The sequence below is a fragment of the Streptomyces sp. NPDC087270 genome (assembly GCF_044744625.1).
Classification (GTDB): domain Bacteria; phylum Actinomycetota; class Actinomycetes; order Streptomycetales; family Streptomycetaceae; genus Actinacidiphila.
This window is the reverse complement of the sequence record NZ_JBIUYR010000023.1, coordinates 115344-159335: the sequence shown is the minus strand read 5'-3', so window position 1 is coordinate 159335 and position 43992 is coordinate 115344. Positions and strand designations below refer to the sequence as shown.

Here is a 43992-nt window from a genome sequence, read left to right as displayed (position 1 = left end):
GCCCGGTTACATTCCGAACCCGGAAGCTAAGCCTTTCAGCGCCGATGGTACTGCAGGGGGGACCCTGTGGGAGAGTAGGACACCGCCGAACAATTATTTGAATAGACCCCAACCCCCGAGGCTTGTCCCGGGGGTTGGGGTCTTTTTGCTGCTCGTTACCCTCATGTTCACGTCGAAACGGGAACCTGGGCACCCCGACAGGCGGAGGTGTGGAGACGTGCAGCAGATGACGACTGCCGGACGGCGGCCCGGTATCGCTTCGGAGATGACGGCGACCGCGGTTCGCGACACCCTGAAAGCGCTCGGCATCGGCCGCGGCGACGAGGTCATCGTGCCGTCGTACGGTCCCGGCGCACCCGCCGACGGGGCTCGACTGGCCGGCGCGACACCGGTGTTCGCCGACATCGACCCGCGGACGTACTGCGTGGACCCGGCCTCGGTGGCCGCGTGTGTCACCTCCCGCACCGCCGCTCTCGTCCCGGTGAACGTGTTCGGCCACCCTGCCGCCATGGACCTCCTGGACGACCTCGCGGTCCGGCACGGGCTGGCCGTCGTGGAAGAGGCGCCGAGCGGCGAGGACGTGGGCGCCGTGGCCCGCCGCCGGGCGCACGCGCGGTTCCTCGACTCGGCGCTCACCGGCGTCGTGGTGCCGTACACCGCGCCCGGTGCCCACCACGTCTACCACCAGTACACCGTGCGGGTGCCGGGGAACGGCCGGCCGGACCGGGACGCGTACCTGCGGGCGCTGGCCGTGCGCGGGGTGCGGGCGACGGTGAGCGTGCCGGTGCCGGTGCACCGGATGCCGGCGCACCGTGCGGCGCCGCCGGTGGAGTTGCCGCAGACCGAGCTGGTCGCCGCGGACAGCCTGTCGCTGCCGGTTCACTCGGGCCTGACGCAGCGCGAGTTGACGCATATTGCCACGGTCTGCAACCGGCTCGGCGGGATCGTCTGAGCGCGGTTTTCGTGCACACGCGCTGATGGGCTACGATCTTCCCATCGACGCGCCCCAATAGCTCAGTCGGTAGAGCGTCTCCATGGTAAGGAGAAGGTCTACGGTTCGATTCCGTATTGGGGCTCTGCGAAAGAAGGCCCCCGCCTCATGGCGGGGGCCTTTGTCATGAGGCGGGACGGGGGCGCTTCACGGCTTCGGCAGCGCGGGTACCCGCATCGCCAGGATCGCCATGTCGTCGGAGGGCGCGTCGGCCGCGAAACGCTCCACCGCGCGCTGGATGCGCGCGGCGACCGCGCCGGCGGTCAGGCCCGTACACGTGGCCAGCACGTCGGCGAGGCCGTCGTCGCCGAGCATGCGGCTGCCCTCGCGGCGCTCGGTGACACCGTCGGTGACGCACAGCAGGACGTCGCCGGGGTCGAGGGTGACGGACTGCTCGTAGAGGTCCAGGTCGTCCATGACGCCGAGCAGCGGCTGCGGTTCGGCCGCGGGTTCGACGGTGCCGTCGGGGCGCAGGCGCAGCGGCAGGGGATGGCCGGCGCAGACCATGCGCAGTTCGGCGCTGCCGTCCTCCCGGGGCCACAACTCGCCGTACAGGAGGGTGAGGAAGCGGCTGCGGGCGCCTTCGTCGAGGATGGCCGCGTTGAGGCGTTCGAGGACGGCGGGGCCGCCGAAGCCCTCGCGGGCGAGCAGGCGCAGGGCGTGCCGGGCCAGGCCCGTGACGGCGGCCGCTTCCGGGCCGGTGCCGCAGACGTCGCCGATGGCGAAGCCCCAGCAGCCCTCGCGGATCGGGAAGAGGTCGTAGAAGTCGCCGCCGACTTCGTTGCCCTCACCGGCCGCGCGGTAGACGACCTCGACCTCGACGCCCGGGACGCGGGGCAGCTCGGGCGGCAGCAGGCTGCGCTGGAGGGCCTGGCTGATCGCGGTGCGCTCGCTGTAGAGGCGGGCGTTGTCCAGGGCGAGGGCGGCACGGCGGGAGAGGTCCTCGGCGAGTTCGAGGATCTCCTGGCGGAAGCGTTCGTCGCTGGGCTTGCCGAGGGTGAGCATGCCGATGACGCGGTTGCGGGCGACCAGGGGCAGCACGACCGTTTCTCCACCGACCGCGGCCGCGGTGGCCAGGGCGATGCCCGGGGTGGTGGCGGGGCGTGTGCCGGGGGCGGCGCCGACGCCCAGGCTGCGCAGGGAGGCGCGCAGGGCGCTGGAGTGGGCGGCGTCGGAGGGGGCGGTCCAGATCCGGGCGCCGGGGGTGGGGTCGGGCTCGGGCGGCCTGACCTGCTGGAGGAGGGCCTTGATGCCGTCGATGCGGTCCTCGTCCTCGTGCAGGACGAAGGCGAGTTCGGGTTCCGACTGCTCGGCGATGGTGTAGACGGCGCACCAGCTGGCGAGGGTGGGGACGGTCATCTGGGCCATCAGGGCCAGGGTCTGGTCGCGTTCCAGGGTGCCGGCGAGCAGGTCGGAGGCTTCGACGAGGAAGGAGAGCGAGCCGCGGCGGAGCCGTTCGAGTTCGGTGAGGCGCGCGCTCTCGACGGCCAGGGCGATCCGGTCGGCGGCGAACTGGAGGCGGAGCGCCTCCTGGTTGCTGTAGCGGCCGGGTGCTTCGGCGGCGACGCCGAGGGAGCCGGTGAGGCGGCCTTCGACCTTGAGCGGGACGGTGACGACGGAGCGCATGCCGGTGCCGGACAGCAGCGGTACGGCGCCGGGCACGGCGGTGAGGTCCTCGTGGACGGCGGGCATGCGGGCGCTGCCGTAGCGGCCGGTGCCGGCCTCGACGGGGACGCGGGCGAAGCGCTGGCGGGCGGAGGGCAGGCCGGTGGAGGCGCGTACTTCGAGTTCGGTCTCGTCGTCGGTGGCGAGCAGCAGGTAGGCGGCGTCGCCGTCGAGCATGTCGCGGGCGCGTTCCACGGTGCGCTGGAGGAGGCCGTCGAGGTCGTCGGGGGCGGGGGAGCCGATGAAGACCTCGAACGCGTCGGTGGCCTTGCCGCGTTGGGAGGCGTGGGCGTCGGAGCCGTGGGAGCCGCGGTTCGGCGACTGGAGGACGGCGCGCTCCTCGGCGCGGACCAGCAGGCACACGGTGGACGGTTCGCCGGCGGTGTCGCGGACCCGCAGGTGGGAGCCGTAGACGGACAGGACGCGGCCGCCCGCGTCGCGCAGGCCGTAGGTGCCCTCCCAGCGGGAGAGCTGGAGGGCGTCGGCAAGGCCGATGCCGGTGCCGGGGGTCTGCGGCCAGGCGGCGAGGTCGGCGAGGGACTTTCCGACGATGTCGGCGGCGGTGTGGCCGAAGAGGTCGGTGGCGTCGTCGTTCCAGCGGGTGATGGCGCCGGACCGGTCGACCTGGATGACGGCGACACGAACGCGTTCGTCGGCGACGGGGAGGTCGGCGGTGGGCAGTACGGGTCCGGCGGAGCGGGTACCGGTGGGGCGCTGGGGCAGTTCGAGCTGGAACCAGACGTACTTGCCGGCGGCGGAGTACTCCACGCCCCAGCGGCTGGCCAGGGCGGAGCAGAGCAGCAGGCCGCGGCCGCCCTCGTTGTCGGTCTCGCGGAACTGGCGGCCGCGGGTCTGCATGGGGACTTCGCGCTCGGGATAGTGGTCGGCGACCTCGACGCGCACCGCGGTGTCGTAGCGCAGGCACTGCACGTCGGCGGCGGTGCCCGCGTGTACCACCGCGTTGGTGACCAGTTCGCTGGTCAGGACGACGGCGTCGTCCACCACGTCGGCGAAGCCCCAGCCGTGCAGGGTGTCGCGGACGAAGGCGCGGGCGATCGCGACCGACCGTCCCACCGGTTCGAAGGTGGCCGCTGCCCGCGCCGTGATCACCGATCTCCTCATGGTTCGTGTCCGCGCGGGCGCGCTGCCCGCTGCTGCCGGTGCGTCGCCGTGCTGCTGGAACGTCACCCGGCGGCTCCCCTGCGTGTGCGCCCGTCGGAGGGTGGGACCCCCCGACTGTGGCAGCACCGTTCACGTTACCTACCCACACCGACCGCGTGTGCGCCGGTTACCGGTGTTTCCACCCCGATCGTGGTCGCAGTTCCTCCGATGCTGCCGAACTGTTATGGGAGGGGTGGGCCGTAGTGAAACACTGGGCATGTTCTGAAGGTTGCAAGCTTGCTCATCTGCGGGTCGGTCGACCCTCCGGGAGGAACACGGTGGAGTCTGGCGCATCGGCGCGGGGCACGGTCACGCGTACGAAGAACGGGCGATCCCGTGGGAACGGGACCGTCGAGGTCGACATGGCCGCGCTCACCAAGCTGCTCGGGGCGTTGTCCGCGATGCGGGACGGCAATTTCCGCAAGCGGCTGCCGGTGTCCGGGGACGGGCCGCTGGCGGAGATCGCGGTCGTGTTCAACGAGGTCGCCGACCGTAATCAGCATCTGACCGGTGAGCTGGCCCGGGTCCGGCGGGTGGTGGGCCGGGACGGGAAGCTGACGGAGCGGCTGGAGACGGGCCCGTCGGAGGGGTCCTGGGCGGCCGCGATCGAGGCGTCGAACGCGCTGGTGGACGACCTGGTGCGGCCGGTCTCCGAGGTCGGCAGGGTGCTGTCGGCGGTGGCCGAGGGCGATCTCGAGCAGCGGATGGACCTGCGGGCGCAGAACGCGGACGGGTCGGCGCATCCGCTGCGCGGTGAGTTCCTGAAGGTCGGCCGTACGGTCAACGGTCTGGTGGACCAGCTGTCGGCGTTCACCGACGAGGTGACGCGGGTCGCGAGCGAGGTCGGTACCGAGGGCAAGCTCGGCGGGCAGGCGAAGGTGCGGGGCGTCTCCGGGTCCTGGAAGGACCTGACGGATTCCGTCAACACGATGGCGTACCGGCTGACGGCGCAGGTGCGGGACATCGCGCTGGTGACGACGGCAGTGGCGAAGGGGGACCTGTCCCGCAAGGTCACGGTGCATGTCGCCGGGGAGATGCTGGAACTGAAGAACACCGTCAACACGATGGTGGACCAGCTCTCGTCATTCTCGTCCGAGGTGACCCGGGTGGCCCGGGAGGTCGGTACCGAGGGCGAGCTGGGCGGCCAGGCGCAGGTGCCGGGCGTGGCCGGGGTGTGGAAGGACCTGACGGACTCCGTCAACCTCATGGCGGGGAACCTGACGGCGCAGGTGCGGGACATCGCGCAGGTGACGATGGCGGTCGCGAACGGCGACCTGACGCAGAAGATCACCATCGGGGCGCGCGGTGAGGTCGCGCAGCTCGCCGAGACGATCAACGCGATGACGGAGACGCTGCGGACGTTCGCCGACGAGGTGACGCGGGTCGCGGGGGAGATCGGCGCGGAAGGTCAGCTCGGCGGGCAGGCGCAGGTGCCGGGTGTGGCGGGGACGTGGAAGGACCTGACGGACTCCGTCAACACCGCGTTCCGGAACCTGACGGCGCAGGTGCGGGACATCGCGCAGGTGACGACGGCGGTGGCGGGTGGTGACCTGTCGCAGAAGGTGACCGTGGACGTCTCCGGCGAGATGCTGGAGCTGAAGAACACCGTGAACACCATGGTGGACCAGCTGTCCGCGTTCGGTGACGAGGTGACGCGGGTCGCGCGCGAGGTCGGGGTCGAGGGACAGCTGGGCGGGCAGGCGCAGGTGTCCGGCGCGGCGGGGACGTGGAAGGACCTGACGGACTCCGTCAACACCGCGTTCCGGAACCTGACCGCGCAGGTGCGGAACATCGCGCAGGTGACCACGGCCGTCGCCAACGGCGACCTGTCGCAGAAGGTCACGGTGGATGTCTCCGGCGAGATGCTGGAGCTGAAGAACACCGTGAACCGCATGGTGGACCAGCTCAGTTCGTTCTCGCAGCAGGTCACGCGGATGGCGCGGGACGTGGGCACCGAGGGCCGGCTGGGCGGTCAGGCCCGGGTGGACGGGGTGTCGGGCACCTGGAAGGACCTGACGGACTCCGTCAACTTCATGGCCGGCAACCTCACCTCGCAGGTGCGGCAGATCGCGCAGGTGACGACGGCGGTGGCCCGTGGCGACCTGTCGCAGAAGATCGACGTGGACGCCCGGGGCGAGATCCTGGAGCTGAAGAACACCATCAACACGATGGTCGACCAGCTGTCGTCGTTCGCCGAGCAGGTGACCCGGGTCGCGCGCGAGGTGGGCACGGACGGGCGGCTGGGCGGTCAGGCGCAGGTGCCGGGCGTGGCCGGCGTGTGGCGCGACCTGACGGACTCGGTGAACTTCATGGCCGGCAACCTGACCGGCCAGGTCCGCAACATCGCGCAGGTCGCGACGGCGGTGGCCCGCGGTGACCTGTCGCAGAAGATCGACGTGGACGCCAAGGGCGAGATCCTGGAACTGAAGAGCACGCTGAACACGATGGTCGACCAGCTGTCGTCGTTCGCGGAGCAGGTGACCCGGGTCGCGCGCGAGGTGGGCACGGAGGGCATCCTGGGCGGCCAGGCGGAGGTCAAGGGCGTCAGCGGTACGTGGAAGGACCTCACGCAGTCCGTCAACTTCATGGCGAACAACCTGACGTCCCAGGTGCGCAACATCGCGGACGTGACGTCTGCGGTGGCGGCCGGCGACCTGTCGCGGAAGATCACGGTGGACGCGAAGGGCGAGATCCTCGCGCTGGTGACGACCGTGAACACGATGGTGGACACGCTGTCGGCGTTCGGTGACGAGGTCACGCGCGTGGCGCGCGAGGTGGGTACCGAGGGGCAGTTGGGCGGTCAGGCGCGGGTGCGTGACGCGTCGGGCATCTGGAAGGACCTCACCGACTCGGTGAACGGCATGGCGTCGAACCTCACGTCGCAGGTGCGGTCGATCTCCTCGGTGGCCACCGCCGTCGCCAACGGCGACCTGACGAAGAAGATCGATGTCGACGCCCGGGGCGAGATCCTGGAGCTCAAGAACACCATCAACACGATGGTGGACACGCTGTCGGCCTTCGGTGACGAGGTCACCCGGGTGGCGCGCGAGGTGGGTACCGAGGGCATCCTCGGCGGCCAGGCGCGCGTGCCGGGCGTGGCGGGCACCTGGAAGGACCTGACGGAGTCCGTCAACGGGATGGCGTCCAACCTGACCGGCCAGGTGCGGCAGATCGCGCAGGTGACGACCGCGGTCGCGCGCGGTGACCTGTCGAAGAAGATCGACGTGGACGCGCGCGGGGAGATCCTGGAGCTGAAGACCACGATCAACACCATGGTCGGGCAGCTGTCCGCGTTCGGTGACGAGGTGACGCGGGTCGCGCGCGAGGTGGGTACCGAGGGTCGGCTGGGCGGTCAGGCGCGGGTGCCGGGTGTCTCGGGGATCTGGAAGGACCTCACCGAGTCGGTGAACCTGATGGCCAACAACCTGACCAGCCAGGTGCGCAACATCGCGCAGGTCGCCACCGCGGTGACCCGCGGCGACCTGAACCTGCGGATCGACGTGGACGCGGCCGGGGAGATCCTGGAACTGCAGGACTACATCAACACGATGATCGTCCGGCTGCGCGAGACCACCCTCGCCAACAAGGAGCAGGACTGGCTCAAGGGCAACCTGGCCCGGATCTCCGGTCTGATGCAGGGCCGCCGCGACCTGCGGGACGTGGCCGCGCTGATCATGAGCGAGCTGACCCCGGTGGTGTCCGCGCAGCACGGCGCGTTCTTCCTCGCGCAGGACACCGCGGAGTCCGGTGCGGAGTACGAACTCGCGCTGATCGGCAGCTACGGCTTCTCCCGGCGCACCATGTCCTCGGTGTTCCTGCCCGGTGAGGGGCTGATCGGGCAGTCCGCGGTGGAGAAGCGCTCGATCCTGATCGAGCAGGCGCCGCCGGGGTATCTGAAGATCGTGTCGGGGCTCGGCGAGGCGCCGCCGGCGCATGTGATCGTGCTTCCGGTGCTCTTCGAGGGGCGGGTGCTGGGCGTGATCGAGCTGGCCGCGTTCCAGCCGTTCACGCAGATCCAGAAGGACTTCCTCGACCAGATCACCGACATCATCGCGATCAGCGTGAACACCATCTCGGTCAACACCAAGACCGAGGGGCTGCTCAAGCAGTCCCAGGAGCTGACCGAGCAACTCCAGGAGCGCTCGGACGAGTTGGAGAACCGGCAGCGGGCCCTGCAGATGTCCAACGCGGAACTGGAGGAGAAGGCCGAGCTGCTGGCGCGGCAGAACCGCGACATCGAGGTGAAGAACACCGAGATCGAGGAGGCCCGGCAGGTCCTGGAGGAGCGCGCCGAGCAGCTCGCGGTCTCGATGCGCTACAAGTCGGAGTTCCTGGCGAACATGTCGCACGAGCTGCGGACGCCGCTGAACTCGCTGCTGATCCTCGCCAAGCTGCTGGCCGACAACGCCGACTCCAACCTGTCGCCCAAGCAGGTCGAGTTCGCCGAGACGATCCACGGAGCCGGTTCCGACCTGCTGGAGCTGATCAACGACATCCTGGACCTGTCGAAGGTCGAGGCCGGCAAGATGGACGTCTCGCCGACCCGTATCGCCCTGGTGCAGCTGGTGGACTACGTGGAGGCGACGTTCCGGCCGCTGACCGCGGAGAAGGGCCTGGACTTCTCGGTGCGGGTCTCGCCTGAGCTGCCGGTGACCTTGCACACCGACGAGCAGCGGCTGCTGCAGGTGCTGCGCAACCTGCTGTCGAACGCGGTGAAGTTCACCGACTCCGGGTCGGTGGAGCTGGTGATCCGCCCGGCCGGACCGGATGTGCCGCAGGCGATCCGGGAGCAGTTGCTGGAGGCGGGGACGATGCGCGACGCCGACCAGCCGCTGATCGCCTTCTCGGTCTCCGACACCGGCATCGGGATCGCGGCGAGCAAGATGCTGGTGATCTTCGAGGCGTTCAAGCAGGCCGACGGCACCACCAGCCGCAAGTACGGCGGCACCGGCCTTGGCCTGTCGATCAGCCGGGAGATCGCCCGGCTGCTGGGCGGCGAGATCCACGCCGACAGCCAGCCCGGCCGCGGCTCCACCTTCACGCTGTACCTGCCGCTCAGCCTCGGTGACACGCTGCCCGTGCAGCCGCAGTTGCCGGCCGGAGCAGGCGCAGGCGCCGGCAGTGGCCGGGGCGCGGACGCCGACCAGCAGGCCCAGGGCCGCAACCGCAGCCCGGGCAGCAGCCTGGCCCGGCTGCGCCGCCGCTCCGCCCAACCCGCGCCCGGCCCGGCGCGGCCGGCGGACGGCGACACCGGGTCCGGGTCCGGGAACGGCGGTTCGGCGCAGGGCGGCGGGTCCGCGAACGGCGCCGGTTCCCTGAACGGCCACGGCGGCGCCGCAAACGGCCGGAGCGGCGCCGTGCACGGCGCCGAGGGCGCGGGGACCGACGCGGGCGCGGCGGCGCGGGAGACAGCGCACGGGGAGGCGTACCCGGCCTTCACCGGCGGGTTCAGCGGCGAGAAGGTCCTCATCGTGGACGACGACATCCGCAACGTCTTCGCGCTCACCAGCGTGCTGGAGCAGTACGGCCTGACCGTGCTCTACGCGGAGAACGGGCGCGAGGGCATCGACGTCCTGGAGCAGTACGACGACATCGCCGTGGTGCTGATGGACATCATGATGCCGGAGATGGACGGGTACGCGACGACCACGGCGATCCGCAAGATGCCGCAGTTCGCCGGGCTGCCGATCATCGCGCTCACCGCGAAGGCGATGAAGGGCGACCGGGAGAAGGCGATCGACTCCGGGGCGTCGGACTACGTGACCAAGCCGGTGGACACCGACCACCTGCTGACGCTCATGGAGGACTGGATGCACGCCCGATGATCGGCCCGATCACCGAACCTGCCCGAAGATGGCTGAATATTTTGCCGACTTGAGGGGCAGGTGAGGTGTGGGCCGTTCGGAATCTGGGAACCTTACGGTCTCCGCCTGCGTTTCCGGTATGTGGTGAGTGACGTGGCGGTGACAGGGTGTGGCGAACGGCGGGGTGCGGCTACGATGACCGGCACAAGGACGGGCGGCGGGACATTGCTGCCCCCGGGGGCGGCGATCGGCGCTTCCGTCGGCATTGCGAGTCGGGGAGGCCCCAAGCCGGGGCGAGGAGGGCGTGGCGTGGTGCAAAAGGCCAAGATCCTCCTGGTCGATGACCGGCCGGAGAATCTGCTGGCGCTGGAGGCGATCCTCTCGGCGCTGGACCAGACCCTGGTCCGTGCATCGTCAGGGGAGGAAGCGCTCAAGGCGCTGCTGACCGACGACTTCGCGGTGATCCTGCTCGATGTCCAGATGCCGGGCATGGACGGGTTCGAGACCGCGGCACACATCAAGCGGCGGGAGCGGACCCGGGACATCCCGATCATCTTCCTCACCGCGATCAACCACGGCCCGCACCACACGTTCCGCGGATACGCGGCCGGTGCGGTCGACTACATCTCCAAGCCGTTCGACCCGTGGGTGCTGCGCGCCAAGGTCTCGGTGTTCGTGGACCTGTACATGAAGAACTGCCAGTTGCGCGAGCAAGCGGCGCTGCTGAGGCTGCAGTTGGAGCAGGGCGCGCCGTCCGGCGCCGTGGCCGGCGGGGCGGGCCCGGCAGGTGCGAGGGAGTCCGTCGGCCTGCTCGCCGAACTGTCCGCGCGGCTGGCCGCCGTGGAGGAGCAGGCCGAAGCGCTCGGCAAGCAGCTCGACGGCAGCGCCGACGCCGCCGTGGTGGCCACGGCCGCACACCTGGAGCGCAAACTCACCGGGTTGCGGCGGGCGTTGGACGCGCTGGAACCCGGCGACGCCGGCGGCGGCAACGGGTTCGGCAGGCAGCAGGGCGGCTCGGACTGAGCGCGCACGGCGGGTCCGGACTCCGCGGCGCGCCGTGCGCGAGCCGGGTGGCACGCTCCCGCCGGTCGTCCTCCCGGCCCATGACGCGGCGTCAACCCGGCGCCCAGCGCGGTCCGACACGAACGGGCGTATCCCCGAGCAGGCGTGTCCCCCGATCACAAGGGCGGTAACCTCGGCCCATGGCCCCCCGTACGTCCGGCACCGCCAAGAAACCCCCGGCGCGGCCTCCGGCCAAGAAGACCGCGGCGAAGAAGCCCGCGGCCAAGAGCGCTGCCTCCCGACCGCCCGCCAAGAAGGCGGCGGCGGCCAAACCCGCGCCCGCGGCCGCGCCGTCCCCCACCGGCGGCCTCTACCGGGTGGTGCGCGCGGTGTGGCTCGGCTTCGCACACGGCGTCGGCGCGATCTTCCGCGGGATAGGGCGCGGCGCGCGCGGCCTCGACCCCGCGCACCGCAAGGACGGCGTGGCGCTGCTGCTGCTCGGCGTGACCCTGGTGGTCGCCGCCGGCACCTGGTCCAATCTGCACGGCCCGGTCGGGGACCTGGTCGCCCTGCTGATCACCGGCGCCTTCGGCCGGCTCGACCTGCTGGTGCCGTTCCTGGTCGGCGCGATCGCCGTCCGGCTGATGCGCCACCCCGAGCAGCCCGAGGCCAACGGCCGGATCGTGATCGGCCTGTCCGCGCTGGTGCTCGGCGTGCTCGGCCTGATCGACATCGGCTGCGGCGCCCCGAGCCGCGCCGACGGCGCGCAGGCGCTGCGCGACGCCGGCGGCCTGATCGGCTGGGCCGCCGCCGCGCCCCTGCACTACACCGTCGGCTCCGTGCTCGCCGCGGCGCTGCTCCTGCTGATCACCGTCTTCGGGCTGCTCGTGGTCACCGCGACCCCGGTCAACGCGATCCCGCAGCGGCTGCGGGCGGCCGGCGTCCGGGTCGGCCTGTACGCACCCCCGCCGGACCCCGAGGCCGTCCCGCTGGAGGACTTCTTCGACGACGACGCGGACGCCGTGTCCGGGTCGCGCTCCGGAGCGGCCGAGGACGACTCACCGGTCCGCCGGGTGCCCGCCCGCTTCACCAAGTCCCGTGCCGGCAAGGGCGCCGACGCCGACCCGTACGACATAGAGCGTGACGGCGACAGTGCGGGCTCGGGCATGGGCGGGCTCGACGCGGAGGAGCAGGACAAGCCGCGCCGCAAGTCCCGGCGCCGCCCGGAGCCGGCGTCCGTCCAGGGGGCCGACGACCTCGACCTGGACCCGGTGGACGTCGCCGCCGCGGCCGCCGCGGCCCTCGACGGCGCGGTGCTGCACGGCGTGCAGCCCTCCCCGCTCGTCGCCGACCTCACCAGCCGGCTCAAGAAGCCGGTGCCCGCCGCCCGCGCCGACGACACCGGCGCCCAGGGCGCGGCCGGCGCCGCCAAGGGCAGCGACTCCGTACCCGACCTGACCAAGCCCGCCGCCACCTCCGAGGCCGGGCCGCCGCTGCCGCCGCGGGCCGAGCAGCTCCAGCTCTCCGGCGACATCACCTACGCCCTGCCCTCGCTCGACCTGCTGGAGCGCGGTGGCCCCGGCCGTACCCGGAGCGCCGCCAACGACGCGGTCGTCGCCTCGCTGAGCCAGGTGTTCAAGGAGTTCAAGGTCGACGCCGTCGTCACCGGCTTCACCCGCGGCCCGACGGTCACCCGGTACGAAGTGGAACTGGGCGCCGCGGTGAAGGTGGAGCGGATCACCGCGCTGGCCAAGAACATCGCGTACTCCGTGGCCAGTCCCGACGTGCGGATCATCAGCCCGATCCCCGGCAAGTCCGCGGTCGGCATCGAGATCCCCAACAGCGACCGCGAGATGGTCAACGTCGGCGACCTGCTGCGCTCGGCCGAGGCCGCGGGCGAGGACCACCCGATGACCGTCGCGCTCGGCAAGGACGTCGAGGGCGGCTACGTGGTGGCCAACCTCACGAAGATGCCGCACGTCCTGGTCGCCGGGGCCACCGGTTCCGGCAAGTCCTCCTGCATCAACTGCCTCATCACCTCGGTGATGTGCCGCGCCACCCCGGACGAGGTCCGGATGGTGCTGGTCGACCCCAAGCGCGTCGAGCTGACCGCCTACGAGGGCATCCCGCACCTGATCACGCCGATCATCACCAACCCGAAGCGGGCCGCCGAGGCCCTCCAGTGGGTGGTCCGCGAGATGGACCTGCGCTACGACGACCTCGCCGCGTACGGCTTCCGGCACATCGACGACTTCAACGCGGCGGTGCGCTCGGGCAAGGCGAAGACCCCCGAGGGCAGCGAGCGCGAGCTGACCGCGTATCCGTATCTGCTGGTGATCGTCGACGAGCTGGCCGACCTGATGATGGTCGCGCCGCGCGACGTGGAGGACTCGATCGTCCGCATCACCCAGCTGGCCCGCGCCGCCGGCATCCACCTGGTGCTGGCCACCCAGCGGCCGAGCGTCGACGTGGTCACCGGCCTGATCAAGGCCAACGTGCCGTCCCGGCTCGCCTTCGCCACCTCCTCCCTCGCCGACAGCCGGGTCATCCTCGACCAGCCGGGCGCCGAGAAGCTGATCGGCAAGGGCGACGGGCTGTTCCTGCCGATGGGCGCGAACAAACCGATCCGGATGCAGGGCGCCTACGTCACCGAGGACGAGATCGCCAAGGTGGTGGAGCACTGCAAGGCGCAGCTCACACCGACCTACCGGTCCGACGTCACCGTCGGCAGCGGACCGAAGAAGGAGATCGACGAGGAGATCGGCGACGACCTGGACCTGCTGTGCCAGGCGGCCGAACTGGTGGTCTCCACCCAGTTCGGCTCCACCTCGATGCTCCAGCGCAAGCTGCGGGTGGGCTTCGCGAAGGCCGGGCGGCTGATGGACCTGATGGAGTCCCGCGGGATCGTCGGCCCGAGTGAGGGTTCCAAGGCGCGCGACGTGCTGGTCAAGGCGGATGAGCTGGACGGGGTGCTGGCGGTGATCCGCGGCGGCGACGGGCCGGGGTGACGCGCTGAGGGTGAGCGCTCGGAGCGACGGGCCCGGGGGCCGGCGGCCCCTGGGATGACGGGCCGGATGACGGGCCGGGATGACGGGCCGTGATGCGGCGCAAGGCCACCGGCCCGGGCGTTGGAGCGGTACCGACGGGTACACCCGGACGTACGTACCATTCGTCACACAAGTGGAGTCGTGCCACGTGTGACGTCGGCCAACTCGGGGCACGTTGAAGGGCAACCGTTTCTCCGGTCCAAGCGTCAAGTTGTACAGGCAGGACGACTGTCACCCCGTTGACACCCTCGCGTGCCCGTGGGGCCGACGAAAATCCGTAGTCCGCCCGCCCCGGTGTTTCATACCGCCCCTAGACTGAACTTCCAGCAGGTGGCTGCACGCTCGAAAGGCGCCCTCGTGTCCATCGGCAACACGCCCTCCGCCGACCGTCCTTCGGTCGGCCGCGCCCTCGCTCAGGCCCGCACCGAGGCGGGGCTGACCGTTGACGAGGTCAGCACCACCACCCGGGTACGCGTCCCGATCCTCCAGTCGATCGAGCAGGACGACTTCTCCCGCTGCGGCGGTGACGTCTACGCCCGCGGCCACATCCGCGCCATCGCCCGCGCCGTCGGCGTCGACCCCGAGCCTCTGATCGAGCAGTACGCCGCCGACCACGACACCGACTCCGCGCCCCCGCCGGTCGCGCCGCTGTACGAGGCCGAGCGGATCAAGTCCGAGCCGCGTCGGCCGAACTGGACCGCCGCCATGATCGCTGCGATCGTGGCCGTCATCGGCTTCGTCGGGTACACCGTCGTCAGCGGGAGCGGCGGCGACAGCGGCAAGACCAGCGCCCAGTCCAGCCCGAGCGCGTCGGCCTCGACCACGACGTCCCCGAGCCCGTCGTCGCCGCAGGGCAACGGCGCCCCGACCGGGCAGCCGACCGACACCGGCAGCGCCATCGCCGCGGCCCCGCCCGGGAAGGTCACGGTCAAGGTCACCGCCGAGAGCGGCGCCAGCTGGATTCAGGCCACCGACGGCAACGGCAAGCAGCTCTTCCAGGCGTCCCTCAAGGAGGGCCAGTCCAAGACCTGGACCGACGACAAGAAGATCAAGCTCATCGTCGGCAACGCGGGCGCGGTCCAGCTCTTCGTCAACGGCAAGGACCTCGGACCGGCCGGCGGAAAGGGCCAGGTCGTCCGCCTGACGTACACGCCGGGCGACCCGACGCAGGGTTAGCCGCGGGCCGCCGGACCGACGGGGGCGGACGGGCGTTCGGCGCACCGCGCGGCGAAGTCGCGAGAAGGCCACCGGGTAGGCTGGTGCCTATGCCCGAACCCCGTACCGTCGCCCTTGTCACGCTCGGCTGCGCCCGCAATGAGGTGGACTCGGAGGAGCTCGCCGGCCGGTTGGCGGCGGACGGCTGGCAGCTCGTCGAGGACGCCGCCGACGCCGACGTGGCCGTGGTGAACACCTGCGGCTTCGTCGAGGCCGCCAAGAAGGACTCGGTGGACGCCCTGCTGGAGGCGAACGACCTCAAGGCGCAGGGCCGCACCCAGGCGGTCGTCGCGGTGGGCTGCATGGCCGAGCGGTACGGCAAGGACCTGGCCGAGGCGCTCCCGGAGGCCGACGGCGTCCTCGGTTTCGACGACTACGCGGACATCTCCGACCGGCTGCGCACCATCCTGGGCGGCGGCATCCACGCCTCCCACACCCCGCGCGACCGGCGCAAGCTGCTCCCGGTCAGCCCGGTGGAGCGGCAGCGCGCGGTCTCCGGGACCGGTACGGGCGCGCGGAGCGGGGCGGTGGCGCTGCCGGGACACGGGCAGGGCGCGGCGGAGGCGGACGAGGGCAGAGGCACCGGAAGCGGCAGCGGTGTGGACGGGGGCGCGTCCGGTGCGGTCCGCGCGGCGGCGCACCCGACCGCGGACCCGGACGTGCCCTGGCAGGTGCCCGATCTGCCGGAGGGTGTCGCTCCCGCTTCGGGGCCGCGCGCTCCGCTGCGCCGGCGGCTCGACTCCGGCCCGGTCGCGTCCGTGAAGCTCGCCTCCGGCTGCGACCGCCGCTGCACCTTCTGCGCGATCCCGTCCTTCCGCGGCTCGTTCATCTCCCGGCGCCCCTCCGACGTGCTGGGCGAGACCCGCTGGCTGGCCGGGCAGGGCGTCAAGGAGGTCATGCTCGTCAGCGAGAACAACACCTCCTACGGCAAGGACCTCGGCGACATCCGCCTGCTGGAGACGCTGCTGCCGGAACTGGCCGCCGTCGACGGTGTCGAGCGGGTCCGGATCAGCTACCTCCAGCCCGCCGAGATGCGGCCCGGCCTCATCGACGTCATGACCGGCACCCCGGGTGTGGTGCCGTACTTCGACCTGTCCTTCCAGCACTCCGCGCCGGGGGTGCTGCGCGCCATGCGCCGCTTCGGCGACACCGAGCGGTTCCTCGAACTGCTGCACACGATCCGGTCGAAGGCGCCGGAGGCCGGCGTCCGGTCCAACTTCATCGTCGGCTTCCCCGGCGAGAGCGAGGAGGACCTCGCCGAACTGGAGCGGTTCCTGAGCGAGGCGCGGCTCGACGCCATCGGCGTGTTCGGCTACTCCGACGAGGAGGGCACCGAGGCCGCGTCCTTCGAGCACAAGCTCGACGAGGACGTGGTCGCCGCCCGGCTCGCGCGGGTCTCCCGGCTGGCCGAGGAACTGACCGCGCAGCGCGCGGAGGAGCGGCTCGGCGCCACCCTGCGGGTGCTGGTCGAGGCGTTCGACGAGGAGACCGGCGAGGTCACCGGCCGCGCCGACCACCAGGCGCCGGAGACCGACGGCCAGGTCGTCCTGCTGCCGCCCGGTGGGAACGCGGCGGGCGCGGCGGCCGTTGGGGCATCCGGCGGGGAGTGGCGGCCGGCGCCCGGGACGTTCGTGACCGCGAAGGTGACGGGCACCGAGGGCGTGGACCTGATCGCCGAAGTGCTGCCCGAGCTGGCCGGTGCGGCCGGCGGCCAGGGCGCGGAGTGTTCCGAGGGAGTGGGCAGATGAGCGGAGGCGCCGAGCCCACACCGCCGCCGCTGCGGGCGGCCACCGCGGCGCGTCCGGCCGAGGCCGGCACCGGTGGGGACGGGAGCGGGCGGGGCGGGGCCTCCGGTGGTTCACGGGGTGCTGGTGCTGAGGGTGTTGGCGCCGCGGGTGCGGGTGCGGGTGCCGGTGCTGCGGGCGCTGGTGCCGCTGGTGCTGGTGTCGAGAGTGCTGGTGCTGGTGCTGGTGTCGAGGGTGCTGGTGGTGCGCACGAAGCCGGTGCGCAGGCCGGCCGGGGCAGCGGCCAGGCCGGGCTCTGGAACGTCGCGAACCTGCTGACGATGACCCGGCTCGTGCTGGTCCCGGGGTTCGTGCTGCTGCTCGTGCACGACGACGGGAACGACCCGGCCTGGCGCTCCTTCGCCTGGGCCGCCTTCGCGATCGCGATGATCACCGACCTCTTCGACGGCGAACTGGCCCGGCGCTACGGCCTCGTCACGGACTTCGGCAAGATCGCCGACCCGATCGCGGACAAGGCGATCATGGGCGCGGCGCTGGTCGGGCTGTCCGCTCTGGGTGACCTGCCGTGGTGGGTCACCGGGGTCATCCTTTTCCGTGAACTCGGCATCACCCTCATGCGCTTCTGGGTGATCCGGCACGGCGTCATCCCCGCGAGCCGCGGCGGCAAACTCAAGACGCTCACGCAGGGCGTCGCGGTCGGCATGTACATCCTGGTGCTGACCGGTCCGCTGGCCAGTATCCGTGCCTGGATCATGGCGGTCGCGGTCGTGCTGACCGTGGCGAGCGGCGTGGACTACGTACGGCAGGCGGTCGTCCTGCGCCGGGCGGGCCTGGCGGCGCAGGCCGCCGATGCGGCTCACGACGAGACGGCGACCACTCCGGCGGCGAGCGCTCCCACGGCGACCGCTCAGGGCGCTCAGGGCGCTCGGGGCGGTGCGCGGGTGTCGGTGACGGCGCCCGGGGGCGCGTCCGGGGCGACGCTCGCGGCGACGAGCGGGCCGGGAACGGGGACGAGGGCCGGGGGAGCGCACCGGGCCGAGCCGGCGGATGAGCCCGTGTCGGGGGCCGAGACCGCGCCTGGGGCCGACCCCGCACCCGCGTCCGCCCCCGCCCCCGCGCCTGCCGCCGAGCGCGAGCGTCGGCAGGGCGTATGAGCGCGGAGGGGCCGGTGGGGTCGCAGGCTTCGGGGCAGTCCGAGCCCGCCGGGTCCGCGGAACCGGCTGAGTCCGCGCGTGAGGCCCTGCGGCTGCTCGTGGGTCGCGCGGCGACGCTCGCGGTCGCGGAGTCGCTCACAGGCGGCCTGGTGGCCGCTGAACTGGCTGCCGTTCCCGGCGCCTCGCGGGCCTTCCGTGGTTCGGTCACGGCGTACGCGACCGAGCTGAAGCACGAGATCCTCGGCGTCGACGCCGCTCTGCTCGCCGAGCGGGGTGCGGTGGACCCCGATGTGGCGCGCGGGATGGCCGAGGGCGTACGCCACCGGCTCGGCGCGGACTGGGGCGTCGCGACCACCGGCGTCGCCGGCCCCACCCCCCAGGACGGTCAGCCGGTCGGCACGGTCTTCGTCGCCGTCGCCGGCCCGTCGGGCGCCGTGGTCGTCCCGCTGCGGCTCTCCGGGGACCGCGGCACGATCCGCCGGGCGTCGGTGGCGGCTGTCCTGGAACTGCTCACCGCCGAACTGCGGAGGAGTACGGTTGCGGGTCCGGAGTCCACCACGGCCGCGGCCGAAGGACAGCGGAACGGCAAGGGCCGAACGGCCACACGTAACGGTCCCGGTACGACTACCGGCGGCCAAGGATAGGGAAGAAGACGGGGGGAAGTGATGTTTGCAGCCCTGAGTGAACACGTCTTCGCTCCCCGCACGGGCGGTGCCCGAGGCGGTACGGTGGGGCGAGAAGGATGCGGTTTCGCGGTCCGAGGAGGGAGCCACCGATGATCCTGCTCCGTCGCCTGCTTGGTGACGTGCTGCGTCGGCAGCGCCAGCGCCAGGGCCGCACTCTGCGTGAGGTCTCTTCGTCGGCCCGGGTCTCCCTGGGCTATCTCTCGGAGGTCGAGCGGGGGCAGAAAGAGGCGTCCTCCGAACTGCTCTCGGCGATCTGCGACGCCTTGGACGTGCCGATGTCCGAGGTGATGCGCGAGGTCAGCGACGACCTGTCGCTCGCGGAGCTGGCTCAGTCGTCGGCGGCCGAGACTCCGGCCGCGCCGATGAGGCCCCTGCTGGGCGCGGTCACGTCCGTCACCTCCGTCACGGCCGTACCGTCCGCGCCGGACGAACGGATCACCATCAAGGCGCCCAAGAAGTCCGCGGAAGCCGTGGACGTCGTCGCCGCCTGAACCTGCTCGTACCGCCGCTGGACGCGTGCGTCAGCGGTTGAGCGCACCTGTCGGCCCAGCCACGGGACGAAACCCGTCCCGTGGCTGGGCCGTCGTGTTTCCTGCGGGGCGCACACGGCGCGTGCCGAGCTGCCGATCGGGGGCGGGTGCGGGGGCGGGTGCGGGGGCGGGTACCGCGGCCGCTGTCTTTTGCCATGTGTGGTGCGCGAGGGCAGGGTAGGCGCAGAAGGTCAGTACGGGATGAATCAGACCCGAACGCGTCGATCCGCGAGGAGACAAGCGCATGTCTGTCGTGAAGAGCCCCCTGGCCGAGCAGGCCCGCAAGACCGTCGGTGAAGCCCTCCAGGGTGCCCTGGTGGATCTGATCGACCTGTCACTGCTGGCCAAGCAGGTGCACTGGAACGTCATCGGCCCCCGGTTCCGGTCCATCCACCTCCAGCTGGACGAGGTCGTGGACAGTGCTCGCGTCGCCTCCGACACTGTCGCCGAGCGTGCCTCCGCGATCAGCGTGACCCCCGACGGCCGCGCCGGCACCGTCGCCAAGACCAGCGGCATCGACACCGTCACCGACGGGTGGGTCAAGGACAGCGAGGTCGTGGAGATCATGGTCGCCGCCCTCGACGCCTGCATCACCCGGATGCGTGAACGCATCCAGACCACCGACAAGCCCGACCCGGTGACCCAGGACATCCTCATCGGCATCACCGCCGACCTGGAGAAGTTCCACTGGATGTTCCAGGCGGAGAACGTCTGAGGCGCCATGCGCGGCCCTCGAAGGACTCCGACGATACGGACCCGGACAACACGGTCCCGGTCCCGGACCCGGACCTGCTCGCGCACGCGTCCCAGGCCCGCTCCGGCGGCGATACCGGCGGCGATACCGGCGGTGCGGGTGGCGGCGCCCAATTCGCCCGGGCCCGCCGCGACGGCCCGGGTCCGGGGCCGGGGCCAGAGTGCGGGTGGCGTGCGCGTGGTGCTGGCCCTGGTCGGCGGCGTGCTGTGGTGGCTGGCGGTCCTGCGGTTCGGTCTGCGGCCCGACACCTCGGGCGGTCCGGCCGGCGGCGTGCACGCCGCGATCGTCGCCGGCGGGTGGAGCCTCGGCCTGATCCCCATGCACGCGGTGCCCGCACGGCGGCAGGAGGCGGCGCGGCGCCGCCGGACGAAGGCGACCGCTCCCGTGCCGGCGGGGTCCGGCCTTCCCGGGGATCAGCACCTGGCCGAGGACGACGCGGGGCCTGGATCTGGACCTGGGTCTGGAGCTGGCGCCGGACCTCGCTGGCACCGCGGGCACCAGTAGGCCACCCGATCCTGCTGCCGGGTGTCATCGCCGTGCCGGGCCGACCTGACCGCAGTGCCGCACCGCAGGCACGGCTGGTGCTCCCGGCCGTACACCCAGTGGGTGCGCCCGCGACGGGTGTCCCCGGTCGTCACATGGCCGGGGCGCGCCTTGTTCGCCTCCAGCAGTCGTCTGGCCAGCGCCACCAGCCGCTCCGGCGCCGGCACCGCCCCGAACGGTGTCCACGGCGTCACCCCGCGCAGAAAGCACAGCTCGGCGACGTAGACGTTCCCGATCCCGGCCAGATTCCGCTGGTCCAGCAACGCCTCCCCGACCGGGCGGTCCGGGTCCGCGGCCAGCCGGGCGAGCGCTTGCTCCGCGTCCCAGTCCGGCCCGAGCAGGTCGGGCCCGAGGTGGCCGACCGCCTCGCCCTCCTCCTCGGTGCGCAGCAACTCCAGCACCGGCAGCCGGTAGCCGACCGCGACCCGCTCACCCGCCGCCAGTACCGCCCGCACCTGGTGCATCGGGCCGCCCCGCCAGCGTTCCCCGGCCCCGTACAGGTGCCACGCCCCGTCCATCCGCAGATGGCTGTGCAGCGTCATGTCGCCTTCGAGCCGCGCCATCAGGTGCTTGCCGCGCGGCACCACCGCCAGCACCTGCCGTCCCACCAGGTCCACGGTCGCCAGCTTCGGCACGCGCAGATCGGCCCGCACCAGCGGCTGCCCGGCCAGCGCCGCGTGCAGTCGATGGGCGGTCAGCCAGACCGTGTCTCCTTCGGGCACCCCTCCATGATGGCGCCTGCGCCGTCCCCACCTCGCATCAGCGGTCCTCCCGCAGCCGCAGCCCGCGCGGTGTGGCGTGGAACCCCGCGGCCTCCAGCGCCCGGCCCAGCGGAGAGGTCAGCGCCGACTCGCCGTTGGCACGCTCCACCGTGAGGCGGCCCAGCGCTCCCTCCCGGACCGCCAGCGCGAGGGCGTCCGCCGCGGCCCCGACCCGTATCTCGTCCCGTGGCCAGGCCAGCAGGGTCTTGCCACCCCGCTCCACATACAGGGCGAGCTCGCCGTCGGTCAGCACCACCAGGGCGCCCGCCTTCCGCCCGGGTTTGTGGGAGACCCCCTCGGGCTGCTCCGGCCACGGCAGCGCGGCGCCGTACGGATTGGCCGGGTCCGCGGCGGCCAGCACCACCGTGCGGGACCGGTCGGGGCGTTCCTCCTCCCGCTCCCGCGCTGTGCTGAGGGCCCGCAGCCGGTCCACCGCGCCGTCCATCGCGAACTGCGCCGCTCCCAGACCCTCCACCACGTAGCCGCGTCTGGCCTGCCCGGTCTCCTCGAACGCCGCCAGCACCCGATATGCCGCCGAGAAGCCGCCCGCCACTCCTTCCGCGGCCACCGCGCCCCGGGTGACCACGCCGTGCCGGTCCAGCAGGGTGTGGGTCAGAGCGTGCGCCCGCAGGGTCGGATCTGCTTCGGGTGCGGGCACCAGGGACCAGCGGCCCGCGGTGGTCGGCGGCCCGGTCCGGGAGGCGGTGGCCCGTGGTGACCTGGCCGAGGCGAGCGAGCTGTACCTGCCGCGCGGTACCGAGCGCGGCGCCCGGTGCGCGGTCGCCCCCGCGGTGCGGCCCGAGCCGAGCAGCGCCCTCAGCGGGGCGAGGGTGTCATTGGTCAGCCGCCCCGACCAGGCCAGGTCCCATACCGCGTCGGCGAGTTCCGGATCGCTCGCCGTCAGCCCGGTCGCCCGCACCTGCTCGCCGATCTGCCGGAAGAACAGGCCGTACCCGCCGGACAGCGCGCCGAGCACCGCGGTGTGCAACTCCGTCAGCTCCAACGGCTGCGGACCCGGCAGCAGCAAGGGTGCACTTTCGGACAAATACAGTGACACCCATCCGTCCTTGCCGGGCAGGGCCCCCGCTCCGGCCCACAGCACCTCGCCGGAGGCCGTCAACTCGTCCAGCATCGCCGGGGTGTAGCCGCTCACCCGGGACGGCAGCACCAGCTTCTCCAACGCCGACGCGGGAACCGACGCGCCCTGCAACTGCTCAACCGCCCGTGCCAGGCCGTCCATCCCGCGCAGACCATGCGTGCCGACCTGCTGCCACTGCGGCAGGAACACCCCGAGCGTGGCCGGCGGCACCGGCTCCAACTCCTGCCGCAGCGCGGCGAGCGAACGGCGCCGAAGCCGCCGCAGAACCGTGGCGTCGCACCACTCCTGACCGGCCCCGCCCGGACGGAACTCGCCCTGCGCCACCCGGCCCGCCGCCGCCAGCCGGTGCAGCGTGCCGTCCGCCACGGCCCCACCCAGACCGAACCGGGCCGCGGCCTCGCCCGTCGTGAACGGGCCATGCGTCCGCGCGTACCTCGCCAGCAGGTCGCCCAGCGGGTCCTTGACCGGCTCGGTGAACGCCACCGGCACGCCCACCGGCAAGGCCGTGCCCAACGCGTCGCGCAGCCGACCGGCGTCCTCCACCGCGGCCCAGTGCTCCTCCCCGGCGATCCGCACCCTGATCGCCCGCCTGGCCGCCTCCAACTCCGCGGCCCACCCCGCCTCCGCGCCGCGCACCGCCAACTCGGTGCCGGTCAGCGGGCCGAGCACCCGTAGCAGGTCCGCGACCCCCTCCGCGTCCTTGACCCGGCGATCCTCCGTCAGCCACTGCAACTCGCTGTCCAGATCGGCCAGCACGTCGGGATCGAGCAGCTCCCGCAACTCCGCCTGCCCCAGCAGTTCCGCCAGCAGCCGCGAATCCAGCGACAGCGCGGCCGCCCTGCGTTCGGCCAGCGGCGAGTCGCCCTCGTAGAGGAACTGCGCCACATAGCCGAACAGCAGCGAACGGGCGAAGGGCGACGGCTCCTGCGTGGTCACCTCCACCAACCGGACCCGCCGCGCCTCGATGTCTCCCATCAACTCCACCAGCCCCGGCACGTCGAACACGTCCTGAAGGCACTCCCGGATCGCCTCCAGCACGATCGGGAACGACCCGAACTCCGACGCCACCTGGAGCAGTTGCGACGCCCGCTGCCGCTGCTGCCACAACGGGGTACGCCGGCCGGGACTGCGGCGCGGCAGCAGCAGTGCCCGCGCCGCGCACTCCCGGAAGCGCGACGCGAACAACGCGGACCCTCCCACCTGCTCCGTCACCAACTGCTCGACCTCGCCCTTGTCGAAGGCCACATCGCCCGCCCCCACCGGCGACTGCTCCGGATCGAACTCGGCCCCCTTCGCCACAGGATCGGCGTCCAGCAGGTCGAGCCCCATCAGGTCCGCGTCCGGCAGGCGCAGCACGATCCCGTCGTCGGCGTGCATGGCCTGGGCGTCCAACCCGTAGCGCTCCTGGAGCCGGGCTCCGAGCGCGAGCGCCCACGGAGCGTGCACCTGGGCGCCGAACGGGGAGTGGATGATCACCCGCCAGTCACCCAGCTCGTCCCTGAAACGCTCCACCACGATGGTGCGGTCATCCGGGATGTGCCCGCACGCCTGCCGCTGCTCGGCGAGGTACGACAGCACGTTGTCGACCGCCCAGGGGTCCAGGCCGGCCGCGGCCAACCGCTCCCGGGCCGCCTCCGCGGGCAGCGCGCCCACTTCCCGCAGCCACCTGCCCAGCGCTCGGCCCAGTTCGAGCGGGCGTCCCAACTGGTCGCCCTTCCAGAACGGCAGCCGCCCGGGTACGCCCGGCGCGGGGGAGACCAGCACCCGGTCGCGGGTGATGTCCTCGATCCGCCACGAGGTGGTGCCCAGCGTGAACACGTCGCCCACCCGGGACTCGTACACCATCTCCTCGTCCAGCTCCCCGACCCGGCCGCCGCCCTTCTTGGGGTCCGCCCCGGCCAGGAAGACCCCGAACAGCCCGCGGTCCGGGATGGTGCCGCCGGAGGTGACCGCCAGCCGCTGTGCTCCCGGCCGGCCGGTGAGAGTGTTGGCCACCCGGTCCCAGACGAGGCGCGGCCGCAGCTCGGCGAACGCATCCGACGGATAGCGGCCGGCCAGCATGTCCAGCACCGCGGTGTACGCGGAGTGCGGCAGCGCCGCGAAGGGCGCCGCCTGCCGGACCAGGGCGAGCAGTTCGTCCACGTCCCAGGTGTCCAGGGCGGTCATCGCCACGATCTGCTGCGCCAGCACGTCCAGCGGGTTGGACGGCACCCGCAGCGACTCGATGACCCCTTCCCGCATCCGCTCGGTGACCACCGCGGACTGCACCAGGTCGCCGCGGTACTTCGGGAAGACCACCCCGGTGGACACCGCCCCCACCTGGTGGCCGGCCCGGCCCACCCGCTGCAGCCCCGACGCGACCGATGGCGGCGACTCCACCTGGACCACGAGGTCGACCGCGCCCATGTCGATACCCAGCTCCAGGCTCGACGTGGCGACCACCGCGGGCAGCCGCCCTGCCTTGAGATCCTCCTCCACCAGCGCGCGCTGCTCCTTGGACACCGAGCCGTGGTGCGCGCGGGCCAGCACCGCAGGAGCCCCCTTGGCAGCGCCCGACTGCGCCATGACCTGTGCCGGGGAGTGCGCTTCGGGCAGCGGCTCGCCCTCGGCACGCTCCTGGCCGATCTCGTTGAGCCGGTTGCACAGGCGCTCGGCGAGCCGCCGGGAGTTGGCGAAGACGATCGTGGAGCGGTGCGCCTGCACCAGGTCGGCGATCCGCTCCTCGACGTGCGGCCAGATCGACGGCCGCTGCGCCGGCCCCGCGGCCGGCCCGCTGTGCTCGGCCGCGTCCATCACCGGCGAACTGCCCAGCTCGCCCAGATCCTCCACCGGCACGACCACCGACAGGTCGAACCGCTTCTGGGACGGCGGCTGCACGATCGCCACCCGCCGCTGCGGGGAAAGGAAGCGGGCCACCTCATCCACCGGCCGGACCGTGGCCGACAGCCCGATCCGGCGGGCCGGCCGATCGAGCAGCCGGTCCAGCCGCTCCAGGGAGAGCGCCAGGTGGGCGCCGCGCTTGGTGCCGGCGACCGCGTGCACCTCGTCGAGGATCACCGTCTCGACCCCGCTCAGAGCCTCCCGCGCGGCGGAGGTGAGCATGAGGAAGAGGGACTCGGGCGTGGTGATGAGGATGTCCGGCGGGCGGGTGGCCATCGAGCGCCGCTCCGCCGCGGGCGTGTCACCCGACCGGATACCGACCCGCACCTCCGGCTCCGGCAGCCCCAGCCGCACGGACTCCTGCCGAATCCCCGCCAGCGGGCTGCGCAGATTGCGCTCGACGTCCACCGCGAGCGCCTTCATCGGCGAGACGTACAGCACCCGGCAGCGGCGACGGGCCTCAGCCGGCGGCGGAGTGGCGGCCAGCCGGTCCAGCGCCGCCAGGAACGCGGCCAGCGTCTTGCCCGACCCGGTGGGCGCCACGACCAGCACGTCGGAGTCCGCGGCGATGGCGGACCACGCGCCGGACTGGGCGGCGGTGGGCTCGCGGAACGCTCCCGTGAACCACGCGCGGGTCGCGGGCGAGAAGGAGTCGAGGCTGCTGTGCGGATCGGACTGAGGACTGGACGGACCGGACGGACTGGACGGACTGGACATGACCCCATCCTGCCTCGCCGGACCGACACCGCGCCGACGACCACCCTTCCGGCTGTGGACAACTCCTGGCGCGGTCACGACACAATGTCCCCATGACCGCGCGTGAGCAGGCACGATTCTGGGAGCACCCGGGCCTGCCCGGGGTTGACCTGCTGCGGGCCCGCTACATCCGGCACACCTTCTCCCGTCATGCCCACGACGGCTACGTGATCGCGGCGGTCACCGGCGGGGTGGAGGGCATCGGCCTGCCCGGCGGTGCCGAGCGGGCCGGCGAGGGCGGCGTCGTCCTGATCAACCCGGAGGTCCCGCACTCGGCGTACGCGGGCGCCGCCGGCGGCTGGAGCTACCGGGTCCTGTATCCGCGGACGGACGTCGTGTCGGCCGTCGCCGCCGAGACCCGCGGGCTGCGCGGCACCCCTTTCTTCACCGGCCCGGTCATAGCCGACCCGACCGCGGCCCGCCTTATCGCGGCCGTCCACGAAGCAGCCGAGCAGGACGACGCGCTCGCCGCCGAGACGTTTCTGCGCCTGACTCTCGCCCGGCTGCTGGCACGCCACAGCGGGGGCATCGCCCGCGGCGGCCGGCCGCGGGCGGCGGCTCCCGGCGCCGCAGCCCATGCCCGCGAACTGCTCGCCGCCCACCTGGCCGACCCGCCCGGTCTCGACGAACTCGCCGCCGCCACGGCCACCAGCCCCTTCGCGTTGCTGCGCGCCTTCAAGGCCGCCTACGGCCTGCCCCCGCACGCGTGGCTCACCGGTGAGCGCGTCCGGGCCGCCCGCCGCCTCCTGGACACCGGCGTCGCTCCGGCCGAAGCCGCGGTCACCGTCGGCTTCACCGACCAGCCGCACCTCAACCGCCACTTCAGCCGGATCGTCGGGGTCCCGCCCGGCGCGTACCAGCGCGAGCGGAAGATCGTACGAGAGCGCTGACCCGCGGCCGCGTCGTTCGGACGGCCGGCGGGCGGCCCGTATCGCCCGGTATCCCCCCGGTATCGCCGCGGGGCCGCCGCCGCAAGAACGTACAAGACCCGCAGGCGGCGGTCTTCCTAGCCTGATCGAGTGAAAACAGCGCAGACGACGGGGCCGGACACCGTGCGGCAGCCGCCACGGCCCCGAGCAGAAGTGGTCCGAGACGCCCTGGGAGTAGGGGTCGCCGTCGGACTGTCCGGATTCGCCTTCGGAGTGACCTCGGCGGGCGCGGGCCTGTCCGTCCTCCAGAGCTGCGTCCTGTCGCTGCTCGTGTTCACCGGGGCCTCGCAGTTCGCGCTGGTGAGTGCGCTCGGTGCGGGAGGCAGTCCGTTCGCGGCGGCGGCCGGGGCGTTCTTCCTGGGCACCCGCAACGCCTTCTACGGTTTGCGGCTCTCGCAACTCCTGCGCCTTCCGGCGTCCGTACGGCCGCTGGCCGCCCAGTGGGTCATCGACGAGACCTCAGCGGTCGCCCTGGCGCAGCGCGAACGGGCCACCGCCCGGCTCGGCTTCACCGTCACGGGCACGAGTCTCTACGTGCTGTGGAACCTCACCACGCTGCTCGGAGCCCTGGGCGCGTCGGCGCTCGGTGATCCGGACGCCTGGGGACTGGACGCCGCAGGGCCGGCCGTCTTCCTGGCCCTGCTGGCACCCATGGTGAAGGGACGCACCGAACGGGCGGTGGCCGCGCTCGCCGTCCTGCTCGCGCTGGTCTGCCTGCCCGTGCTGCCCGCCGGGGTGCCGGTGCTGGTCGCGGCTCTGGCGGCGCCCTTGGTGCTGGCCGTAAAGAAGAGGGCCGCGCGATGACCGGGGAAACGGGAACGTGGATCGCCATCGGCGCCACCGCCCTGGGCTGCTACGGAGTGAAACTGCTCGGCCTGTCCGTGCCCGCGGGGCTGCTGGAGCGCCCGCTCGTCAAGCGACTGGCCGCTCTGCTGCCCATCGCCCTGCTCGCCGCCCTGACCGCGCTGCAGACCTTCGGCACCGATGCCTTGCGCCTGGCGATCGACGCGCGGACCGCGGGGCTGGCGGCAGCGGCCACCGCGCTGCTCCTGCGCGCTCCCTTCCTCGTGGTGGTCGCCGCCGCGGTACTGGTCACCGCCGCGGTACGGGCGATGTAGGCCGTACGAGGGGCGGCCGGCGACCGAGGGATACTGGCACCCATGCGGCTGACGATGTTCTGGGAGCGGATGCGCGCGCAGTTCGGCGAGACCTACGCCGACTCCTTCGCGCGTGACCATGTGATGTCCGAACTGGGCGGCCGTACGGTCGTCCAGGCGCTGGAGGACGGCTGGGAGGCGAAGGACGTCTGGCGGGCGGTCTGCGTGGCCATGGACGTGCCCGCCGCTCGACGCTGACCATCCGTCCGAAGTGCCGCGAATGCCCTGATATCAGGACTTGATCGGAGGTAGGGCCCAGACTTGGCCTGTGGCAGCACGTGACGAGTCTCCCGACCCGGCGCCCGACGCGCCCGGCGACGGATCGCGCCCGTCACGTGCGCGCATGCCGCGCTGGCTGCCTCGCGCGCTCCTTCTCGCGCTCGCCCTCGTCGCCTGCTACCAGTTCGCGCACTGGGCGTTCGACCGGCTGGTCGGACTCCTCGTCAACGTCCTGGTCGCGTTCTTCTGCGCCCTGGCCATCGAGCCCGCGGTGGACTGGATGGCCAGGCGCCGCATCCGCCGGGGCCTGGCCACCGGAATCGTGATGCTCGTGGTGCTGGTCGCCGCCGCCGGCTTCCTGCTGGCCGTCGGCTCCTTGCTCGTCGACCAGATCGGCACCATCGTGCGCAACCTGCCGCAGTACGTCGACGACGTGGTGAAGTGGATCAACCGGACCTTCCACACGCACATCGACACCGGCGGCAAGCTGCATGACAAGGTGCTGCACTCCAACTGGGTGCGCACCTACCTCACCAGTGGTGCCGCCAGCGTGTGGGGCATCTCGGCCACGGTCATCGGCACGATCTTCCAGGTCTTCACGGTGGTGCTGTTCACTTTCTACCTGGCCGCGGACGGGCCCCGGCTGCGTCGCACGCTGTGCTCCATGCTGCCGCCCGCGCACCAGGCGGAAGTCCTGCGGGCCTGGGACATCGCGGTCGCCAAGACCGGCGGCTACCTCTACTCCCGAGCCCTGATGGCCGTGGTCTCAGGGCTCGCCCACTACATCCTGCTCCAGGTGCTCGGTGTTCCCTACGCCCCCGCGCTCGGGGTCTGGGTGGGGCTGGTCTCGCAGTTCATCCCCACCGTCGGCACCTACCTGGCCGGGGCCCTGCCGATCCTCGTCGCGTTCACCGAGGACCCGTGGGACGCGCTGTGGGTGCTGTGCTTCGTCGTGGTCTACCAGCAGTTCGAGAACTACCTGCTCCAACCGCGGATCACCGCGCGTACGGTGGACATCCATCCGGCGGTCGCCTTCGGCTCGGTGATCGCGGGGACGGCGCTGCTCGGCGCGGTCGGCGCGCTCATCGCCATCCCGGCCACCGCCACGCTCCAGGGCTTCTTCACCGCCTATGTAAGGCGCTACGAGGTCACCGACCCGCGGATGTGACCGACCCGGGCGCGCTCGGCGGGTCGCTTGACATGAAAATCGAACATCCATTCATATGGAGAGGGCCCGGCGGATCTCCCGCCGTGGCGGCGCGAACTCCGGCCGGTGCCGGGCGCACACGTCGGCCGGAGTTATCCACAGGTCCCGGACGACGTGCGGGCGCGTTGTCAGTGCCAGGCGCTAGCGTCATGGACGTGAAGCGATCGAACCAGACATCCCGGGTGGAGTCCATGGCAGGAAACGACCGCGAGAAGGCGCTCGACGCCGCGCTCGCGCAGATTGAACGGCAATTCGGCAAGGGCGCCGTCATGCGGCTCGGCGACCGGCCGAACGAGCCCATCGAGGTCATCCCCACCGGGTCGACCGCGCTGGACGTGGCGCTCGGCGTCGGCGGGCTGCCCCGCGGCCGCGTCGTGGAGGTGTACGGTCCGGAGTCCTCCGGCAAGACCACCCTCACCCTGCACGCGGTGGCCAACGCCCAGCGGGCCGGCGGCACGGTGGCCTTCGTGGACGCCGAGCACGCCCTCGACCCCGAGTACGCCAAGGCCCTGGGCGTCGACATCGAGAACCTGCTGCTGTCCCAGCCGGACACCGGCGAGCAGGCGCTGGAGATCGTGGACATGCTGGTCCGCTCCGGCGCCATCGACCTCATCGTGATCGACTCCGTGGCAGCCCTCGTGCCGCGGGCCGAGATCGAGGGCGAGATGGGCGACTCCCACGTGGGCCTCCAGGCCCGACTGATGAGCCAGGCACTGCGGAAGATCACCAGCGCGCTCAACCAGTCGAAGACCACCGCCATCTTCATCAACCAGCTCCGCGAGAAGATCGGTGTGATGTTCGGCTCGCCGGAGACCACCACCGGTGGCCGCGCCCTGAAGTTCTACGCCTCGGTCCGGCTCGACATCCGCCGGATCGAGACCCTCAAGGACGGCACTGACGCGGTCGGCAACCGCACCCGTGTCAAGGTCGTCAAGAACAAGGTCGCGCCGCCCTTCAAGCAGGCCGAGTTCGACATCCTCTACGGCCACGGCATCAGCCGCGAGGGCGGCCTGATCGACATGGGCGTGGAGCACGGCTTCGTCCGCAAGTCGGGTGCCTGGTACACCTACGAGGGCGACCAGCTCGGCCAGGGCAAGGAGAACGTCCGGAACTTCCTGCGGGACAACCCGGACCTCGCGGACGAGATCGAGAAGCGGATCAAGGAGAAGCTCGGCGTCGGCGTGCCGAAGCCCGAGACCCCGGCCGCCCAGCCGGAGGCCGACGCCGCAGGGTCGGCCGCGTCCGCCAAGGCGGAGCCCGCCAAGGCCGATGTCCCCGCTCCGAAGAAGGCGACCAAGGCCACCGCCGCCAAGGTCTGACGCCATGGAGCGCAAGTCCCAGAAGCGCGGCGGCTCTTCCGAGTCGAGGGCCTCGCGAGAGCCGCCGCTCGATCCTGGTGAGCAGGCGCGGGCGCTGTGCCTGCGCCTGCTCACCGGGACCCCCCGCACCCGTCGGCAGCTCGCCGACGCCATGCGCAAGCGCGAGATCCCCGACGACGTCGCCGAGCACGTCCTGGAGCGCTTCGAGGACGTCGGCCTCATCGACGACCAGGCGTTCGCCAACGCGTGGGTGGAGTCACGACACCGCGGCCGCGGCCTCGCCCGCCGCGCCCTCGCCCGCGAGCTTCGCCACCGTGGTGTGGACGCGGAGCTGGTGACCGAGGCCGTCGAACTGCTCGACTCCGAGCAGGAGGAGGAGACCGCCCGCGAGCTGGTCCGGCGCCGGTTGCCGGCCACCCGTGGCCTGGACCGCGATCGGCGGATCAGACGTCTCGCGGGCATGCTCGCCCGCAAGGGATACCCGGAGGGCATGTCCCTGCGAGTGGTCCGCGACGCACTGGCGGCCGAAGGCGCCGACGGTGAGGAAACGGAAGAGGAGCGGTGGGCATGGCAAGGCGAATAGGCGCGGAGCGGTCATGGTCCGCTCGCCGCTCGCCGGGTCAGCCGGTGCGCCCGCTGACCTGGTGACCGGCCGCATCGCCCCCCGGACGCCCGTCCGGGCGGTCGGGTCCACCCTCATTGGGGGTGGCGTCGTCGGCTGGGTCGTCCCGGCTGCCCGCCGGTGCCGGCGGACCTCCCCGGGCCAGGTCCGCGTAGGAGTACAACTCGGCGGGCCGGCAGCCCACCATCGCCGCCACCAGGTGCCCGTCCGGCCGGACCAGCAGCACCGTGTGCGCGGTCGCCCCCGGATAGGTCTCGGCGACCAGCAGCTCCGCCCCGGTGGGCAGCGCGGCCACCGCTGACGCCAGCCGCGGCATCAGACCGGCCGTCAGCCAGTGCCGCGACTCCCACACCCCGGTCCCGGGCGCGACGAGCACCACCACCAACCCGCGCCCGAGCCGGTCGCGCAGCCGGCTCACCGTGCCGTCCAGCGCGGTGACGTCCACGTCGGCCACCGCTTCGCCCGGCCGCGTGTCGCACTCGGCCACCAGCGACGACACCCCGCCCGACCTGGCGGAACTCCGAGGCGCGGGTACCGTCAGCGGTGAGCGGCCGTACACCGTGGAGGCAGCCGTGCCGCCGCGCCCGAGATGGCTGTCGGTCAGCAACTCGACCTGGCCGCGGGCCGAGCCGGACAGCAGGCTGTGGCGGACCGTCTGCCAGGCACCGTTCGCCCGCAGCAGCGGAAGCGCCTGGTCGGTGGCGCGCAGCCGGGTGCCGACCGCGCCTCGCCGCTCCGCCTCGTAGCTGTCGAGCAGGAGATCGGAAGCGCCGTCGTGGACGGCGAGTGCCAACTTCCAGGCGAGGTTCTCGGCGTCGCGCAGCCCTTCCTCGACGCTCTGCGCCCCCAGCGCCCCCATCAGGTGCGCCGCGTCCCCCGCGAGGAAGACCCGATCGGCCCGCCAGGCGCGGGCCAGCCGCTGATGGACGGGATAGTCGGCCGAGCCGACCAGCTCGTACGGCACCACCTTGCCGCACCAGGCGGTCAGGGCGGCCCTGAGACGTTCCACCAGCGCGTCGGAGGTGAGTTGACGGCCATGCACCGGCAGCAGCCAGTCCATCCGCCACCGTCCGTCCGGCAGCGGGCGGGCGGTGATCTCCTGCCCGGCCGGGGCTCCCGGCGGATCACGGTGCAACAGCGCCACACCGGGTTCGGGCAGTTCGGTCCGCACCGTCACCACCGCGTGCCGATCCACCGCCGTACGGCCGGGGAAACGTACGCCCAGCAGCTTGCGGACCGTGGAGCGCGGACCGTCGCACCCCACCAGGTAACTGCCGCGCCACCAGGTCTCCTCGGCGCCCTTGGTGTGCACGGTGACCCCGCGCGCGTCCTGCTCCACCGCGTCCACCCGGCAGCCGGACACGACACGCACCGAGCCGCGGGACGAAAGCGCCGTCCGCAACCCCTTCTCCAGCAGGTACTGCGCGACATGGACCGGCGCGCCCGCGGGATCGGCGCCGAAGTCCAGCCGTAACACCTCCGTACGCCGGCGCAGCGTGCGCCAGCCCGTCCAGGTCGCGCCGTCGCCGCGCAGTCCGCCGTAGCCGAGGCGTTCCACGAGCGCTGCGGTCGCCGGACCGAGCACGCAGGTGCGTGCCTGCCGCAGCCCCTCGGCTCCGCCGAGCACCTCCGCCTCGTCCAGCAGGATCACGGGCACATCGCGGTGGGCCAGCGCGAGAGCGAGGGTCAGACCCACTGGGCCGGCCCCCGCGACGATCACGGGGTCCACGCAGCGGCCCCCGGAAGAGTTGCGGTCACAAAGCGTATGCAACTCACTGCGCCTGCCCACGTCAAGCGACAGTCGCACGTCGGCGCGGTGCGGGCGGTTCATCGGGCGCACATCGGCCGCGCACGCGACGCACCCGGGGCGCACACCGCGGCACCGGTCCGCCGCCACGGGAATCGCCGCTGCGTGCCTTCCCCGTCCCCGGAGCGTACCGGCTGGGTAACGGTCCGCTGCGGGAGCCGGTAGCCCCTTGACGTGCGGGTCCCGATCGGCGTGGATTCGATCGACAGGTCCATGACCCATTCCGCGGGCGGAGCGGCGAAGTCCGCGCCAACGCGGGTGTTCCGGCGGATGAGGAGGAGGTGACGCATGCGACTGCTGCTGGTGGAGGATGACGACCGGGTCGCCGCCGCCCTCTCCGCTGTGCTCGGAAAGCACGGCTTCGACGTGCGCCACGCCCGTAGCGGCGAGGAGGCGATCCAGGCGCTGCTTCCCGACGGCGGCCCGGAGTACGACTGCGTGCTGCTCGACCTGGGGCTGCCGGACCAGGACGGCTTCGAGGTGTGCAGCCGCATCAGGCGCCGCAGCGCCACTCCGGTGATCATGGTCACGGCTCGCTCCGACGTCAGGTCCCGCATCCATGGTCTCAACCTGGGCGCGGACGACTACGTCGTGAAGCCGTACGACACCGGCGAACTGCTGGCGCGTATCCACGCGGTGGTACGCCGACCCCCGCTGCGACCCGGGGCCGCCCAGAACGCGGGGCCGGCCACACCGCCGAACGGCAGCCCGGTGGTGACCATGCCGGGCGCCGCCGACGGGACCCCGATGTCGCTCGGCCAGGTGGTGATCGAACCGTCCACCCGGCGGGTCACCGTGGACGGCGATCCGGTGGCGCTGACCCGCAAGGAGTTCGACCTGCTCGCCCTCCTCGCCCAGCGGCCCGGGGTGGTCTTCCGCCGGGAGCAGATCATCAGCGAGGTGTGGCGCACCGCCTGGGAGGGAACCGGCCGCACCCTGGAGGTGCATGTGGCCTCGCTGCGTTCCAAGTTGCGCACCCCGGCCATGATCGAGACGGTGCGCGGGGTCGGCTACCGGCTCGTCGTGCCGGCCGGCTGACCGCAGAAGCCGAGGACCGCCGTGCGCTCACGACTCCTGCCGCTGCTCATCGTGCTGATGGCCGGCGTCCTGCTCGCGCTCGGGTTCCCGCTGGCCGCCAGCCAGGCGGCCGCCCAGCAGCAGCGCGTCGTGGTGGACCGTATCGACGACACCACCCGCTTCGCGGCGCTGGCGCAGTTCGTCACGGCTCGCGACGAGAACACGGTCGTCGACCCGGAGGACGACGAGCGGCTGCACACGCTGGTGACCGAACTCGACCGCTACGAGCAGCTCTACGGCATCAGGGCCGGCGTCTTCTACCGGGACCGCACGTCGATGGCCGCGGCGCCGCACAGCTGGCGGGTCCCGTCCAGCGGGGAGTTGTACGACGCGTACGACTCGGCGCTGCTGGGGCGGCGCGTCCACAATCCGGAGCAGGTGTGGCCGTGGCAGCACCGCATGCTCGCCATCGCCTCGCCGATCGTGCGGGACGGCGACGTGGTCGCGGTGGTCGTCACCGACTCGCCCACCGGCGCGCTGCGTTCGCGCATCCTGCACGGCTGGCTGCTGCTCGCGGCCGGAGAGCTCGCGGCGATGGCCATCGCGGTCCTGCTCGCGGTGCGGCTGACCGCCTGGGTGCTGCTGCCGGTCGCGACGCTGGACCGGGTCACGCACGACATCGCCACCGGCCGGATGAAGTCGCGGGTCGGGGCATCCGGGGGACCCCCGGAACTTCGGCGTCTGGTCCGGTCGTTCAACGAGATGGCGGACAACGTCGAGGCCGTGCTGGAGCAGCAGCGCGCCTTCGTCGCCGACGCCTCGCACCAGTTGCGCAATCCGCTGTCCGCCCTGCTGCTGCGGATCGAGCTGCTCGGCCTCGAGCTGCCCGACGGCCATACCGAGGCCGAATCCGTGAAGGAGGAGGGCCACCGACTCGCCCAGGTGCTCGACGACCTCCTCGGCCTCGCCGTCGCGGAGAGCTCGGGCAGCCACCTGGGCGTCACCGACATCGCGGAACTGGCCAGGACCCGCGCCGACGCCTGGCGGCCCAGCGGCGACCGGGAGGGTGTCGCCGTGCACTTCAGCGCGCCCGCGCACGGAGGGGCCACCGCGTGGGCCGACGCGATCGCGCTGTCCAGCGCTCTGGACGCTGTGATCGACAACGCGATCAAGTTCACCCCCGAGGGCAGCGCGGTCACGGTACGGGTGGCGGTCGACAGCGATCAGGTCGCCATCGAGGTGGCCGACAGCGGACCTGGCCTGAACGACGACGAACTCGACCGGATCGGTGACCGGTTCTGGCGCAGTGCCCGCCACCAGAACGTGCACGGCTCGGGGTTGGGCCTGTCGATCGCGCGGGCGCTGCTCAGCCAGGGCGGTGGCAGCATCAGCTTCGGGCGCCGCGAGCCGCACGGCCTGGAGGTGCGGCTGGCGGTGCCGCGCACCGCGCCGGTGACATCGGCACGACCCGCCGAGTGAGGTGGAGCGGACACTCTCGGACCAGCCGGTGGCGCGGGGCTCGTACGGGCGCGCCGGCTACGGCTTCACGGATCGGTAGTAGCGCTCCGCGCCCACGTGCAGGGGCAGCGGGTCGGTGAAGACGGCGGTGCGCAGGTCGACCAGTTGGGCCGCGTGCACCACCTTGCCGATGGAGTCCCTGCTGTCGATCACCGCCTTGGTCAGCCGCTGCACCAGAGCGGCGTCGGCGTGGTCCGTGGTGACCAGCAGGTTCGCCACCGCGATGGTCGCGACGGACTGACCGCCCTGGGCGCGCGGGTACGCGTCCGGCGGCATCATCGCCTGCCGGTAGTACTGCATCTGCGATCCCATGGAGTGCAGCTTGGCCACCAGGTCGCCGAGTTGGACCAGCCGGATACGGTCGGTCGGGTACGCCATCGCGCTCACCGCCGCGGTCGGCAGCCCCCCGGACCAGAAGAACGCGTCGAGCTTGCCGGAGAGCAGCATCGAGGGCGCCTGGTCGATCCCGACCGGCACCGCGGTGACGTCCTTCGCGATGTCGAGGCCCGCGGCCGTCAGCAGCCGCCTGGTGATCAGGTTGACCCCCGATCCGGCCTGTCCGACGCCCACCCGCAGCCCGCGCAGGTCCCGTGCCGACCGCACGGTGGAGTCGCGCGGCACGACGAGCTGCATGTAGTCGTCGTAGAGCCGGGCGCACGCCCGCAGGTCCTTCTTGTTCGGACCGCGGTAGGACGCGACCGCGTCGGCCGCGGCGATCGTGAAGTCGGAGCGCCCGTCGGCCACCTGCTCGATGTTCTCCACGGAGCCCTCGGTGTGCTTGAGGTCGACCTTCACACCGGGCAGGGCGGTCCGCAGGTCGCTCTTGAGCAGCACGCCGTACTTCTCGTAGACCCCGCTCTGCACCCCGGTCGCCAGCGAGATCGGCCCCTTCGGGTACGACGGACCGTCCGTCGGCAGCAGCCACCACAGCAGCAGTGCCAGGGCCGAGGCGGCGGCCAGCACGACCTGGAGGGCACGTCGGGTGCCGAGCCGGCTGCCGAGGCGGGTGAGGTCCATGCCCCGCGATCCTGCCAGCCGTGCCGCCGGGAAGGAAGGCGCGGCCGGGACCGGGCGGCCCCGGCCGCCACCCCGTGCGCTGTCGCTGTCCGCCCGGCGGCAAACCGGGTTCGGGTATGTCGTGGGCACCGCCTACCCTGGGGGCATGACCGCGCAGGACACCGCTCTCCAGCGAAGCTACGAGATCCGCACCTACGGGTGCCAGATGAACGTCCACGACTCCGAGCGTCTGGCCGGCCTCCTGGAGGACGCGGGGTATGTGCGGGCGCCGGAGGGCGCCGACGGCGCGGACGTCGTGGTCTTCAACACCTGTGCGGTGCGGGAGAACGCCGACAACCGGCTCTACGGCAACCTCGGCCAGCTCGTGCCGAAGAAGGCCGCGCGCCCTGGCATGCAGATCGCGGTCGGCGGCTGCCTGGCGCAGAAGGACCGCGACACCATCGTCAAGCGCGCCCCCTGGGTCGACGTCGTCTTCGGCACCCACAACATCGGGCAGCTCCCGGTGCTGCTGGAGCGGTCCAGGATCGCGGACGAGGCGCAGGTCGAGATCGTCGAGTCGCTGGAGACGTTCCCCTCCACGCTCCCCTCACGCCGCGAGTCGGCCTACGCGGCCTGGGTCGCGATCTCGGTCGGCTGCAACAACACCTGCACGTTCTGCATCGTGCCCGCGCTGCGCGGCAAGGAGAAGGACCGGCGGCCCGGCGACGTGCTCGCCGAGGTCGAGGCGCTGGTCGCCGAGGGGGTCGTCGAGGTCACCCTGCTCGGTCAGAACGTCAACGCGTACGGCTCCGACATCGGCGACCGCGAGGCGTTCGGCAAGCTGCTGCGGGCCACCGGCGCCGTCGACGGCTTGGAGCGGGTCCGCTTCACCTCCCCGCACCCGCGCGACTTCACCGACGACGTGATCGCCGCCATGGCCGAGACGCCGAACGTGATGCACCAGCTCCACATGCCGCTCCAGTCGGGCTCCGACCGGCTGCTGAAGTCGATGCGCAGGTCGTACCGGCAGGACCGCTACCTCGGCATCATCGAGAAGGTGCGCGCCGCGATGCCGGACGCCGCCATCACCACCGACATCATCGTGGGCTTCCCCGGCGAGACCGAGGAGGACTTCGAGCAGACCCTGGAGGTCGTGCGCCAGGCGCGCTTCGCGCAGGCGTTCACCTTCCAGTACAGCAAGCGGCCCGGCACCCCGGCGGCCGAGATGGACGGCCAGGTCCCCAAGGCGGTCGTGCAGCAGCGCTACGAGCGGCTGGTGGCGCTCCAGGACGAGATCTCCTGGGAGGAGAACAAGAAGCAGGTCGGCCGCACCCTGGAGGTGCTGGTCGCCGAGGGCGAGGGACGCAAGGACGACGCCACCCACCGGCTGTCCGGCCGTGCCCCCGACAACCGGCTGGTGCACTTCGCGCGGCCGGAGCAGGAGGTCAGGCCCGGCGACATGGCGACCGTCGAGATCACTTACGGAGCCCCGCACCACCTGCTCGCCGAGCGGCCCCCGCTGTCGGTCCGCCGCACTCGCGCCGGTGACGCCTGGGAGCGGCGCCGGGGCGCTGCGGCCGCCAAGCCCGCAGGCGTGATGCTCGGCCTGCCGACGATCGGTGCTCCGGCTCCCTCGCCCGAGGCGGTGCCGGCGGGCGGCTGCGCGCTCGACTGAGGGCCGCGGACGTCGCGGCCGCAAAGATGGGGCGTGCGGGGCCGGCAGGGGCGGTGAAGGGCCGTCGGCGGCCTTCGAGAGTGCCCTGGGCGGCGACCGGGGGCTGCCGTCGGGCGGGGACGCGGTCGGCGTGGGCACGCGGCCGTGGCTCGTCAGCGGGGACGTATCGGCGTCAGACCGGCGGCGGGGACCCGGGCCGGTGGGAGGCCGGGCCGGTAGGGTTCCGATCATGCTGGTCGCCGCTGCCGTCTGCCCCTGCCCGCCGCTGCTCGTACCCGAGGTCGCGGCCGGTGCCGCGCCCGAGCTGGACACCCTGCGGGCGGCCTGCGCGGACGCCGTCGGCGTGCTGGCCGCGGCGCGACCGGAACGGCTGGTCGTCGTCGGTCCGGCCCCGCGACCTGGGCGCGAGGTCTTCCCTCCCGGTGCGGTCGGCTCCTTCCGCGGCTACGGCGTCGCGGTCGACGTGACGCTGGGACAGCCGCGCGCTGACGAGCCCGCCGAGGAGCGAACCGCGGAGCCGTCCTCCGACCGTGTGGACGTGGCGCCGCCCGCCTTGCCGGTTCCGCTGCCGTCCTCGCTCGCGGTGGCCGCGTGGCTGCTGCGCGGCTGGCAGGCGTCGCCCGTCGAGGGGCTCGGGGTGGGGGAGGAACTGGAGCAGGAGCGGTGCGCGGTGGCCGGGCGGGCCGTCGCCGATGCGGCGCCGCGGGTCGCGCTGCTGGTCATGGGCGACGGCAGTGCGTGCCGTACGGTCAAGGCACCCGGCTATCTGGACGAGCGGGCGGAACCGTTCGACGCCGCCGTGGCCGCGGCGCTCGGCGCGGCCGACACCGCGGCGCTGGAGGGGCTCGACACGGCCTTGGCCCAGGCGGTCCAGGCGGCGGGGCGGGCGCCGTGGCAGGTGCTGGCGGGAGCGGCACGCGGCGCCGGGCTGGCGGGTGAGCTGCTGTACGACGCGGCGCCGTACGGGGTCGGCTACTTCGTCGCGACCTGGACGTAGCGGGCCCGCCGGGGCGAGCTGTGGGGCCGCCGTGCGGTGCGGACGCGTACGCGCGTCGGCCCGGAACGTGGACTGACCGCGGATGGTGGGGTCCGCGGCCGTCCGGCATCAGGGCGCGCGCTCATACGTCCGCGCGCTGGTCACGGCCCGGGGAGGCACCCGGAACCAGGACCGGTTGGGTCGGTGCTCAGGTGGCGTCGCGGCCCTTGTCGCCGTAACCCTTCACGGCGTCCTTCGCCTTGCCCACACCCGAGTTGATCTGGTTGCTGTACTTGCCGCCGGTCTTGGAGTCGACGGTCTTGGCCGCCTTGTCGAGGCCCTGCTGGATCTTGTCGCCGTGCTGCTTGGCGAGGTCTGCGGCCTTGTCCTTCGACACGCCGAGCTTGCCCTTGATCGAGTCCATGAAGCTCATCTGGCACCTTCCCTGGGATTCCCCTCGAAGTGACGGCCAGGGGGACGGCCGGGATGCGCCGACACCGGCGGTGACCAGGTCGCAAAGCACACCAAAGGGCACATGGCGCCCTCCACTTCTCGACCATACCCGTGCTGCCGGCTTTTCGCGCCGCCGAGCGCCACGCCCTGTGGACAACCGGTCGGCCGGCGCCTGCGATCATCACTCGATCGGTACGTCACGGCGGAGTTTGGGAGACTTGCAGGGTGAACAAGCGCGTGATCGCCGTCGTCGGGCCCACCGCGGCCGGCAAGTCCGATCTGGGCGTCGCCCTGGCACGGGAGTTGGGCGGTGAGGTGATCAACGCCGACTCCATGCAGCTCTACCGGGGCATGGACATCGGCACCGCCAAACTCACCGACGAGGAGCGGGGCGGTGTGCCGCACCACCTGCTCGACATCTGGGACGTGACGCAGGCCGCCAACGTCGCCGACTACCAGCGACTGGCCCGTGAGGAGATCGACCGGCTGCACGCCGAGGGCAAGGTGCCGATCCTGGTCGGCGGCTCCGGGCTCTACGTCCGCGCGGCCCTCGACGACCTCCGCTTCCCGGGTACCGATCCCGCCGTCCGCGCCCGCCTGGAGGCCGAACTCGACATGCGGGGGCCGGGTGCCCTGCACGCCCGGCTGGCCGCCGTGGACGCCGAGGCCGCTCGGGCGATCCTGCCGAGCAACGGCCGCCGGATCGTGCGCGCGCTGGAGGTGGTCGAGATCACCGGGCAGCCCTTCACCGCGAACCTGCCCGGCCCCGAGTCCGTCTACGACACCGTGCAGATCGGGGTCGCCGTCCCGCGGCCCGAGCTCGACGAGCGGATCGCGCTGCGCGTGGACCGGATGTGGAAGGCCGGACTCGTCGCGGAGGTGCGCGCCTTGGAGGCGGCCGGGCTGCGCGAGGGCCGTACGGCGTCGCGCGCCCTGGGCTACCAGCAGGTGCTCGCCTGGTTCGCCGGCGACTGCACCGAGGAGCAGGCGCACGCGGAGACCGTACGCGCCACCAAGCGCTTCGCCCGGCGTCAGGACTCGTGGTTCCGGCGCGACCCGCGTGTGCACTGGCTCACGACCCAGGGAACGGAACTCGCCGGGCAGGCGCTGGCGTTGGCGCGGGATACTCCAAGAAGCGGTCACAGCCTGATCACGTGATTGCATCGGGACGCCTCGGTGTCCCGGAGGCGCCTCCCGCCCGTGTCATCATCGTGCTTCGAGCTACTGTGTCGACGTACGGGAGGGCGCGTGGCGATGGCAGCCGGCCCACGCGACACCCCACCGGGGCGCGACACATCGACGGACTCCGACCGCTCGGCGAGGAGTCGGAACCGGAACCACCGGCAGGGGCAGATTCCGGACTCCCGTCCACCACTGGACTCCCTGGAGTCGTTGAACTCCGTGGACGCTCCGTTCGATCCGGACGCGCTGATCGGTCCGGACGCGCCCGCCGACCCCGAGCCCGGCCCCGATTCCGCGGCCGACGTCGCCGTCGATCCGGACGACCCCGGCGATCCGCTCGCGTCGGTCGCGTCGCTCGACCGGTACGACAACCTGGAACGGCTCGACCGGCTGGAACCGCTCGGCGTGCTGGACGACCTCGACCCGCTCGAGGCCGGGGAGCCGATGCCGTCGATGGCGGACGGCGAGTCCTTCCGCGAGCTGCGGCCGCAGCGACGGCTGCGGATCTGGCAGATCGCGCCGATCGTCGCCCTGGCCGTCGGCGGCTCGCTGATGTTCGCCTTCCCGCTCGCCTTCGAGTCGGGGGACACCGGCCCGGTGGTCGCGATGCTCGGCCTGCTGCTGTGCTGCTGCGCGGCCGGGTGGGGCCTGGCGGCTGCCCGCCGGATCGGCCAGACCTGGCCGGGACTGCCCGCGCGGGGCTCGGGCGAGCGCGCCGACTGGCGCTACGTCGCCGGCTACGCCGCTCTCATCGTGCTGCTGGCGTTGCTCGCCGTCTGGCGGGTCGCCCGGCTGCGCTGACGGCGTGCCGCCAGGTCAGCGCCGTGCGGGCGGCATACCCGGCACCGACGACGGCCGACCACGTACGATCGGACCTGTGACTGACGCGCCCTCCGCCGACGCCCCCATCGCCTTCCTCAAGGGCCACGGCACCGAGAACGACTTCGTGATCGTCCCCGACCCGGACGGCCGGCTCGAACTGTCGGCGGGCGACGTGGCGCGGCTGTGCGACCGGCGGGCGGGCATCGGCGCCGACGGTCTGCTCAGGGTCGTGCGCTCCGCCGCCCATCCGGAGGCGGCCGCACTCGCCGCCGAGGCCGAGTGGTTCATGGACTACCGCAACAGCGACGGCAGCATCGCCGAGATGTGCGGCAACGGCGTACGGGTCTTCGCCCGCTATCTCCAGCGGACCGGACGCGCCGGCGCCGGGGACCTGGACATCGCCACCCGCGCCGGAGTGCGGCATGTCCACATCGGCAAGGACGGCGCGGACGGCACACCGGGCGATGTCACCGTCACGATGGGGCCCGCCGAACTGCCCGGCGGCGCCGTCAACATCGGTGTCGACGGCCGCACCTGGCCCGCCGTGCACATCAGCATGGGGAACCCGCACGCGGTGGCCTTCGTCGACGACCTGGACGACGCCGGCGACCTGCTGCGCGCACCCGCCGTCAGTCCCGGCTCGGCCTATCCGAACGGCACCAACGTCGAGTTCGTGGTCGACCGCGGCCCCGCCCATGTCGCCATGCGGGTGCACGAGCGCGGCTCGGGAGAGACCCGCTCCTGCGGCACCGGCGCGTGCGCGGTGATGGTCGCCGCCGCCCGCAGGGACGGTCTGGACCCCACTGCCACTGGCCAGCCGGTCACCTACACCGTCGACGTGCCCGGCGGCCGTCTGGTGATCACCGAGCGCGCCGACGGCGAGATCGAGATGACCGGTCCCGCCGTCATCCTCGCCGAAGGCACCATCGACCCCGCCTGGCTCGCCGGCTCCGGGCGCTGACCCGGCGGCCCCCGGCGGTCCCTTCGCGGGCCGCCTTGGCACCGTCGGCGCCGGCTCGCCCCACCCGAACCGGACGTATCAGGTCACCACACCCGTACGCCTTCCCTCGAACGGGTGATGGGGATCACTCTCGGCGAGAGCGTGGCAGCCGCACGTGGTGGGCTCGATAGCATCAATCACCGGCGCGGCCCCACGGGGCGTGGTGAGTTCCCGCAGCCGGTCCACGCTGCCGGGAGGCCCCGATGAGCGCAGACAACGCGGTGAACGCGGTGAACGCGGAGAGCGCGGAGAACGCCGCCGATGTCGTCCGGCGCGGGCTGCGCCGGATTGATCTGCGCCGGATCGACCTCCGCCGTCTGGGCCGGGTGGCGCTCCTGGGGAGCAACGGCCACAGCAGGGGCCGCCTGCCCGGTGCCATCGAGCATCTGATCAAGGTCCACCGCACCCGCCATCCCGAGGCCGGCCGCGAAGAGGTCGAGACCCTGCGCCGCGCCTATGTGCTCGCCGAGTCCTCGCACCGGGGGCAGACCCGCAAGAGCGGCGAGCCGTACATCACCCACCCGCTCGCGGTCACCCTCATCCTCGCCGAACTCGGCGCCGAGACCACCACGTTGACCGCCTCGCTGCTCCACGACACCGTCGAGGACACCGAGGTGACGCTCGATCAGGTCCGGCGGGGTTTCGGCGAGGAGGTCAGCTATCTCGTCGACGGCGTCACCAAGCTGGAGAAGGTCGACTACGGTGCCGCCGCCGAACCCGAGACCTTCCGCAAGATGCTCGTCGCGACCGGCAACGACGTGCGGGTGATGTCGATCAAACTCGCCGACCGGCTGCACAACATGCGCACCCTCGGGGTGATGCGGCCCGAGAAGCAGGCCCGCATCGCCAAGGTCACCCGCGACGTGCTCATCCCGCTCGCCGAACGGCTCGGCGTGCAGGCGCTCAAGAGCGAACTGGAGGACCTGGTCTTCGCCATCCTCCACCCCGAGGAGCACGCCGGCACCCGCGCGATGATCGAAGCGGCCGGGGCGCGGCCCGACCCCCTTTCCGTCGTCGCCGACGACCTGCGCGGTGTGCTGCGTGACGCGGGCATCGCCGCCGAGGTCGGCATCCGACCCCGCCACACCGTGTCCGTGCACCGCCTGATGCTCAAGCGCGGCGTGACCGAACTGGGCGGCTGCGACTTCGGCCGCCTGCTCGTCCTCGTGGACGAGGACGCCGACTGCTACGCCGTGCTGGGCGAGCTGCATACCTGTTTCACCCCCGTCATCGCCGAGTTCAAGGACTTCATCGCCGCTCCCAAGTTCAACCTCTACCAATCGCTGCACACCGCCGTCGC

The 43992-nt window shown here is 72.4% G+C and carries 31 protein-coding genes, 1 tRNA gene, 1 rRNA gene and 1 pseudogene (1 of these 34 cut by a window edge); 27 read left to right on the top strand and 7 right to left on the bottom strand.

Annotation, left to right across the window (positions count from 1 at the left end):
* The 3 genes from rrf to ACIPAE_RS34680 form a co-directional block, all read left to right on the top strand.
* Positions 1-91: ribosomal RNA gene (gene rrf / locus ACIPAE_RS34690) — 5S ribosomal RNA — on the top strand; the annotation flags it as partial.
* Between the two features lie 72 nt (positions 92-163).
* Positions 164-952 (top strand): DegT/DnrJ/EryC1/StrS family aminotransferase, encoded by a 789-nt coding sequence (locus ACIPAE_RS34685; RefSeq protein WP_366410000.1) that lies wholly within the window; start codon positions 164-166, stop codon positions 950-952.
* Positions 953-1003: 51 nt separating this feature from the next.
* Positions 1004-1076: transfer RNA gene (locus tag ACIPAE_RS34680), tRNA-Thr, on the top strand.
* Between the two features lie 62 nt (positions 1077-1138).
* On the opposite strand, the gene ACIPAE_RS34675 is transcribed toward ACIPAE_RS34680, so the two are convergent.
* Positions 1139-3766: a SpoIIE family protein phosphatase gene (locus ACIPAE_RS34675; RefSeq protein WP_329373835.1), complete on the bottom strand. Its 2628-nt coding sequence runs from the start codon at positions 3764-3766 to the stop codon at positions 1139-1141.
* Between the two features lie 329 nt (positions 3767-4095).
* Here ACIPAE_RS34675 and ACIPAE_RS34670 point away from each other — a divergent pair, with 329 nt between their 5' ends.
* The 5 genes from ACIPAE_RS34670 to rimO all read left to right on the top strand — a co-directional run bounded on the left by ACIPAE_RS34670 (position 4096) and on the right by rimO (position 16633).
* On the top strand, positions 4096-9642 hold the full coding sequence (locus tag ACIPAE_RS34670) for a HAMP domain-containing protein (RefSeq protein ID WP_402450746.1): 5547 nt from the start codon (positions 4096-4098) through the stop codon (positions 9640-9642).
* A 288-nt stretch (positions 9643-9930) separates the two neighbouring features.
* Positions 9931-10644 (top strand): response regulator, encoded by a 714-nt coding sequence (locus ACIPAE_RS34665; RefSeq protein WP_329364075.1) that lies wholly within the window; start codon positions 9931-9933, stop codon positions 10642-10644.
* Positions 10645-10823: 179 nt separating this feature from the next.
* Positions 10824-13631, top strand: coding sequence for a DNA translocase FtsK (locus tag ACIPAE_RS34660; RefSeq protein ID WP_402450744.1), 2808 nt, complete (start codon positions 10824-10826; stop codon positions 13629-13631).
* 396 nt (positions 13632-14027) lie between these two features.
* Positions 14028-14846, top strand: coding sequence for a RodZ domain-containing protein (locus tag ACIPAE_RS34655; RefSeq protein ID WP_329364071.1), 819 nt, complete (start codon positions 14028-14030; stop codon positions 14844-14846).
* Positions 14847-14935: 89 nt separating this feature from the next.
* Positions 14936-16633 carry a 30S ribosomal protein S12 methylthiotransferase RimO gene (gene rimO, locus ACIPAE_RS34650; RefSeq protein WP_402450742.1) on the top strand — a complete coding sequence of 566 codons (1698 nt, stop codon included), beginning with the start codon at positions 14936-14938 and terminating at the stop codon, positions 16631-16633.
* Between the two features lie 110 nt (positions 16634-16743).
* Here rimO and ACIPAE_RS34645 read toward each other — a convergent pair whose 3' ends face one another.
* Positions 16744-16881 (bottom strand): hypothetical protein, encoded by a 138-nt coding sequence (locus ACIPAE_RS34645; RefSeq protein WP_402450740.1) that lies wholly within the window; start codon positions 16879-16881, stop codon positions 16744-16746.
* Between the two features lie 69 nt (positions 16882-16950).
* Between ACIPAE_RS34645 and pgsA the strand changes: the two genes are divergently transcribed.
* From pgsA to ACIPAE_RS34625, 4 genes are all read left to right on the top strand, one after another.
* Positions 16951-17784 (top strand): CDP-diacylglycerol--glycerol-3-phosphate 3-phosphatidyltransferase, encoded by an 834-nt coding sequence (pgsA, locus tag ACIPAE_RS34640; RefSeq protein ID WP_402450737.1) that lies wholly within the window; start codon positions 16951-16953, stop codon positions 17782-17784.
* Between the two features lie 14 nt (positions 17785-17798).
* Positions 17799-18428, top strand: a complete 630-nt coding sequence (locus tag ACIPAE_RS34635) for a CinA family protein (protein ID WP_402450736.1) — start codon at positions 17799-17801, stop codon at positions 18426-18428.
* 131 nt (positions 18429-18559) lie between these two features.
* Positions 18560-18961: a helix-turn-helix transcriptional regulator gene (locus ACIPAE_RS34630; RefSeq protein ID WP_328470176.1), complete on the top strand. Its 402-nt coding sequence runs from the start codon at positions 18560-18562 to the stop codon at positions 18959-18961.
* 283 nt (positions 18962-19244) lie between these two features.
* Complete coding sequence (locus tag ACIPAE_RS34625; protein WP_329364066.1) at positions 19245-19715, top strand: DNA starvation/stationary phase protection protein; 471 nt, start codon at positions 19245-19247, stop codon at positions 19713-19715.
* 452 nt (positions 19716-20167) lie between these two features.
* Here the strand turns inward: ACIPAE_RS34625 and ACIPAE_RS34620 are convergent, their stop codons facing one another.
* Both ACIPAE_RS34620 and ACIPAE_RS34615 read right to left on the bottom strand, forming a co-directional pair.
* Entirely contained in the window at positions 20168-21019 is an 852-nt protein-coding gene (locus ACIPAE_RS34620; RefSeq protein WP_402450734.1) for a DNA-formamidopyrimidine glycosylase family protein, read from the bottom strand.
* A 37-nt stretch (positions 21020-21056) separates the two neighbouring features.
* Entirely contained in the window at positions 21057-25754 is a 4698-nt protein-coding gene (locus ACIPAE_RS34615; protein ID WP_402450732.1) for an ATP-dependent helicase, read from the bottom strand.
* Positions 25755-25846: 92 nt separating this feature from the next.
* Here ACIPAE_RS34615 and ACIPAE_RS34610 point away from each other — a divergent pair, with 92 nt between their 5' ends.
* The 7 genes and pseudogenes from ACIPAE_RS34610 (at position 25847) to recX (ending at position 31207) form a co-directional block, all read left to right on the top strand.
* A complete protein-coding gene (locus tag ACIPAE_RS34610) occupies positions 25847-26683 on the top strand; it encodes an AraC family transcriptional regulator (protein ID WP_328470184.1) in 837 nt (278 codons plus the stop codon).
* 129 nt (positions 26684-26812) lie between these two features.
* Positions 26813-27526 carry an AzlC family ABC transporter permease gene (locus ACIPAE_RS34605; RefSeq protein WP_402450730.1) on the top strand — a complete coding sequence of 238 codons (714 nt, stop codon included), beginning with the start codon at positions 26813-26815 and terminating at the stop codon, positions 27524-27526.
* Positions 27523-27840 carry an AzlD domain-containing protein gene (locus tag ACIPAE_RS34600; RefSeq protein ID WP_366409993.1) on the top strand — a complete coding sequence of 106 codons (318 nt, stop codon included), beginning with the start codon at positions 27523-27525 and terminating at the stop codon, positions 27838-27840. The genes ACIPAE_RS34605 and ACIPAE_RS34600 overlap by 4 nt, the downstream gene beginning before the upstream one ends.
* Positions 27841-27882: 42 nt before the next feature.
* On the top strand, positions 27883-28077 hold the full coding sequence (locus ACIPAE_RS34595) for a DUF3046 domain-containing protein (protein ID WP_328470190.1): 195 nt from the start codon (positions 27883-27885) through the stop codon (positions 28075-28077).
* A 70-nt stretch (positions 28078-28147) separates the two neighbouring features.
* A complete protein-coding gene (locus tag ACIPAE_RS34590; RefSeq protein ID WP_329364058.1) occupies positions 28148-29266 on the top strand; it encodes an AI-2E family transporter in 1119 nt (372 codons plus the stop codon).
* Positions 29267-29298: 32 nt separating this feature from the next.
* Positions 29299-30420: pseudogene (recA, locus tag ACIPAE_RS34585) on the top strand (recombinase RecA); the annotation flags it as partial.
* The gene (recX, locus tag ACIPAE_RS34580; protein WP_402450725.1) at positions 30359-31207 is read left to right on the top strand and encodes a recombination regulator RecX; all 849 of its coding nucleotides are present in this window, start codon (positions 30359-30361) and stop codon (positions 31205-31207) included. The pseudogene recA and the gene recX, both read left to right, overlap by 62 nt.
* Positions 31208-31244: 37 nt before the next feature.
* Here recX and ACIPAE_RS34575 read toward each other — a convergent pair whose 3' ends face one another.
* Positions 31245-32975, bottom strand: a complete 1731-nt coding sequence (locus tag ACIPAE_RS34575; RefSeq protein ID WP_402450723.1) for an FAD-dependent monooxygenase — start codon at positions 32973-32975, stop codon at positions 31245-31247.
* Between the two features lie 366 nt (positions 32976-33341).
* Here ACIPAE_RS34575 and ACIPAE_RS34570 point away from each other — a divergent pair, with 366 nt between their 5' ends.
* Together ACIPAE_RS34570 and ACIPAE_RS34565 are read left to right on the top strand one after the other, a co-directional pair.
* On the top strand, positions 33342-34091 hold the full coding sequence (locus ACIPAE_RS34570) for a response regulator transcription factor (protein ID WP_328470197.1): 750 nt from the start codon (positions 33342-33344) through the stop codon (positions 34089-34091).
* A gap of 21 nt (positions 34092-34112) precedes the next feature.
* Positions 34113-35549 (top strand): HAMP domain-containing sensor histidine kinase, encoded by a 1437-nt coding sequence (locus ACIPAE_RS34565; RefSeq protein WP_366409990.1) that lies wholly within the window; start codon positions 34113-34115, stop codon positions 35547-35549.
* 57 nt (positions 35550-35606) lie between these two features.
* Here ACIPAE_RS34565 and ACIPAE_RS34560 read toward each other — a convergent pair whose 3' ends face one another.
* On the bottom strand, positions 35607-36605 hold the full coding sequence (locus ACIPAE_RS34560) for a TAXI family TRAP transporter solute-binding subunit (RefSeq protein WP_329364052.1): 999 nt from the start codon (positions 36603-36605) through the stop codon (positions 35607-35609).
* 145 nt (positions 36606-36750) lie between these two features.
* Here ACIPAE_RS34560 and miaB point away from each other — a divergent pair, with 145 nt between their 5' ends.
* Positions 36751-38259, top strand: a complete 1509-nt coding sequence (gene miaB, locus ACIPAE_RS34555) for a tRNA (N6-isopentenyl adenosine(37)-C2)-methylthiotransferase MiaB (RefSeq protein ID WP_402450720.1) — start codon at positions 36751-36753, stop codon at positions 38257-38259.
* 229 nt (positions 38260-38488) lie between these two features.
* Positions 38489-39256 carry a class III extradiol dioxygenase subunit B-like domain-containing protein gene (locus ACIPAE_RS34550; RefSeq protein ID WP_402450718.1) on the top strand — a complete coding sequence of 256 codons (768 nt, stop codon included), beginning with the start codon at positions 38489-38491 and terminating at the stop codon, positions 39254-39256.
* A 187-nt stretch (positions 39257-39443) separates the two neighbouring features.
* On the opposite strand, the gene ACIPAE_RS34545 is transcribed toward ACIPAE_RS34550, so the two are convergent.
* A complete protein-coding gene (locus tag ACIPAE_RS34545; RefSeq protein WP_402450716.1) occupies positions 39444-39668 on the bottom strand; it encodes an antitoxin in 225 nt (74 codons plus the stop codon).
* A 245-nt stretch (positions 39669-39913) separates the two neighbouring features.
* Here ACIPAE_RS34545 and miaA point away from each other — a divergent pair, with 245 nt between their 5' ends.
* The 4 genes from miaA to ACIPAE_RS34525 all read left to right on the top strand — a co-directional run.
* The gene (miaA, locus tag ACIPAE_RS34540; RefSeq protein WP_402450714.1) at positions 39914-40846 is read left to right on the top strand and encodes a tRNA (adenosine(37)-N6)-dimethylallyltransferase MiaA; all 933 of its coding nucleotides are present in this window, start codon (positions 39914-39916) and stop codon (positions 40844-40846) included.
* Positions 40847-41089: 243 nt separating this feature from the next.
* Positions 41090-41671, top strand: coding sequence for a hypothetical protein (locus ACIPAE_RS34535; RefSeq protein ID WP_402450711.1), 582 nt, complete (start codon positions 41090-41092; stop codon positions 41669-41671).
* A gap of 76 nt (positions 41672-41747) precedes the next feature.
* Positions 41748-42653 (top strand): diaminopimelate epimerase, encoded by a 906-nt coding sequence (gene dapF, locus ACIPAE_RS34530; protein WP_402450708.1) that lies wholly within the window; start codon positions 41748-41750, stop codon positions 42651-42653.
* A 242-nt stretch (positions 42654-42895) separates the two neighbouring features.
* Positions 42896-43992: the beginning of a RelA/SpoT family protein gene (locus ACIPAE_RS34525; protein ID WP_402450707.1), read on the top strand. 1120 nt of this gene lie beyond the right edge of the window; 1097 of the gene's 2217 nt are visible here — the first part of the coding sequence; the start codon lies at positions 42896-42898; its stop codon lies off the right edge, out of view.

What these genes read in the sequence shown, in the direction of transcription:
- ACIPAE_RS34685 (WP_366410000.1), top strand. Translation starts at nt 164, where the DNA reads ATGTTCACGTCGAAACGGGAACCTGGGCACCCCGACAGGCGGAGGTGT.
- ACIPAE_RS34660 (WP_402450744.1), top strand. Translation starts at nt 10,824, where the DNA reads ATGGCCCCCCGTACGTCCGGCACCGCCAAGAAACCCCCGGCGCGGCCT.
- rimO (WP_402450742.1), top strand. Translation starts at nt 14,936, where the DNA reads ATGCCCGAACCCCGTACCGTCGCCCTTGTCACGCTCGGCTGCGCCCGC.
- pgsA (WP_402450737.1), top strand. Translation starts at nt 16,951, where the DNA reads ATGACCCGGCTCGTGCTGGTCCCGGGGTTCGTGCTGCTGCTCGTGCAC.
- ACIPAE_RS34630 (WP_328470176.1), top strand. Translation starts at nt 18,560, where the DNA reads ATGATCCTGCTCCGTCGCCTGCTTGGTGACGTGCTGCGTCGGCAGCGC.
- ACIPAE_RS34625 (WP_329364066.1), top strand. Translation starts at nt 19,245, where the DNA reads ATGTCTGTCGTGAAGAGCCCCCTGGCCGAGCAGGCCCGCAAGACCGTC.
- ACIPAE_RS34615 (WP_402450732.1), bottom strand. Translation starts at nt 25,754, where the DNA reads ATGTCCAGTCCGTCCAGTCCGTCCGGTCCGTCCAGTCCTCAGTCCGAT.
- ACIPAE_RS34610 (WP_328470184.1), top strand. Translation starts at nt 25,847, where the DNA reads ATGACCGCGCGTGAGCAGGCACGATTCTGGGAGCACCCGGGCCTGCCC.
- ACIPAE_RS34600 (WP_366409993.1), top strand. Translation starts at nt 27,523, where the DNA reads ATGACCGGGGAAACGGGAACGTGGATCGCCATCGGCGCCACCGCCCTG.
- ACIPAE_RS34595 (WP_328470190.1), top strand. Translation starts at nt 27,883, where the DNA reads ATGCGGCTGACGATGTTCTGGGAGCGGATGCGCGCGCAGTTCGGCGAG.
- ACIPAE_RS34570 (WP_328470197.1), top strand. Translation starts at nt 33,342, where the DNA reads ATGCGACTGCTGCTGGTGGAGGATGACGACCGGGTCGCCGCCGCCCTC.
- ACIPAE_RS34560 (WP_329364052.1), bottom strand. Translation starts at nt 36,605, where the DNA reads ATGGACCTCACCCGCCTCGGCAGCCGGCTCGGCACCCGACGTGCCCTC.
- miaB (WP_402450720.1), top strand. Translation starts at nt 36,751, where the DNA reads ATGACCGCGCAGGACACCGCTCTCCAGCGAAGCTACGAGATCCGCACC.
- ACIPAE_RS34550 (WP_402450718.1), top strand. Translation starts at nt 38,489, where the DNA reads ATGCTGGTCGCCGCTGCCGTCTGCCCCTGCCCGCCGCTGCTCGTACCC.
- ACIPAE_RS34545 (WP_402450716.1), bottom strand. Translation starts at nt 39,668, where the DNA reads ATGAGCTTCATGGACTCGATCAAGGGCAAGCTCGGCGTGTCGAAGGAC.